The sequence below is a fragment of the Streptococcus sp. SN-1 genome (assembly GCF_041154385.1).
GTDB lineage: Bacteria > Bacillota > Bacilli > Lactobacillales > Streptococcaceae > Streptococcus > Streptococcus mitis_CT.
Genome location: NZ_AP028929.1, coordinates 2,045,348 through 2,102,703, shown reverse-complemented (window position 1 = coordinate 2,102,703; position 57,356 = coordinate 2,045,348). Strand labels below are relative to the sequence as shown.

Sequence of the window (57,356 nt, the reverse complement as noted above, 5' to 3'; positions counted from 1 at the left end):
GGTCAAGTTTACTATCTTTACAATAAAGTTGACACGATTGACCAGAAGGTTTCAGAATTACAGGAGTTGATTCCAGAGGCTTCGATTGGGTATGTTCATGGTCGAATGAGTGAAATCCAGTTGGAAAATACTCTACTAGACTTTATTGAGGGACAATACGATATCTTGGTGACGACTACCATTATTGAGACAGGGGTGGACATTCCAAATGCTAATACTTTATTTATTGAAAATGCGGACCATATGGGTTTGTCAACCTTGTATCAGTTAAGAGGAAGAGTCGGTCGTAGTAATCGTATTGCTTATGCCTATCTCATGTATCGTCCAGAAAAATCGATTAGTGAAGTCTCTGAAAAGAGATTAGAAGCGATTAAAGGATTTACAGAATTGGGATCCGGATTTAAGATTGCTATGCGAGATCTTTCGATTCGTGGAGCAGGGAATCTCCTAGGAAAATCCCAGTCTGGTTTCATTGATTCTGTTGGTTTTGAATTGTATTCGCAGTTATTAGAGGAAGCTATTGCTAAACGAAACGGTAATGCTAACACTAACACAAGAACCAAAGGGAATGCTGAGTTGATTTTGCAAATTGATGCCTATCTTCCTGATACTTATATTTCTGATCAACGACATAAGATTGAAATTTACAAGAAAATTCGTCAAATTGACAACCGTGTCAATTATGAAGAGTTACAAGAGGAGTTGATAGACCGTTTTGGAGAATACCCAGATGTAGTAGCCTATCTTTTAGAGATTGGTTTAGTCAAGTCATATTTGGACAAGGTTTTTGTTCAACGTGTGGAAAGAAAAGATAATAAAATTACAGTTCAATTTGAAAAAGTCACTCAACGACTATTTTTAGCTCAAGATTATTTTAAAGCTTTATCCGCAACGAACTTTAAAGCGGGCATCGCTGAGAATAAGGGATTAATGGAGCTTGTATTTGATGTCCAAAATAAGAAAGATTATGAAATTTTAGAGAGTCTGCTGATTTTTGGAGAAAGTTTATTAGAGATAAAAGAGTCTAAGAAAGAAAATTCCATTTGATATTTTTCTTCTATAAAATAGATAAAAATGATACAATAATAAGTTGAGGTAATAAGGATGAGATTAGACAAATATTTAAAAGTATCGCGAATTATCAAGCGTCGTACAGTCGCAAAAGAAGTAGCAGATAAAGGCAGAATCAAGGTGAATGGAATCTTGGCCAAAAGTTCAACGGATTTGAAAGTTAATGACCAAGTTGAAATTCGTTTTGGAAATAAGTTGCTACTTGTCAAAGTACTAGAGATGAAAGATAGTACAAAAAAAGAAGATGCAGCAGGCATGTATGAAATTATCAGTGAAACACGGGTAGAAGAAAATGTCTAAAAATATTGTACAATTGAATAATTCTTTTATTCAAAATGAATATCAACGTCGTCGCTACCTGATGAAAGAACGACAAAAACGGAATCGTTTTATGGGGTGGGTATTGATTTTGATTATGCTATTATTTATCTTGCCAACTTTTAATTTAGCGCAGAGTTATCAGCAATTACTCCAAAGACGTCAGCAATTAACAGACTTGCAAACTCAGTATCAAACTTTGAGCGATGAAAAGGATAAGGAGACAGCATTTGCTACCAAGTTGAAAGATGAGGATTATGCTGCCAAATATACACGAGCGAAGTACTATTATTCTAAGTCGAGGGAAATAGTTTATACGATTCCTGACTTACTTCAAAGGTGATAAAATGGAAAATTTACTAGACGTAATAGAGCAATTTTTGAGTTTATCAGATGAAAAGCTGGAAGAGTTGGCTGATAAAAATCAATTATTGCGTTTACAAGAAGAAAAGGAAAGGAAGAATGCGTAAATTCTTAATTATTTTGTTGCTACCAAGTTTTTTGACCATTTCAAAAGTCGTTAGCACAGAAAAAGAAGTCGTCTATACTTCGAAAGAAATTTATTACCTTTCACAATCTGACTTTGGTATTTATTTTAGAGAAAAGCTAAGTTTTCCCATGGTTTATGGAGAGGTTCCTGTTTATGCGAATGAAGATTTAGTAGTGGAATCTGGAAAATTGACTCCCAAAACAAGTTTCCAAATAACCGAGTGGCGCTTAAATAAACAAGGAATTCCGGTATTTAAGCTATCAAATCATCAATTTATAGCTGCGGACAAACGATTTTTATATGATCAATCAGAGGTAACTCCAACAATAAAAAAAGTATGGTTAGAATCTGATTTTAAACTGTACAATAGTCCTTATGACTTAAAAGAAGTGAAATCATCCTTATCAGCTTATTCGCAAGTATCGATTGACAAGACCATGTTTGTAGAAGGAAGAGAATTTCTACATATTGATCAGGTTGGATGGGTAGCTAAAGAATCAACTTCTGAAGAAGACAATCGGATGAGTAAGGTCCAAGAAATGTTATCGGAAAAATATCAGAAGGATTCATTCTCTATTTATGTTAAGCAACTGACTACTGGAAAAGAAGCTGGTATCAATCAAGATGAAAAGATGTATGCAGCTAGTGTTTTGAAACTCCCTTATCTTTATTATGCGCAAGAAAAAATAAATGAGGGTCTTTATCAGTTAGATACGACTGTAAAATACGTATCTGAAGTCAATGATTTTCCAGGTTCTTATAAACCAGAGGGAAGTGGTAGTCTTCCTAAAAAAGAGGATAATAAAGAGTATTCTCTCAAGGACTTAATCACAAAAGTATCTAAAGAATCTGATAATGTAGCTCATAATATATTGGGTTATTACATTTCAAACCAATCTGATGCCACATTCAAATCCAAGATGTCTGCCATTATGGGAGATGATTGGGATCCAAAAGAAAAATTGATTTCTTCCAAGATGGCCGGGAAGGTCATGGAAGCTATTTATAATCAAAATGGATTTGTGCTAGAGTCTTTGACTAAAACAGATTTTGATAATCAGCGAATTGCCAAAGGTGTTTCTGTGAAGGTAGCTCATAAAATTGGGGATGCGGACGAATTTAAGCATGATACGGGTGTTGTCTACGCAGATTCTCCATTTATTCTTTCTATTTTCACTAAGAATTCTGATTATGATACAATTTCTCAGATATCCAAGGATGTTTATGAGGTTCTAAAATGAGGGAACAAGATTTTTTAAATCATTTTCTCAAGAAGGGATATTTCAAAAAGCATACTAAGGTGGTGCTAGCTCTTTCTGGTGGGTTAGATTCTATGTTTCTATTTAAGGTATTATCTACTTATCAAAAAGAGTTAGAAATTGAATTGATTCTAGCCCATGTGAATCATAAGCAGAGAGTAGAATCAGATTGGGAAGAAAAGGAATTAAGGAAGTTGGCTGCTGAAGCAGAGCTTCCTATTTATATCAGCAATTTTTTAGGTGAATTTTCAGAAGCTCGTGCTCGACATTTTCGTTATGATTTTTTTCAAGAGGTCATGAAAAAGACAGGTGCGACAGCCTTAGTCACTGCCCACCATGCGGATGATCAGGTGGAAACGATTTTAATGCGTTTGATTCGAGGTACTCGTTTGCGCTATATATCAGGAATTAAGGAGAAGCAAGTAGTCGGAGAGATAGAAATCATTCGGCCCTTCTTGCATTTTCAGAAAAAAGACTTTCCACCAATTTTTCACTTTGAAGATACATCAAATAAGGAAAATCATTATTTTCGCAATCGTATTCGAAATTCTTATTTACCAGAATTAGAAAAAGAAAATCCTCGATTTAGAGATGCAATCTTAAGTATCGGCAATGAAATTTTAGATTATGATTTGGCAATAGCTGAATTATCAAAGAATATTGATGTAGAAAATTTAGAGCAGCTATTGTCTTACTCTGAGTCTACACAAAGAGTTTTACTTCAAACTTATCTGAATCGTTTTCCAGATTTGAATCTCACAAAAGCTCAGTTTGAAGAAGTTCGGCAGATTTTAAAATCTAAAGGCCAGTATCGTCATCCGCTTAAAAATGGCTATGAATTGATAAAAGAGTACCAACATTTTCAGATTTGTAAAATCAGTCCGCAGGCTGATGAAAAGGAAGATGAATTTGTGTTACACTATCAAAATCAGGTTACTTATCAAGGATATACATTTTCCTTTGGAATTCTTTTAGAAGGTGAATCAATTCAGCGAATACCTGTTTCACGAGAAACATCCATACACATTCGTCATCGAAAACCAGGGGATTTTTTGATTCAAAATGGGCATAGAAAAAAACTCAGACGTCTATTTATTGATTTGAAAATCCCTATGGAAAAGCGAAAATCAGCTCTGATTATTGAGCAATTTGGTGAAATTATCTCAATTTTGGGAATTGCGACCAGTAATTTGAGTAAAAACACGAAAAATGATATAATGAACACTGTACTTTATATAGAAAAAATAGATAGGTAAAAAAATGTTAGAAAACGATATTAAAAAAATCCTTGTTTCACACGATGAAATTACAGAAGCTGCTAAAAAATTAGGTGCTCAATTAACCAAAGACTATGCAGGAAAAAATCCAATTTTAGTTGGGATTTTAAAAGGATCTATTCCTTTTATGGCTGAATTGGTCAAACATATCGACACACATATTGAAATGGACTTCATGATGGTTTCTAGCTACCATGGTGGAACAGCAAGTAGTGGTGTCATTAATATTAAGCAAGATGTGACTCAAGATATCAAAGGAAGACATGTTTTATTTGTAGAGGATATCATTGATACAGGTCAAACTTTGAAGAATTTGCGAGATATGTTTATTGCAAGAGAAGCAGCTTCTGTTAACATTGCAACCTTGTTGGATAAACCAGAAGGACGTGTTGTAGAAATTGAGGCAGACTATACTTGCTTTACTATTCCAAATGAGTTTGTAGTAGGTTATGGTTTAGACTACAAAGAAAATTATCGTAACCTTCCTTATGTTGGAGTATTGAAAGAAGAAGTATATTCAAATTAGAAAGAGCAATTTTTAATGAAAAAACAAAATAATGGTTTAATTAAAAATCCTTTTCTATGGTTATTACTTATTTTTTTCCTAGTTACAGCCTACCAGTATTTTAGTACAGGTAGTGTTGCAGGGAAAAGTGAGCAAATTAATTATACAGAATTGGTAAAAGAAATTACCGATGACAATGTAAAAGAATTGACTTACCAACCAAATGGCAGTGTTATCGAAGTTTCAGGTGTCTATAAAAATCCTAAAACAAGTAAAGAAGAAACAGGCATTCAGTTCTTTTCTCCTTCTGCTACAACAGTAGAGAAATTTTCAAGCATCATTCTTCCTTCAGATACGACAGTATCTGAATTGCAAAAGCTTGCTTCTGACCATAAAGCTGAAGTAACTGTTAAGCATGAAAGTTCAAGTGGTATGTGGATTAATATTCTTGTATCCATTGTGCCATTCGGTATTCTTTTCTTCTTCCTATTCTCTATGATGGGAAATATGGGAGGAAATAATAGCCGTAACCCGATGAGTTTTGGACGTAGTAAGGCTAAGGCTGCAAATAAAGAAGATATTAAAGTAAGATTTTCAGATGTTGCTGGAGCTGAGGAAGAAAAACAAGAACTAGTTGAAGTTGTTGAATTTTTAAAAGATCCAAAACGATTTACAAAACTTGGAGCCCGTATTCCAGCAGGTGTTCTTTTGGAGGGACCTCCGGGAACAGGTAAAACTTTGCTTGCTAAAGCAGTCGCCGGAGAAGCAGGTGTTCCATTCTTTAGTATCTCAGGTTCTGACTTTGTAGAAATGTTTGTCGGAGTTGGAGCTAGTCGTGTTCGTTCTCTTTTTGAAGATGCCAAAAAAGCAGCACCAGCTATCATCTTTATCGATGAAATTGATGCTGTTGGACGTCAACGTGGAGTTGGTCTTGGCGGAGGAAATGACGAACGTGAACAAACCTTGAACCAGCTCTTGATTGAGATGGATGGTTTTGAGGGAAATGAAGGAATTATTGTCATTGCTGCAACGAACCGTTCAGATGTACTTGACCCAGCCCTTCTGCGTCCAGGACGTTTTGATAGAAAAGTATTGGTTGGCCGTCCTGATGTTAAGGGGCGTGAAGCAATCTTGAAAGTTCATGCTAAGAACAAGCCTTTAGCAGAAGATGTTGATTTGAAATTAGTGGCTCAACAAACTCCAGGCTTTGTTGGTGCTGATTTAGAGAATGTATTGAATGAAGCAGCCTTGGTTGCCGCTCGTCGTAATAAATCGATAATTGATGCTTCAGACATTGATGAAGCAGAAGATAGAGTTATTGCTGGTCCTTCTAAGAAAGATAAGACAGTTTCACAAAAAGAACGTGAATTGGTTGCCTATCATGAGGCAGGACATACCATTGTTGGTCTAGTCTTATCGAATGCCCGCGTTGTCCATAAGGTTACAATTGTACCAAGAGGTCGTGCAGGTGGCTATATGATTGCACTTCCTAAGGAAGACCAAATGCTTTTATCTAAAGAAGATATGAAAGAGCAATTGGCTGGCTTAATGGGTGGACGTGTAGCTGAAGAAATTATCTTTAATGTCCAAACGACAGGAGCTTCAAACGACTTTGAACAGGCGACACAAATGGCGCGTGCAATGGTTACAGAGTACGGTATGAGTGAAAAACTTGGTCCGGTACAATATGAGGGTAATCATGCCATGTTTGGTGCACAAAGCCCTCAAAAATCAATTTCAGAACAAACAGCTTATGAAATTGACGAAGAGGTTCGTTCATTATTGAATGAAGCACGAAATAAAGCTGCTGAAATTATTCAGTCAAATCGTGAAACTCACAAGTTGATTGCAGAAGCATTATTGAAATACGAAACATTGGATAGTACACAAATTAAATCTCTTTACGAAACAGGAAAGATGCCTGAAACAGTAGAAGAGGAATCACATGCACTATCCTATGATGAAGTAAAATCAAAAATTAATGACGAAAAATAACCCTGAGAGAGGCATGTCCTCTCTTTTTTGTGCAGTTGAGGAGCTAAAGGGTGCAGAATGGATGAAATGTGCCAAAAGTGTTTCTGAATCTGTTAGACTGTATCTAGAAAGGGGAAGATTATGCTTAAAAAAATGTATGAAGAAGTCCAAGGAATTGTATACAAGTGTAGAAATGAATATTACCTTCATTTGTGGGAGTTATCGGACTGGGACCAAGAGGGAATGATTTGCTTACATGAATTGATCAGTAGAGAAGAAGGGCTTGTAGAAGATATCCCACGCTTACGTAAATATTTCAAAACAAAATTCCGGAATCGAATTCTGGATTATCTCCGTAAACAAGAAAGTCAAAAACGGAGATATGATAAAGAGCTTTATGAAGAAGTGGGTGAGATAAGTCATCGTATAAGTGAGGGAGGCCTGTGGCTAGACGATTATTATCTCTTTCATGAAACACTAAGAGATTATAGAAACAAACAAAATAAAGAGCAACGAGCAGAGTTAGAACGCGTCTTAAGAAATGAACGTTTCCGAGGGCGTCAAAGAGTGTTAAGAGACTTACGTATTGTGTTTAAAGAGTTTGATATCCGTACTCATTAGGAATTCATGCAAAAAAGTAAAAAAGTTTAAAAAAGGTGTTGACAAAAAACAAAAAGCCGGTATAATAGTAAGAGTTGAAAATAACAACTCAGGTCCGTTGGTCAAGGGGTTAAGACACCGCCTTTTCACGGCGGTAACACGGGTTCGAATCCCGTACGGACTATGGTATGTTGCGGTTGAGGCACTTGATGAAAAAAGTTTTAAAAAAGTTTCAAAAAAGTGTTGACAAGCGAAAGCGACTGTGATATACTAATATAGTTGTCACTTGAGAGAAGCGAGTGACAAAGACCTTTGAAAACTGAACAAGACGAACCAATGTGCAGGGCGCTACAACTAAGGTTGTAGTACTGAACAATGAAAAAACAATAAATCTGTCAGTGACAGAAATGAGTGAGAACTCAAACTTTTAATGAGAGTTTGATCCTGGCTCAGGACGAACGCTGGCGGCGTGCCTAATACATGCAAGTAGAACGCTGAAGGAGGAGCTTGCTTCTCCGGATGAGTTGCGAACGGGTGAGTAACGCGTAGGTAACCTGCCTGGTAGCGGGGGATAACTATTGGAAACGATAGCTAATACCGCATAAGAGTAGATGTTGCATGACATTTGCTTAAAAGGTGCAATTGCATCACTACCAGATGGACCTGCGTTGTATTAGCTAGTTGGTGGGGTAACGGCTCACCAAGGCGACGATACATAGCCGACCTGAGAGGGTGATCGGCCACACTGGGACTGAGACACGGCCCAGACTCCTACGGGAGGCAGCAGTAGGGAATCTTCGGCAATGGACGGAAGTCTGACCGAGCAACGCCGCGTGAGTGAAGAAGGTTTTCGGATCGTAAAGCTCTGTTGTAAGAGAAGAACGAGTGTGAGAGTGGAAAGTTCACACTGTGACGGTATCTTACCAGAAAGGGACGGCTAACTACGTGCCAGCAGCCGCGGTAATACGTAGGTCCCGAGCGTTGTCCGGATTTATTGGGCGTAAAGCGAGCGCAGGCGGTTAGATAAGTCTGAAGTTAAAGGCTGTGGCTTAACCATAGTACGCTTTGGAAACTGTTTAACTTGAGTGCAAGAGGGGAGAGTGGAATTCCATGTGTAGCGGTGAAATGCGTAGATATATGGAGGAACACCGGTGGCGAAAGCGGCTCTCTGGCTTGTAACTGACGCTGAGGCTCGAAAGCGTGGGGAGCAAACAGGATTAGATACCCTGGTAGTCCACGCCGTAAACGATGAGTGCTAGGTGTTAGACCCTTTCCGGGGTTTAGTGCCGCAGCTAACGCATTAAGCACTCCGCCTGGGGAGTACGACCGCAAGGTTGAAACTCAAAGGAATTGACGGGGGCCCGCACAAGCGGTGGAGCATGTGGTTTAATTCGAAGCAACGCGAAGAACCTTACCAGGTCTTGACATCCCTCTGACCGCTCTAGAGATAGAGTTTTCCTTCGGGACAGAGGTGACAGGTGGTGCATGGTTGTCGTCAGCTCGTGTCGTGAGATGTTGGGTTAAGTCCCGCAACGAGCGCAACCCCTATTGTTAGTTGCCATCATTCAGTTGGGCACTCTAGCGAGACTGCCGGTAATAAACCGGAGGAAGGTGGGGATGACGTCAAATCATCATGCCCCTTATGACCTGGGCTACACACGTGCTACAATGGCTGGTACAACGAGTCGCAAGCCGGTGACGGCAAGCTAATCTCTTAAAGCCAGTCTCAGTTCGGATTGTAGGCTGCAACTCGCCTACATGAAGTCGGAATCGCTAGTAATCGCGGATCAGCACGCCGCGGTGAATACGTTCCCGGGCCTTGTACACACCGCCCGTCACACCACGAGAGTTTGTAACACCCGAAGTCGGTGAGGTAACCGTAAGGAGCCAGCCGCCTAAGGTGGGATAGATGATTGGGGTGAAGTCGTAACAAGGTAGCCGTATCGGAAGGTGCGGCTGGATCACCTCCTTTCTAAGGATAAGGAACTGCGCATTGGTCTTGTTTAGTCTTGAGAGGTCTTGTGGGGCCTTAGCTCAGCTGGGAGAGCGCCTGCTTTGCACGCAGGAGGTCAGCGGTTCGATCCCGCTAGGCTCCATTGGTGAGAGATCACCAAGTAATGCACATTGAAAATTGAATATCTATATCAAATAGTAACAAGAAAATAAACCGAAAACGCTGTAGTATTAATAAGAGTTTATGACTGAAAGGTCAAAAAATAAGGTTAAGTTAATAAGGGCGCACGGTGGATGCCTTGGCACTAGGAGCCGAAGAAGGACGTGACAAACGACGATATGCCTTGGGTAGCTGTAAGTAAGCGATGATCCAGGGATTTCCGAATGGGGGAACCCAACAGGTACTACCTGTTACCCGCATCTGTTAAGGATGTGAGGAGGAAGACGCAGTGAACTGAAACATCTAAGTAGCTGCAGGAAGAGAAAGCAAAAGCGATTGCCTTAGTAGCGGCGAGCGAAACGGCAGGAGGGCAAACCGAAGAGTTTACTCTTCGGGGTTGTAGGACTGCAATGTGGACTCAAAGATTATAGAAGAATGATTTGGGAAGATCAGCCAAAGAGAGTAATAGCCTCGTATTTAAAATAGTCTTTGTACCTAGCAGTATCCTGAGTACGGCGGGACACGCGAAATCCCGTCGGAATCTGGGAGGACCATCTCCCAACCCTAAATACTCCCTAGTGACCGATAGTGAACCAGTACCGTGAGGGAAAGGTGAAAAGCACCCCGGGAGGGGAGTGAAATAGAACCTGAAACCGTGTGCCTACAACAAGTTCGAGCCCGTTAATGGGTGAGAGCGTGCCTTTTGTAGAATGAACCGGCGAGTTACGTTATGATGCGAGGTTAAGTTGAAGAGACGGAGCCGTAGGGAAACCGAGTCTGAACAGGGCGAATTAGTATCATGACGTAGACCCGAAACCATGTGACCTACCCATGAGCAGGTTGAAGGTGCGGTAAGACGCACTGGAGGACCGAACCAGGGCACGTTGAAAAGTGCTTGGATGACTTGTGGGTAGCGGAGAAATTCCAAACGAACTTGGAGATAGCTGGTTCTCTCCGAAATAGCTTTAGGGCTAGCGTCGACATTAAGATTCTTGGAGGTAGAGCACTGTTTGGGTGAGGGGTCCATCCCGGATTACCAATCTCAGATAAACTCCGAATGCCAATGAATTATGGTCGGCAGTCAGACTGCGAGTGCTAAGATCCGTAGTCGAAAGGGAAACAGCCCAGACCACCAGCTAAGGTCCCAAAATAATTGTTAAGTGGAAAAGGATGTGGGGTTGCACAGACAACTAGGATGTTAGCTTAGAAGCAGCTATTCATTCAAAGAGTGCGTAATAGCTCACTAGTCGAGTGACCCTGCGCCGAAAATGTACCGGGGCTAAAACAATTTACCGAAGCTGTGGATACCTTTATAGGTATGGTAGGAGAGCGTTCTATGTGTGAAGAAGGTGTACCGTGAGGAGTGCTGGAACGCATAGAAGTGAGAATGCCGGTATGAGTAGCGAAAGACAGGTGAGAATCCTGTCCACCGTAAGACTAAGGTTTCCAGGGGAAGGCTCGTCCGCCCTGGGTTAGTCGGGACCTAAGGAGAGACCGAAAGGTGTATCCGATGGACAACAGGTTGATATTCCTGTACTAGAGTATGTAGTGATGGAGGGACGCAGTAGGCTAACTAAAGCAGACGATTGGAAGTGTCTGTCTAAGCAGTGAGGTGTGATATGAGTCAAATGCTTATATCTGTAACATTGAGCTGTGATGGGGAGCGAAGTTTAGTAGCGAAGTTAGTGACGTCACACTGCCAAGAAAAGCTTCTAGCGTTTAAACATACTCTACCCGTACCGCAAACCGACACAGGTAGTCGAGGCGAGTAGCCTCAGGTGAGCGAGAGAACTCTCGTTAAGGAACTCGGCAAAATGACCCCGTAACTTCGGGAGAAGGGGTGCTGATTTTAAGTCAGCCGCAGTGAATAGGCCCAAGCAACTGTTTATCAAAAACACAGCTCTCTGCTAAATCGTAAGATGATGTATAGGGGGTGACGCCTGCCCGGTGCTGGAAGGTTAAGAGGAGTGCTTAGCGTAAGCGAAGGTATGAATTGAAGCCCCAGTAAACGGCGGCCGTAACTATAACGGTCCTAAGGTAGCGAAATTCCTTGTCGGGTAAGTTCCGACCCGCACGAAAGGCGTAATGATTTGGGCACTGTCTCAACGAGAGACTCGGTGAAATTTTAGTACCTGTGAAGATGCAGGTTACCCGCGACAGGACGGAAAGACCCCATGGAGCTTTACTGCAGTTTGATATTGAGTGTCTGTACCACATGTACAGGATAGGTAGGAGTCTAAGAGATCGGGACGCCAGTTTCGAAGGAGACGTTGTTGGGATACTACCCTTGTGTTATGGCCACTCTAACCCGGATAGGTGATCCCTATCGGAGACAGTGTCTGACGGGCAGTTTGACTGGGGCGGTCGCCTCCTAAAAGGTAACGGAGGCGCCCAAAGGTTCCCTCAGAATGGTTGGAAATCATTCGCAGAGTGTAAAGGTATAAGGGAGCTTGACTGCGAGAGCTACAACTCGAGCAGGGACGAAAGTCGGGCTTAGTGATCCGGTGGTTCCGTATGGAAGGGCCATCGCTCAACGGATAAAAGCTACCCTGGGGATAACAGGCTTATCTCCCCCAAGAGTTCACATCGACGGGGAGGTTTGGCACCTCGATGTCGGCTCGTCGCATCCTGGGGCTGTAGTCGGTCCCAAGGGTTGGGCTGTTCGCCCATTAAAGCGGCACGCGAGCTGGGTTCAGAACGTCGTGAGACAGTTCGGTCCCTATCCGTCGCGGGCGTAGGAAATTTGAGAGGATCTGCTCCTAGTACGAGAGGACCAGAGTGGACTTACCGCTGGTGTACCAGTTGTCTTGCCAAAGGCATCGCTGGGTAGCTATGTAGGGAAGGGATAAACGCTGAAAGCATCTAAGTGTGAAACCCACCTCAAGATGAGATTTCCCATGATTTTATATCAGTAAGAGCCCTGAGAGATGATCAGGTAGATAGGTTAGAAGTGGAAGTGTGGCGACACATGTAGCGGACTAATACTAATAGCTCGAGGACTTATCCAAAGTAACTGAGAATATGAAAGCGTAGTGTTTTCTTGATTTGAATAGATATTCAATTTTGAGTAGGTATTACTCAGAGTTAAGTGACGATAGCCTAGGAGATACACCTGTACCCATGCCGAACACAGAAGTTAAGCCCTAGAACGCCGGAAGTAGTTGGGGGTTGCCCCCTGTGAGATATGGAAGTCGCTTAGCTCTAATCCGCCATAGCTCAGTTGGTAGTAGCGCATGACTGTTAATCATGATGTCGTAGGTTCGAGTCCTACTGGCGGAGTAATTTAGTTAAGAGGTTTAGACCTCTTTTTTTGGCTCTTTATCAACTGTAGTGGGTTGAAGAAAAGCTAAGATCTAGAAAGGACAAATTTCGTCCTTTCTTTTTTGATATTCAGAGCGATAAAAATCTGTTTTTTGAAGTTTTCAAAGTTCTGAAAACCAAAGGCATTTCGCTTGATAAGTTTAATGAGATTATTGGTCGCTTCTAATTTGGCGTTAGAATAAGGTAGTTGAAAGACGTTGACAATTTTCTCTTTGTTCTTTAGATAAGATTGTTTTCCATACTTCCGAAAAATTTGTCTGGCTCCTTGTTCTGAAAGTGGAAAAGTAAGAGCTGATAGAGATTGTAGTAGTGTTTCAAGTCTTCTGAATAGCTCAAATGCTTGTCTAGAATCTCTTTATTGGTCAAGTGCATGCGAAAAGTAGGGCGATAAAAACGTTTATCGCTGAGTTTCCTACTATCTTGCTGGATGAGTTTCCAGTAGTGCTTGATAGCCTTGTATTCATGAGATTTTCGTTCAAACTGATTCATGATTTGGACACGCACACGACTCATAGCACAGCTAAGATGTTGAACAATGTGAAATCGATCAAGTACAATTTTTGCACTGGGGAAAATCTGTTTAGCCAAGTCATAATAAGGGCTAAACATATCCATAGTAATGATTTTCACTCGACATCGGACGGATCTATCATATTTAAGAAAGTGATTTCGAATGACAGTTGAAGTTGAAATAGCCAGCTGATGGGCAATATCGGTCATAGAAGTCTTTTCAATCAACTTTTAAGTAATTTTTTGGTTGATGATACTGGGGATTTGGTGATTTTTCTTGACGATAGAAGTTTCAGACACCATCATTTTCGAGCATTGATAGAACTTAAAACGACGCTCTCTAAGTAGAATTCTGGTAGGCATACCAGTCGTTTCGAGGTAAGGAATCTTAGAATGTTTTTGAAAGTCATATTTCTAACTTCCGCAATCAGGTCAAGATGGGGCGTCGTAGTCCAGTTTAGCGATGATTTCCTTATTTGTACCCCTATTGATGATATCTATAATTTAGAAATTAGGGTCTGTAAGCTCTAGTAATTTTGTGATAAAGTGTAATTGTTCTATATGATTCTTTCTAATGATTGTTTGGTGCCTTTTCATTATAAATCTTATGGAATTTTTTTCTACCATAAAATAGGTTCCATAATACCTATAGGGGATTTACCCACTACAAATATTATAGTTACTTTTCTTTTTAATAATTATTAAGTGCTTCATTTCTATTCAATCACTTTATAGCTTAAACTGAGAAAGATTCAATGCAATGGTAACCGTACAGGATGATTTGTAATAAGGTTAATTTTTGTAAATCATTTATAGGAAATTTTTTATTTTTAGGGATTTAATAGTTTGTTTTTGATGTAAGATATTTATTTCTATTCTGTCAACTTTTCCTTTTTGTTATCTTGTTGAGGTTGGTATTTTAACAATTCAGGAGTTATTAATGATTAATTAAAATTTTTTGTTAGAATAAGATCATAAAAAGTAAAGGAGTGTATGCTTATGCTACAAAATATTTATGATCAGATGACTGATTTCTATGACAGTATCGAAGAAGAGTATGCTACTTTCTTTGGTAATAGTTGGGACTGGGAACATTTTCATTTTAAATTTTTGATTTATTATTTAGTTAGATATGGTATTGGGTGTCGTAGGGATTTTATTGTTTACCATTATCGTGTTGCTTATCGTTTGTATCTTGAAAAGATGATAATGAAACAAGGTTTTATTTCTTGTTGAGATAGTCTGAGTTAATTTCCGAACAAATTTACTTTTTTATAGAAAGATAATAATAAATAGCTAGTTATTTTTCTAAATCATTTTTTAATAGTTGGAAATAGCAAATCTTTCTATTGTTTCTTCTTGATAAAAAGGCGATTTTTTCTTATAATAAATTGTAAGATATAATTGCAGGTGAGATTCCTGCCATGTATGTGAGAAAGGAAGAGCCTGAGGGCTCAGACAAGATTATGACTTCAGTTGTTGTTGTAGGTACCCAATGGGGTGATGAAGGTAAAGGGAAGATTACAGATTTCCTTTCAGCGAATGCAGAAGTGATTGCACGTTACCAGGGTGGTGATAATGCAGGTCACACGATTGTGATCGATGGTAAGAAATTTAAGTTGCACTTGATTCCATCTGGGATTTTCTTCCCTGAAAAAATCTCTGTTATTGGGAATGGTATGGTTGTAAATCCTAAATCTCTTGTGAAAGAGTTGGGCTATCTTCATGAGGAGGGGGTGACAACTGATAACTTGCGTATTTCTGATCGCGCACATGTTATTTTGCCTTATCATATCGAGTTAGACCGTTTGCAAGAAGAAGCTAAGGGCGACAATAAGATTGGGACTACAATCAAGGGAATTGGTCCAGCTTATATGGATAAGGCTGCTCGTGTTGGGATTCGTATTGCAGATCTTTTAGATAAAGATATTTTCCGTGAGCGTTTAGAACGTAACCTTGCTGAAAAGAATCGTCTTTTTGAAAAATTGTATGACAGTAAAGCGATTGCTTTCGATGATATTTTTGAAGAGTATTACGAATATGGTCAACAAATCAAGAAATATGTGACAGACACGTCTGTAATCTTGAACGATGCGCTTGATAATGGTAAGCGTGTGCTTTTTGAAGGTGCACAAGGTGTTATGCTAGATATCGACCAAGGTACATATCCATTTGTTACGTCTTCAAACCCTGTAGCTGGTGGTGTGACAATTGGTTCTGGTGTTGGGCCAAGCAAGATTGACAAGGTTGTAGGTGTATGTAAAGCCTATACGAGTCGTGTAGGAGACGGTCCTTTCCCAACTGAGTTGTTTGATGAAGTGGGAGAACGTATTCGTGAAGTAGGTCATGAATATGGTACAACAACTGGTCGTCCACGTCGTGTGGGTTGGTTTGACTCAGTTGTCATGCGTCATAGCCGTCGCGTTTCTGGTATCACCAACCTTTCATTGAACTCTATTGATGTTTTGAGTGGTTTAGATACAGTAAAAATCTGTGTGGCCTATGATCTTGATGGTCAACGTATTGACTATTATCCAGCTAGTCTTGAGCAATTGAAACGTTGCAAGCCTATCTATGAAGAGTTGCCAGGTTGGTCAGAAGATATCACTGGAGTTCGTAATTTGGAAGATCTTCCTGAGAATGCGCGTAACTATGTTCGTCGTGTGAGCGAATTGGTTGGCGTTCGTATTTCTACTTTCTCAGTAGGTCCTGGTCGTGAACAAACAAATATTTTAGAAAGTGTTTGGTCCTAAGAGATTTTTAAGATTTGTTTAAGATAGGTCGGGTATACTATAGACAGTTACAAGAAGACCTCCTAACTTGTTGTAACAAATATCCTAAACTTTTCTTTTTCATAATAATCTCCCTATAGAGTCACCGCATTCGGTGGCTTTTTTTGTCTTGGAATTCATGATATAATAATAAAATCGATAAGTAGGAAAAGAGAAAAGAGATGAATTATACAGTTGAAGAAAAAGAAGTCTTTATGAGGGAGGCTTTGAGAGAGGCTGAGATTGCTCTGGAACACGATGAAATTCCAATTGGTTGTGTGATTGTCAAGGACGGAGAAATCATTGGTCGTGGGCATAATGCGCGTGAGGAGTTGCAGCGAGCGGTTATGCATGCGGAGATTATGGCCATAGAGAATGCGAACTTGAGTGAGGAGAGCTGGCGCTTGCTGGATTGCACGCTTTTTGTGACCATTGAGCCTTGTGTCATGTGTAGTGGGGCGATTGGGCTTGCCCGTATTCCAAACGTGGTCTATGGGGCTAAAAACCAGAAATTTGGCGCTGCTGGGAGTTTGTACGATATTTTGACAGATGAGCGTCTTAACCATCGTGTGGAGGTTGAAACGGGAATTTTGGAAGGTGAATGCGCAGCTATTATGCAGGACTTTTTTAGAAATAGACGGAAAAAATAATTTTGCTTTTAAAATGAAGAGGAATGTGATATAATAAACAGTGGAGCAACAGTTCTGCGTGAAGCGGGTCAGGGGAGGAATCCAGCAGCCCTAAGCGATTTGAATTGTGTGCTCTTTTTTTCGTGCTTTTTCCGAATAAATAAGATAGAATAATCTAGAATAAATGATAATAGAAAAGAGAAGATGATGAAAATTCGTGGTTTTGAATTGGTTTCTAGTTTTACAGATGAAAATTTATTGCCAAAGCGTGAGACAGCGCATGCGGCTGGTTACGACTTAAAAGTTGCTGTGCGTACAGTTATTGCGCCAGGAGAGATTGTATTGGTTCCGACAGGAGTTAAGGCTTATATGCAACCGACTGAGGTTCTCTACCTATATGATCGTTCTTCAAACCCTCGTAAGAAGGGCTTGGTTTTAATTAATTCAGTTGGCGTTATTGATGGGGACTATTATGGAAATCCTGGGAATGAAGGGCATATTTTTGCTCAGATGAAGAATATCACAGACCAAGAGGTTGTTCTTGAAGTTGGAGAACGTGTTGTCCAGGCTGTCTTTGCTCCTTTCTTAATTGCAGATGGAGATGCGGCTGATGGCGTTCGAACTGGTGGATTTGGATCGACAGGGCACTAGAATGAAGATTATCTTTGTACGTCACGGGGAGCCAGATTATAGTATGCTTGATAAACTTGAAAATCCGCAACTCTATAGTGGTTTTGGTCGTGATTTAGCACCATTGACAGGAAAAGGTCGCAGTCTGGCAAAAGAAGTTGCTAAAACTGCATGTTTTGGAAAGACAGAGATTATTATTTCATCGTCTGTGACGAGGGCTTTAGAAACAGCCCATTATATAGCAGTTGAAACAGGATTGGACTTATTTGTGGAGCCGTTTTTTCATGAGTGGCGTCCAGACTTAGATAGCACTAACTCTGATTTAACTAGTGTATTGGTAGCTCATGAATATTATCTAAAACATCAAGGAGGTTTATCTGAAGATTCTCCTTATCGCTATGAAACTGATCTAGAGATGCGTCATCGTTTTTTAAGAGCTTTGGAAAAATATAAAAATTATAAAACTATTATCATTGTAACTCACGGAATGCTCATGCGCCAGTTTGTGCCAAATGAGAAGATTGATTTTTGCCAAGTGATTGAGTGTGAGATAGAGATATAGAAAGAGGTTTATTATCGCAAAAAAAAGGCGATATTTGTGTGTCAAAATTGTGAATATAATTCCCCTAAATATCTGGGGCGCTGTCCCAACTGTGGGTCTTGGTCTTCTTTTGTAGAAGAGGTTGAGGTTGCCGAGGTAAAGAATGCGCGTGTGTCCTTGACAGGTGAGAAAAGACAGAAAGAAGAAATTTGCGACCGGCTTGCTGCTTGTCTCTTCTCGTATCTTTGAGAAGCGTCGGGCTTCTTGCTTTACTAATCCAGATTTAAAAGATTTTTTAGAGGAAAACGGTGCTAAAAGCATAGAGTTTATAGGGGTAGATGGCAATGGCTGTGTTAGGGCTTCCGTTTTGGCAGCTACCAAGGAGAATTATCAGGTTTCTGTCGATTTGTTTGCTGTCGGAGTTGCCAACCAGAAGAAATTCACTAAAACACTGAAGCAGTGGCAAGATTGCGGAATCAAGATTGGATAGTTTTATGGGGATCTTAATATGAAAATTATTTTTATCCGTCACGGAGAGCCAAATTACCGTGAGTTAGAGAAGCGTTCTTATACGGGATTTGGGATAGATTTGGCACCCTTGTCTGAGAAGGGACGGCAGCAAGCTCAGGAACTGAGCACCAATCCTTTACTCCCTTCGGCTGAAATAATCATATCTTCTGCAGTCACAAGAGCTTTAGAAACGGCTTCTTATGTGGTTTGTGCTACGGGTCTTCCTTTAAGAGTGGAGCCATTATTGCATGAATGGCAGGTCTATGAAAGTGGCACAGATAATTTTGAAAAAGCTCGTACTATGTTTCTAGAAAATAAGGGGGAGTTACTTCCTAATAGTCCTATTCAATATGAGACAGCTACGGAAATGAAGTCTCGTTTTCTAGAATGTATGTCTAAGTATCGAGAACATCAGACTGTGGTAGTTGTTGCTCATCGAATGCTCATGCGCCAGTTTGTGCCAAATGAGAAGATTAATTTTTGCCAAGTGATTGAGTGTGAGTTAGAGATATAGAAAGAGGTTTATCATCGCAAAGAAAAAAGCGACATTTGTATGTCAAAATTGTGGGTATAATTCCCCTAAATATCTAGGACGTTGTCCCAACTGTGGGTCTTGGTCTTCTTTTGTAGAAGAGGTTGAGGTTGCCGAGGTAAAGAATGCGCGTGTGTCCTTGACAGGTGAGAAAACCAAGCCCATGAAACTGGCTGAGGTGACTTCTATCAACGTTAATCGAACCAAGACGGACATGGAGGAATTCAACCGTGTACTTGGAGGCGGAGTGGTACCAGGAAGTCTCGTCCTAATCGGTGGGGATCCTGGAATCGGGAAATCGACTCTTCTCCTACAAGTCTCAACCCAGTTGTCTCAAGTAGGGACAGTTCTCTACGTCAGTGGGGAGGAGTCTGCCCAGCAGATTAAACTCCGTGCAGAGCGTTTGGGTGATATTGATAGCGAGTTTTATCTCTATGCAGAGACCAATATGCAGAGTGTTCGAGCTGAGGTAGAAAGAATCCAGCCAAACTTCCTCATTATTGACTCCATTCAGACCATTATGTCTCCTGAGATTTCAGGGGTGCAGGGGTCTGTTTCTCAAGTGCGTGAGGTGACAGCTGAACTTATGCAGCTGGCCAAAACTAATAACATTGCCATCTTTATCGTAGGTCATGTGACCAAGGAAGGAACCTTGGCTGGTCCTCGTATGCTAGAGCATATGGTGGATACGGTGCTTTACTTTGAAGGAGAGCGCCACCATACCTTTCGTATTTTGAGAGCGGTCAAAAACCGTTTTGGCTCCACTAATGAGATTGGGATTTTTGAGATGCAGTCGGGCGGCTTGGTTGAGGTACTCAATCCGAGTCAAGTTTTCCTAGAAGAGCGTTTGGATGGAGCAACTGGTTCATCAATCGTTGTGACCATGGAAGGGACGCGTCCGATTTTGGCGGAGGTTCAGGCTTTGGTGACACCGACCATGTTTGGAAATGCCAAGCGTACTACGACAGGACTTGATTTTAATCGTGCTAGCTTGATTATGGCTGTTTTAGAAAAACGGGCAGGTCTTCTCTTGCAAAATCAGGACGCCTATCTTAAATCTGCTGGCGGTGTCAAATTGGATGAACCTGCCATTGACTTGGCCGTTGCGGTTTCCATTGCTTCGAGTTATAAAGACAAGCCAACTAATCCTCAGGAATGTTTTGTAGGAGAGTTAGGCTTGACGGGAGAAATTCGGCGCGTGAATCGTATTGAGCAGCGCATCAATGAAGCTGCTAAACTGGGTTTTACTAAGATTTATGTACCCAAGAATTCCTTGACAGGAATCACTCCGCCCAAGGAAATTCAGGTCATTGGCGTAACAACGATTCAGGAAGTTTTGAAAAAGGTCTTTGCATAATCCGTGACAAATCCTCTTAAAAATGATAAGATAGGAGAAATATTTGACTATCAAATTTTCAAGGAGGGAATCGTGTCGTATTTTGAACAGTTTATGCAAGCCAATCAGGCTTATGTTGCCCTACATGGGCAGTTAAATCTGCCACTTAAACCCAAAACTAGAGTAGCCATTGTGACCTGTATGGACTCTCGTTTGCACGTTGCGCAAGCTTTAGGTTTGGCACTTGGGGATGCTCATATCTTGCGGAATGCAGGTGGTCGAGTGACAGAAGACATGATTCGTTCGCTGGTTATTTCCCAGCAACAAATGGGGACAAGAGAGATTGTGGTGTTGCACCATACAGACTGTGGTGCTCAGACCTTTGAAAATGGTCCTTTTCAGGAGTATCTGAAAGAGGAACTAGGTGTCGATGTGTCAGACCAGGATTTCTTGCCCTTCCAAGATATAGAGGAGAGTGTACGTGAGGATATGCAACTCCTTATCGAATCTCCCCTAATACCAGACGATGTCATTATCTCTGGTGCTATTTACGATGTGGATACAGGAAGTATGACAGTCGTAGAATTGTAAATACTTTATTTAGAAAGAAAGTGTATGAAGAAAAACAGTATTTTATTTATTTTTATTTTATTGCTATGTATTGGTGTACAGTATGAAACCATCTACTATACGGATGGTTCGATGTCAGCTGCGGAATATGGACTAATGGGAGTTTCTATCTTTCTAGCTCTCTTTTACATGATTCCGGCTCTTTATTTCCTTTTCCGTATTGGGAAAAAATGGGAATTACCAAAGAAAGCCTTGATTCTGTCTTTATTGGGAGGAATGTTCCTTTCAGGCTGGTTGTCTAGCTTTGCTAATACTTATATCCATGATTTACTGGGAGTTCTTTTCCCAGATAGTGCATTTTTAAATGCCTTTGAAAGTGCTATTGTGGCTCCTTTGGTAGAAGAACCCTTGAAATTATTGCCACTTGTATTTGTTTTAGCTTTGATTCCTGTGCGAAAATTAAAATCTTTGTTTTTACTAGGCATTGCTTCTGGTTTGGGATTCCAAATGATTGAGGATATTGGCTATATTCGTACGGATTTGCCAGAGGGCTTTGACTTTACTATTTCGAGAATTTTAGAGCGTATCATCTCAGGAATTGCCTCTCACTGGACTTTTTCAGGTCTGGCTGTAGTAGGTGTTTACTTGCTTTATAGATCCTATAAAGGACAGAAGGATGGCAAGAAAGAGGGGCTTATTTTCCTAGGTTTAGCCTTGGGAACTCACTTCTTGTTTAACTCTCCTTTTGTGGAGTTGGAGACAGAGTTGCCGTTAGCGATTCCAGTGGTTACGGCTATTACTCTCTATGGTTTTTATCAGGCTTATCGCTTTGTTGAGAAGCACAATGAGTTGATGAACTAGAATATTTCTCAAAAGACTGATGGCAAGGGTACAAATATGGTGCCCTTCTTTTATTTTTGATTGAAAAATAGTGCAAAAAGCGCTACAATGGTAGATGGAAAATCTTGTGAAAAGCACAAGTGATACATATATACCGGAGGAAATCATGTCTTTTTCTGATTTAAAGCTGTTTGCCCTTTCTTCTAATAAAGAATTGGCAGAACGTGTGGCGCAGGAGATTGGGATAGAGTTGGGGAAATCAAGTGTTCGCCAATTTTCAGATGGAGAGATTCAGGTCAACATCGAAGAATCAATCCGTGGAAAACACGTCTTTATCCTACAATCAACTAGTTCGCCTGTAAATGACAATCTGCTTGAAATTTTGATTATGGTAGATGCTTTGAAGCGTGCGAGTGCAGAATCTGTCAATGTTGTCATGCCTTACTATGGGTATGCACGTCAGGATAGAAAGGCGAGAGCGCGTGAGCCAATCACTTCAAAACTTGTCGCAAATATGCTTGAAGTAGCTGGAGTGGATCGTTTATTGACCATCGACTTGCATGCTGCGCAGATTCAAGGATTCTTTGATATTCCTGTGGATCATTTAATGGGAGCTCCTCTGATTGCGGATTATTTTGAGCGTCGTGGCATGGTTGGTTCTGACTATGTGGTTGTCAGCCCAGACCATGGAGGGGTGACTCGTGCCCGTAAGTTGGCAGAATTTTTGAAAACATCTATCGCTATCATTGATAAACGTCGTAGCGTTGATAAGATGAATACTAGTGAAGTCATGAACATCATCGGTAAGGTCGAAGGCAAGACTTGTATCTTGATTGATGATATGATTGATACTGCTGGAACGATTTGTCACGCGGCAGATGCCCTTGCGGAAGCTGGTGCTGTTGAAGTCTATGCAAGCTGTACGCACCCAGTTCTTTCTGGTCCTGCTATGGACAATATCCAAAAATCAGCTATTAAGAAATTGGTTGTTTTGGATACCATCTATCTGCCAGAAGAGCGTTTGATTGATAAGATTGAACAGATTTCGATTGCTCATCTACTGGGTGATGCTATCGTTCGTATCCATGAAAAACGCCCACTTTCTCCACTTTTCAGTATTGAGAAAAAGATTTAATGACCAAGCCTGAGATGATTCTCAGGTTTTTTTCGTCTCTTTTCCGAATAAATAGATAGAGTCAGTGAATCTAGTAAAACTAGATTTAATACTCTTCGAAAATCAAATTCAAACCACGTCAACGTCGCCTTGCCGTATATATGTGACTGCCTTCGTCAGTCTTATCTGCAACCTCAAAACAGTGTTTTGAGCAACCTGCGGCTAGTTTCCTAGTTTGCTCTTTGATTTTCATTGAGTATAAGACTATGGTATAATAAAAGGAGGAAAAGGATGATTCTAAGACATCCGGGCATCAGCCCAACAAATGATTTGGTTGCTAAGAAGATTTTTAGCAATCCAGAAATCACTTGTCAATTTATTCGCGATATGCTGGATTTACCAGCCAAAAATGTAACCATTTTGGAGGGAAGTAACATTCACGTTTTGCCTTCCATGCCTTACTTGGCTCAGGATTTCTATACCAGTATAGACGTCTTGGCGGAATTGGATAATGGCACTCAAGTAATTATTGAGATTCAAGTGCATCATCAGAATTTTTTCATCAATCGCCTGTGGGCTTACCTTTGCAGTCAGGTTAATCAAAACCTAGAAAAAATTCGCCAGCAAGAGGGCAATACTCACCAGAGTTACAAACACATCTCACCGGTATACGCTATCGCTATTGTGGGTAGCAACTACTTCTCAGATGATTTGGCTTTTCATAGTTTTAGTATGCGTGAGGACACGACAGGTGAGGTCTTAACCATCACAAATAACGGTCAAGAAAACCATCTAGTCAAGATGGCATTCTTGGAACTAAAAAAATATAGAGAAACCAGCAAGGATAGCGTTCGCAAACCGTGGTTGGAGTTTTTTGGGAATAAACCCTTTACTCAGGAACCCGAGCGAGCCATCAGCCAAGCAGACCAACTGCTGGACTACAAGAGCTGGTCCGAGGAGGACAGAAAAATGTTTAGTCAACTACGTATGCGTGAAGAACAAGCATTATTGGCTCATGATTATGCCTTGGAAACTGCTAGAGCAGAGGGGCTGGAACAAGGTATTGAACAAGGTTTAGAGCGTGGTCGTGCAGAGGGAATTGAAAAGGGGCGAGAAGAAGGTATTGAACAGGGACTGGAGCGTGGGAAATTCTTTGCATTCTTAGATATGGTTCGCCAAGATCTTCTGACTTCCGAGGTTGCCAGCCAGCAGTTGGATATGACTGTCGCTGAGTTTGAGGCATTGTTGCAAGATCAGCACTAACGGTCAAGAAAACCATCTAGTCAAGATGGCATTCTTGGAACTAAAAAAATACAGAGAAACCAGCAAAGACAAGGTTCGCAAGCCCTGGTTGGAGTTTTTCGGGAACAAACCCTTTACCCAAGAACCCGAGCGAGCCATAAGCCAAGCAGACCAACTGCTGGACTACAAGAGCTGGGCCGAGGAGGACAGGAAAATGTTTAGCCAACTACGTATGCGAGAAGAACAGGCATTATTGGCTCATGATTATGCCTTGGAACGATCTGAAGAAAAAGGCTTAGAACGTGGTCGTCCAGAGGGTATTGAAGAGAGGTAAAAGTAGGTTTAGCAAATCTAGTTCGTCAAGGCCTTCTAACTTCAGATGTTGCCAGCTAGTAATGATTCGAATAGTCGGAAATATAAAGGATTATTGTTCGTTTGATTGAAATAAGTTAGCTTTTATAAGTTATTAGAGTTCAACATTTAAAGTTTGGACTGTTTTCTCCAATATTTTCTTAGAAATAAGATAAAAATTGTTGACACCAATTATTTAAGTGGTATAATGGTGATAGTAAAGAAAACTCTTTACAATCAAATAAACAATAAAAGAGGAGATAAAACAATGAAAAAAGTTTTATTGACATCAGTAGCAGCTCTTGCAGTATTTTCTGCAGTAGCACCAGTATTCGCACAAGGTGAAAATCCTAATGCTTCTAACCAATTGCTTCAAAAGAAATATGTTTCTGAGCGTGATATTGCTGACGAAGCTAACACACAAGTAGCAGCACATGAGTCTGAAATCCGTGCTGAGGCAGAGCGTCAATTTGCTCAACAAGGTGGTCAAACAGTGGCGGCAGCAGAAAAAGCATTGCAAGACTTCTTGGATTCAGGATACAACGGACATGATTTTTCTGATAAAAAAGCAGCATTGGAAGCAAACATTGCAGCAGCAAAATCAAACCAAAAATTTGAAGATATCTATAATACTGTTCGTAACCGTTATGTTCAAAAATTACAAGAACAATATCGTGCAGCAGCTCAGAAACAAGGTAACTACTGGAATGACGCAACTGGTGTTGAAGATAATAAACCAAACGATGTTCGTAAATCAGAAGATCAAGCTAACCAAACTGGTAAAACTGCTCAAAACGGACAAACAGCTCCATCAGCTACTCCAGAACCAGGTAAACCAGGTGCAGTAGAGCAAGCTAAAAAAGCAGAAGAAGCAGCTAAAAAAGCAGGTGCAACAACTAAAGCTGGTCAAAAAGCTCTTCCAAAAACACACGCTTCTAAATAATTTATTTATTTAATGAAGTAACTAATCACTGAAACTTCGTTTCAGTGATTTTTTGATAAAAGTAAATAAATGAGGGAGATAAAAATGAGCAGACGTTCAACTAAAAATAAGTCACCTATGAAGAAAATTATCGCTTCGCTTGTTGCTGTAGCTATTGTCGCTTTAGGAGGTTTATTCCTTTATAAGACATTCTTAGCTCCAACTGATCAGGCGAGTGAAACTAAGGTAGCGCAAACGACACAAAAAACTGATACGATATCAGCAGAGGAAAAAGAATATCTTAAGAATAAGTTCAGTGGTTTGCTGAATACAAACTCTGATACGATTGCCTATGTGTATGCGCCCGGAACAGAGTTGGATGAGCCTGTTGTTCAAACAACTGATAATTCAACTTATTTAGATAAGAGATTTGATGGTGGTCACGAACCTTATATGGGAACAGTGTTTATGGACACAGATAATAAAAAGGATTTTAGTGACCGTTTAACTTGGTTATTTGGTCATGCTCGTGGTAGTAAAGTTGGGGATCATCGTATGTTTAATGATGTGAACTACTATAGTCGTCAAGATTATTTTGATGAACATCCATATGTTGTGATTGAGACTCCAGAGAGAAAGTATTATTATGAAGCAGTTGCTATGATTATAGTACCAGAAGAAACAGCCTTTTATCGCACTTCATTTGATGATGATAAAGATTTTCAAACGCAGTTAACAACTATTTATGAAACAGCTGAAGTTAAGAAACCAAATGTTAAAGTATCAGCTAAAGATAAGTATTTAGTTCTTTCAACTTGTCGTGAAGAAGATGAAACGATTCGTGCGAATCTATATCTTCGTCAAATACCAGACTCAGAAATGAGTGAGTTTGTCAAACAGCACAAAGATCAATTAACGTATAAACCAACAAGATAAATATATAGACTACTACTAAAATAGGAATGAATATAGTCTAGCAAGAATAGAAGTTCTTTGCAGTTGAAAAGGATTTCACTTTTATAATTATAAATCATAAAAACAGAATTTAGTCATGGGCTAAGTTCTGTTTTTTTCAAACTAAATGGCTATATTCGCCAAAAGTTTGAAAAATATTGGGTTTGGCTCTTCCTAATGGTATTTTTCCCTGCTTTCCTTTATAATGGGTGTATGGATAAGAAAAAATTATTATTGATTGATGGATCTTCTGTTGCTTTTCGGGCGTTTTTTGCGCTCTATCAGCAATTGGACCGTTTTAAGAATGCGGATGGCTTGCATACCAATGCGATTTATGGTTTTCAGTTGATGTTGAGCCATTTGTTGGAGCGGGTTGAGCCCAGTCATATTTTGGTGGCTTTTGATGCGGGAAAGACGACCTTCCGGACAGAGATGTATGCGGACTATAAGGGTGGCCGGGCCAAGACTCCTGATGAGTTTCGTGAGCAATTTCCTTTCATTCGTGAGTTGCTGGATCATATGGGGATTCGTCACTATGAGTTGGCTCAGTATGAGGCGGATGATATCATTGGGACGCTGGATAAGCTAGCAGAGCAAGATGGTTTTGATATTACCATTGTCAGTGGGGACAAGGATTTGATTCAGCTGACGGATGAGCATACGGTGGTTGAAATTTCCAAGAAAGGTGTGGCTGAGTTTGAGGCCTTTACGCCAGAATATCTTATGGAAAAGATGGGTATTACACCGACTCAGTTTATCGATCTCAAGGCGCTCATGGGTGATAAGTCGGATAATATCCCTGGGGTGACCAAAATCGGTGAAAAGACGGGTATCAAGCTCTTGCTGGAGCATGGTTCGCTTGAGGGTATTTATGAAAATATCGATGGGATGAAGGCTTCTAAGATGAAGGAAAATCTCATCAATGATAAGGAACAGGCCTTTTTGTCAAAAACACTGGCGACCATTGATACCAAGGCACCGATTGAGATTGGTTTGGAGGATTTGGTCTATAGTGGTCCAGATGTTGAAAATCTTGGGAAATTCTACGATGAGATGGGTTTCAAACAGCTCAAGCAGGCTTTAAATGTGTCGTCAGCTGATGTGGCTGAGAGTTTGGATTTTACTATTGTTGACCAAATCAGTCAAGATATGCTGAGTGAGGAGTCTATCTTCCATTTTGAGCTTTTTGGTGAGAATTACCATACGGATGATTTAGTTGGTTTTGCCTGGTCTTGTGGGGATAAGCTCTATGCTACAGACAAACTTGAGATTTTGCAAGAGCCTATTTTCAAGGACTTTTTAGAAAAAACACCTCTGAGAGTGTATGACTTTAAGAAGGCTAAAGTTCTCTTGAATCGTTTTGGTGTGGATTTGCAGGCGCCTGCTTTTGACAGCCGTTTGGCTAAATACCTCCTTTCGACTGTGGAGGACAATGAAATTGCGACTATTGCTAGTCTTTATGGTCAGACTTATTTGGTTGATGATGAGACCTTCTATGGTAAGGGAGTCAAGAAGACCCTTCCTGAACGTGAGAAATTCTTGGAGCATTTAGCTCGTAAGCTTGCTGTTTTGGTCGAAACAGAGCCTATATTGCTTGAAAAACTCAGTGAAAATGGGCAATTAGAGCTTCTTTATGATATGGAGCAACCTCTGGCTTTTGTCCTTGCCAAGATGGAGATTGCTGGGATTACGGTCAAGAAAGAGACCTTACTTGAGATGCAGGCTGAAAATGAGCTTGTCATTGAGAAACTCACTCAAGAGATTTACGAACTGGCTGGTGAGGAGTTTAATATCAACTCGCCTAAGCAGTTGGGCGTGCTTCTCTTTGAAAAATTGGAGCTACCTCTAGAATACACTAAGAAAACCAAGACAGGTTATTCGACAGCGGTGGATGTGTTGGAGCGTCTAGCTCCTATTGCACCGATTGTTAAGAAAATCCTGGATTACCGTCAAATTGCTAAGATTCAATCCACTTATGTGATTGGCTTGCAGGACTGGATTTTAGCTGATGGAAAGATTCATACTCGCTATGTGCAGGATTTGACCCAGACTGGGCGTCTGTCTAGTGTGGATCCAAACTTGCAAAATATTCCTGTGCGTTTGGAACAGGGCCGTCTCATTCGTAAGGCTTTTGTGCCTGAGTGGGAGGATAGTGTGTTGCTCAGCTCGGACTATTCGCAGATTGAATTGCGCGTTTTGGCGCATATTTCTAAGGATGAGCACTTAATTAAAGCCTTTCAAGAGGGGGCAGATATCCATACTTCGACAGCCATGCGGGTCTTTGGCATTGAGCGTCCTGAGGATGTGACTGCAAACGACCGTCGCAATGCCAAGGCTGTCAACTTTGGAGTGGTTTATGGGATTTCAGACTTTGGTTTGTCTAATAATTTGGGCATTAGCCGTAAGGAAGCCAAAGCCTATATTGATACCTACTTTGAACGCTTCCCAGGTATTAAAAACTATATGGATGAAGTAGTGCGTGAGGCGCGTGATAAGGGCTATGTGGAGACCCTCTTCAAGCGTCGTCGTGAGTTGCCAGATATCAATTCGCGCAACTTTAACATTCGTGGTTTTGCGGAGCGGACTGCTATCAACTCTCCTATTCAGGGATCGGCGGCAGATATTCTCAAGATTGCCATGATTCAGCTGGATAAAGCCTTGGTTGCAGGTGCTTATCAGACTAAGATGCTGTTACAAGTGCACGATGAAATCGTCCTTGAAGTTCCTAAATCTGAATTGGCAGAGATGAAAAAATTGGTAAAACAAACTATGGAAGAAGCCATTCAACTCAGTGTTCCCCTTATCGCAGATGAGAATGAAGGGGCAACCTGGTACGAGGCTAAATAAAAAGGGGGCTAGTCCTCCTTTTTTGTAGTAGAATTATGCAAGCCTTTTCAAATTGTGCTATACTGATGAAAAAGGAGGATTTCTATGAGTCAAGAATTTATCAATCCAAGTGATGGCGTGATTCGTCAGTATCTAGCAACGAGTAAAACCCTTGCTGTGGTGGGTTTGTCTGACCGTGAGGAAACAACCAGCAATCGAGTGAGCAAGGAAATGCAGGCGCGGGGTTATAAAATTATCCCAGTCAATCCCAAGGCGGCAGGTGACGAAATCTTGGGTGAAAAGGCTTATGCCAGCCTAGCTGATATTCCTTTTCCTGTAGATATTGTCAATGTTTACCGCCGCAGTGAGTTTTTGCCAGATGTGGCGCGTGATTTTCTCAAGGCTGATGCTAAGATTTTTTGGGCGCAGCTAGGACTTGAAAATCTAGAAGCGGAAGAGATCTTGCGTGCTGGTGGATGCGATGACATTGTGATGAATCGCTGCATCAAGAGAGAACATACACGCTTGATTGAGGAAGCATAAGAAAAAGGTAGCTGGTGGGCTACCTTTTGTGTTATACTCAATGAAAATCAAAGAACAAACTAGGAAACTAGCCGCAGGTTGCTCAAAACACAGTTTTGAGGTTGCAGATAGAACTGACGAAGTCAGTAACCATACCTACGGCAAGGCGACGTTGACGTGGTTTGAAGAGATTTTCGAAGAGTATTAGAAAATGCCGATAAGGATCTGCATACCAAGACTAGTGAGGATGATGGCTATCCAGCAGATGGCTCCGAGAAGAATGGATTTTCCACTGGATTTGACCATAGCGACCAGATTGGTTTTGAGACCGATAGCACTCATGGCCATGACAATAAGGAATTTAGAGAGTTGTTTGAGAGGGGTAAAGAAACTACTGGACACACCTAGAGAGGTGAGTAGTGTAGTGAGGAGAGAGGCAAGGATAAAGTAAAGGATAAAAAGTGGGAAGACTTTTTTCAGTTGTAGGCTTTGCTTGTTTTCTTGTTGGCGACTTTGCCAGTAGGATAGAAAGAGCGTGATAGGGATAATGGCCAAAGTACGTGTGAGTTTAACAATGGTTGCAGACTCGAGGGTATTGCTTTGGTAAAGACTGTCCCAAGCGCTGGCGGCAGCCGTTACAGAGGAAGTGTCGTTGACCGCAGTCCCTGCAAAGAGGGCGAAGCCTTCATTGGATAGATGAAGCCAGGTGCCGAGGGTTGGAAAGATGAGCGCAGCCAAGACATTGAAGAAAAAGATAACGGAAATGGCTTGGGCTACTTCCTTTTCCTTGGCATGGATAACGGGCGCTGTCGCTGCAATGGCAGAACCCCCACAGATAGAAGAACCTACTCCAATCAAGGTAGCCAGTTTTGTATCCAGTGCAAAGAAGCGCTGGAAGAGGTAGGCAACAATCAAGGCTATTGAAATGGTGGAAAGGATGACAGGGAGTGAAGATTGCCCAACTGCGAAGACTTGCGAGATATTGAGACCAAAACCAAGCAAGATAACGGCATACTGGAGCAATTTCTTGGAACTAAAGGTCAATCCAGCCTCCAGTTGTTTATGAGACGCGATAAAGGGATGTAGGAGCATGCCTATGAAAATGGCAAAGACGGGTGCGCCAATCACAGGGAAGAATCCGCCTAGATACCAAGCAAGTAGTGAAATCAGAAGGCAGGCCAAGATGCCTGCTCCATTTTTTGATAGAAATGACATAAAAACCTCCAAATAGAATCTGTTACCATTATAGACCTGTAAATAGGAAAAGTAAAATAGAAAGTGGAAAGCTATTCTCTAATATAGACCTGTAAATAGGAAAAGTAAAATAGAAAGTGGAAAGCTATTCTCTAATGTATTTTTGCGGTCGGGGGGCTTTTGTAGTATAATAGAGATACGTTTTTACAGTAGGAGGTATCTATGGACTTAACTAAGCGCTTTAATAAACAGTTAGATAAGATTCAAGTTTCGTTGATTCGTCAGTTTGACCAGGCTATTTCGGAGATTCCTGGGGTCTTGCGTTTGACCTTGGGGGAACCTGATTTTACAACGCCAGATCATGTCAAGGAGGCGGCCAAGCGAGCGATTGATCAGAACCAATCCTACTATACAGGGATGAGTGGCCTGCTGACTCTACGTCAGGCAGCCAGTGACTTTGTTAAGGAAAAGTACCAACTGGACTATGCTCCTGAAAATGAAATCTTGGTTACAATTGGGGCGACAGAGGCATTATCTGCTACTTTGACGGCTATTTTGGAAGAGGGAGACAAGGTGCTCTTGCCAGCTCCTGCTTATCCAGGTTATGAACCGATTGTCAATCTAGTTGGGGCAGAGATTGTCGAGATTGACACGACTGAAAATGGTTTTGTCTTGACTCCTGAAATGTTGGAAAAGGCCATTTTGGAGCAAGGCGACAAGCTCAAGGCTGTCATTCTCAACTATCCGGCTAATCCGACAGGAATTACCTATAGTCGGGAGCAGTTGGAAGCCTTGGCAGACGTTTTATGCAAGTATGAGATTTTTGTTGTCTGTGATGAGGTTTACTCGGAATTGACCTATACAGGGCAAGCCCATGTATCTCTGGGAACGATGCTGAGAGACCAGGCTATTATTATTAATGGCTTGTCTAAATCGCATGCTATGACGGGTTGGCGTTTGGGTCTGATTTTTGCTCCTGCGGTCTTCACAGCCCAGTTAATCAAGAGTCATCAGTACTTGGTCACTGCCGCAAATACCATGGCGCAATATGCTGCGGTGGAAGCCTTGACGGCTGGTAAAAACGATGCGGAACCTATGAAGAAGGAATACATCCAGCGTCGGGACTATATTATCGAGAAAATGACTGCTCTTGGTTTTGAGATTATCAAACCAGATGGTGCCTTCTATATCTTTGCTAAGATTCCAGCGGGTTACAATCAAGATTCCTTTGCTTTTCTGAAGGATTTTGCTCAGAAGAAGGCTGTTGCCTTTATCCCTGGTGCTGCTTTTGGGCGCTACGGAGAAGGATATGTTCGCCTATCTTATGCGGCTAGCATGGAGACTATCAAAGAAGCCATGAAACGACTTGAGGAGTACATGAGAGAAGCATGATTCAGTCTATCACGAGTCAAGGCTTGGTGCTCTACAATCGCAATTTTCGTGAGGATGACAAGCTAGTCAAGATTTTTACAGAGCAGGCTGGGAAACGCATGTTTTTTGTCAAACACGCTGGTCAGTCTAAGCTGGCTCCGGTTATTCAGCCCTTGGTGCTGGCTCGATTTCTCCTGCGAATCAATGATGATGGGCTCAGCTACATCGAGGACTATCATGAGGTGATGATTTTTCCCAAGATTAATAGCGATCTCTTTGTCATGGCCTATGCGACCTATGTGGCAGCTCTTGCAGATGCTAGTTTGCAGGACAATCAGCAGGATGCTCCCTTGTTTGCTTTTTTACAAAAGACTTTGGAGTTGATGGAAGCAGGCTTGGATTATCAGGTTTTGACCAATATTTTTGAAATTCAAATCTTGACTCGATTTGGAATCAGTCTCAATTTTAATGAGTGTGTCTTCTGCCATCGGGTCGGTCAGGCTTTTGATTTTTCTTTCAAATATGGAGCCTGCCTCTGTCCAGAGCATTATCATGAGGATGAGAGACGTTGCCATCTCAATCCCAATATTCCTTATCTGCTCAATCAGTTTCAAGCCATTGATTTTGAGACCTTGGAGACCATTTCGCTCAAGCCTGAAATTAAGCAAGAACTACGCCAGTTTATGGATCAACTCTATGAAGAGTACGTTGGGATTCACCTAAAATCAAAGAAATTTATTGATTCCCTAGCAGACTGGGGACAATTACTAAAAGAGGAAAAGAAATGAAAAAAATCGCAGTAGATGCTATGGGGGGCGATTACGCACCTCAAGCCATCGTTGAGGGTGTCAATCAAGCCCTGGCTGACTTTTCAGATATTGAGGTTCAACTCTACGGAGATGAAGCTAAAATCAAGCAATATCTGACAGCGACAGAGCGCGTCAGCATTATCCATACGGATGAGAAGATTGATTCAGACGATGAACCTACGAGAGCAATTCGGAAGAAGAAGAATGCCAGTATGGTATTGGCGGCCAAGGCTGTCAAAGAAGGCGAAGCAGATGCTGTTCTTTCGGCTGGGAATACAGGCGCTTTGTTGGCTGCAGGATTCTTCATCGTGGGTCGTATCAAGAACATCGATCGACCAGGGCTTATGTCGACCTTGCCAACTGTAGATGGAAAAGGTTTTGACATGCTAGACCTCGGTGCTAATGCAGAAAATACAGCCCAGCACCTCCATCAATACGCGGTTCTAGGTTATTTCTATGCCAAGAATGTTCGTGGCATTGCTCAACCACGTGTTGGTTTGCTCAACAACGGAACAGAGAGTAGCAAGGGTGATCCGCTTCGTAAGGAAACTTATGAATTATTAGTGGCTGATGAAAGTTTGAACTTTATCGGAAATGTGGAAGCGCGTGATTTAATGAATGGCATTGCGGATGTTGTCGTGGCAGATGGTTTCACGGGAAACGCTGTGCTCAAATCCATTGAAGGGACAGCCATGGGAATCATGGGCTTGCTCAAGACCGCTATTACAGGTGGTGGCCTTCGAGCGAAACTAGGCGCACTCCTTCTCAAGGATAGCCTCAGAGGCTTGAAAAAACAGCTCAACTACTCAGATGTTGGTGGAGCAGTCTTGTTTGGTGTCAAGGCACCTGTTGTCAAGACTCATGGCTCAAGCGATGCCAAGGCTGTTTATAGTACGATTCGCCAGATTCGTACCATGCTAGAAACAGACGTAGTTTCCCAGACTGCGCGTGAATTTTCAGGAGAATAAAAGAGATGACAGAAAAAGAAATTTTTGACCGTATTGTGACCATTATCCAAGAGCGACAGGGAGAGGACTTTGTCGTGACAGAATCCTTGAGTCTGAAAGATGATCTGGATGCGGACTCAGTTGACTTGATGGAGTTTATCTTGACACTGGAAGATGAATTTAATATCGAAATCAGCGATGAGGAAATTGACCAACTCCAAAGTGTAGGAGATGTGGTAGAAGTCGTCAAAAGTAAAGAATAGCAAGAAGCAACATGCAAGTCGTGTTGCTTTTTTATTGTCAGGGAAAATAAAAAATTTAGAACTTTTAGTGGGAATTACGAATAGATAAGGAAGAAAAAGAGGAGTGTTTATGTATGTGACTGGTTTTTATCCATGGTTTATTAAATTATTTTTCAAATAAAATTTAATTTAGTTGTACATTTTCGAAATTTTTTTGAATAGATAGGTAAGAGGAAAAGGAAGGAGCCTGGTTTATGTATCTACCAATCTTGTATCCGTGGTTGATTAAGTTATTTTTTAAATAAAATTTAATTTAGTTGTACATTTTCGAATTGTTTTTCGAATAGATAAGTAAGAGGAAAAGGAAAGGAGTTTGCTTCATGTATCTACCAATTTTCTATTCATGGTACATTAAATTATTTTTCAAATAAATTTAATTTAGTTGTACATTTTCGAAATTTTTTCGAATAGATAAGTAAGAGGAAAAAGAAAGGAGTTTGGTTTATGTATCTACCAATTTTCTATCCATGGTTTACTAAATTATTTTTCAAATAAAATTTAATTTAGTTGTTTATTTTCGAATTCTTTTTTGAATAGATAAGTAAGAGGAAAAAGAAAGGAATAAAATAATGAAAGAACATTATTATGGATTTGTTGAGCTAACTTCGGAAGAATTGACCGATATTCAAGGTGGAGAAAATTGGACAAAGACCCTTGTAGATTGGTACATTGGATTTCGTAGAGGTTTTGGTTTTTAGGAGGATAAGAGATGAATGAAATGAATGATAAGTATACTATTGAAGTATTAAAGGAAAGCGACTTAGCCTTGCTGGTGGGTGGTAGCAAGGAAAGCTATCAACGGGGTTTAAATACAGGTCTATGGTTCCGTCGTGCATTATTTGGATTCTAAGATAATATTTAGAGAGTAAAGGTTATCTATAACAACGAATAGAATATATGAAAAAGGAAAGACAAAAAACTACCTTTTTCAATTGTTAATAATCAAAAAAGGAGAATAAGATGGAAAAATTTAAAAATATGGAAGATAGTTTTCATGTAATGAGTCATGAGGAAATGGCCGATGTAGAAGGAGGCTTGCTAATTGGTCTGGTAGTAGTTGGAGGAGTCGCAATTGCAGGAACGTTTTTATTGGGTGCGGTAGATGGTGCTTCAGGAGCACATGCTAAGCGTCGTGGACGTTAACAGGGAAGGAAGAGCGCTGATGGAACGCATAATAGAAAGTTGGATTACTAGGGTAGAGAACTTTTACAGTTTGCAGTCAATTCCTGTAAAAGTATTAATTTTCATAGTTGGAGTAGTTGGGGTTTATGCTTTAGGGACCTTACTTTTAGGACCGGTTTATTGGGCGGGACAGAAGTTTGGCGAAATGGTTTACAATTATTTATTTTAATAAAAAATTATAGATAAAGAGGAACAAATACAATGAATATGATAAAAATTGAAGAAAAATTTACAAGTCTCACAGAAAAAGATTTAGCAACAGTAGAGGGCGGTCGAGTTTCATGGAGAGGTAATATTAACATAGATGTTCATAAAGTGATTGATAGTACGGGAAGATTTTTCGGTGGTATCTATAATGCTGGTAGAGCATTTGGTCGAAATGTTTACAATGCATTTTATTAATATAGTTTATTAAAATTGATATTATATATTATGTTTTTGATTTCGTTTTCGAATAGATAAATAAGAGGAAAATAAAATAGCAGGTGGAGCAGCTTTAGAGTATTATGCGAATAGACCATAATCTGATTGTAGTCAGAGAGGCATTTCTATGTTTTTAAAAAAAGAAGTAATATTATTAGGGGTATTGTTATCGCTACGTATTATTTTTACTATCGTTCAAATTTTAATTGATTATAAAATATTATCTGGACAGTATAGTGTAAATTTTATGGATATTTCAGAAGTATTTACTTATCCAATACTCATTTTAATCATTTACATAGCAATGAAATATAATACAAAGGGGTAATGACGAACATGAACTTAGAACAATTTTATCAATTATCTGACGATGAATTAGTGGGAACAAAAGGTGGTTTTGGTCTTGCGGAAGCAGTTGGGATTGCAGGGGTACTGAATGCTGCTGTACAAATTTTTAATGCTGGTTACAAATTCGGTTCAGATTTGGCTCGTCGTGGGCGTTAGATAATGAACAGTCGCAACCTTAATCTCAATACATTGTTACCTAAACTAGCCACGATATGTCCTTTGTTGGGAATAACTCTTAATGTCGCGCTTCATGTGATTCGTACAGGTTCGTTAGTATCCTTTAATTGGCAATGGACTTTAGTTGGTTTGATTTTCGCAGGATATTTTGGTATTTTTCGCAAAGATTTGTCAAAAAATAATCAAAACTATAAATGAAGAACATGAATCAAAAGGATTTTGTGTATATGAATGGTAGCGTTTTTCCGCCATTCTTGTCAGGCAAATAAGGAGTTTCTTATGAAAACATTTTTATTAGGTTTTGCTGAAGGGTATTTTATCGTATCGCTCATAGTCTACATCGCAACGTATTTGATTTTGAAAAATCCGATCAATACCCTATTTTATCCAGAAATTTACCCTGTTTTATTTGGGCTCTTTTATCTAGGATATAAGGTCAATAAAAAGCAAGTAGAGTAAGCAGCTAAGAATGACTTGTTAGTCTGCGCTGAAAATAGCTAGGCTAGAATCTAAGAATGCATCACATTGGAGTTTAATATGAAATTTGTTAAATCAATACTGAAAGTTTGGCCTGAAATTATGGTATTACTTAGTTCAATGTCTTATATCATCATCAGATTAGTAGCTGACATAAATAAAGTATCTTTACCTACTTGCTTTGATAATTTCAATATACCAACGATTGCATTATTTATGATGGTCTTCATTCTTTTATACAGAAGTAAAGAAAAAAGAATGGATAAATTTGAGGCAGTAGACGCTCTATAGGGAATAGGTGTCTTATAGTAACGAATCAAAAAAGGAGTAACTATGAATCGTAATTTAGAACGGTGTTATCTATTCTGACTAGGAATAGATCATACCAGAGGTGGCTTAGAAATAGCAGGGACATTAAAAATTGAAGTAACTTTAAATAGGATGTCGTAAAGGTTACTATCAATGATTTATTTGTTCCAAGCTTGCCTAGGGTGTCCGAAAAAAATCATTTTCCTTTCAATAGCATATTTTTAGTAGGTAGGACGTTTGTTCTGCCTATTTTTTGCCAAAAAAAGTGCAGTTGAGGTGTTTATTTGGAGTTTTACATATATTTTTGATGAATATTTTCATCTTTAAGATACTAGCAACTCTGGGATTTCAGCTGACAATGAGTGAAAAGAGTTATATTGTACCACCGCTGTTTTCGATTATTGTTTTGTACATGATTGACAAAAGAATTATGAAGAAAAAGAAATAAATATATATTTTAGGTAGGACGTTTGTTCTGCCTATTTTTTATCCAAAAAGTGCAGTTGGGAGGGAGATAGGCGCATTTGGGGAGGAAGTCCAGTTTTTGTTTGGGGATTGGGGTAAGATAGTTGTTATCAGATGAGTTTAGGAAAAGGAGATGAATATGAAATTTGGGAAACGTCACTATCGTCCGCAGGTGGATCAGATGGACTGCGGTGTAGCTTCATTAGCCATGGTTTTTGGCTACTATGGTAGTTATTATTCTTTGGCTCACTTGCGAGAATTGGCTAAGACGACCATGGATGGGACGACGGCTTTGGGCTTGGTCAAGGTGGCAGAGGAGATTGGTTTTGAGACGCGGGCCATCAAGGCGGATATGACGCTTTTTGACTTGCCAGATCTGACTTTTCCTTTTGTTGCCCATGTGCTTAAGGAAGGAAAATTGCTCCACTACTATGTGGTGACTGGGCAGGAGAAGGACAGCATTTATATTGCAGATCCAGATCCTGGGGTGAAATTGACCAAACTGCCACGTGAGCGTTTTGCGGAAGAATGGACAGGAGTGACTCTGTTTATGGCCCCTAGTCCAGACTACAAGCCTCATAAGGATCAAAAGAATGGTTTGCTCTCTTTTATCCCTATATTAGTGAAGCAGCGTGGCTTGATTGCCAATATCGTTTTGGCGACGCTCTTGGTAACCGTGATTAATATTGTGGGTTCTTATTATCTGCAGTCTATCATTGATACCTATGTGCCAGATCAGATGCGTTCGACGCTTGGGATTATTTCTATTGGGCTGGTTATCGTCTATATTCTCCAGCAGATCTTGTCTTATGCTCAAGAGTATCTCTTGCTTGTTTTGGGGCAACGCTTGTCGATTGACGTGATTTTGTCCTATATCAAGCATGTTTTTCACCTGCCTATGTCCTTTTTTGCGACACGTCGGACAGGGGAAATCGTGTCTCGTTTTACAGATGCTAACAGTATTATCGATGCGCTGGCTTCGACCATCCTTTCGATTTTCCTAGATGTGTCAACGGTTGTCATTATTTCTCTTGTTTTATTTTCACAAAATACCAATCTCTTTTTCATGACTTTATTGGCACTTCCTATCTATACAGTGATTATCTTTGCTTTTATGAAGCCGTTTGAAAAGATGAATCGGGATACCATGGAAGCCAATGCGGTTCTGTCTTCTTCTATCATTGAGGACATCAACGGTATTGAGACTATTAAGTCTTTGACCAGTGAAAGTCAACGTTACCAAAAGATTGACAAGGAATTTGTGGATTATCTGAAAAAATCCTTTACCTATAGTCGGGCAGAGAGTCAGCAAAAGGCTCTGAAAAAAGTTGCCCATCTCTTGCTCAATGTCGGCATTCTCTGGATGGGGGCTGTTCTGGTTATGGATGGCAAGATGAGTTTGGGGCAGTTGATTACCTATAATACCTTGTTGGTTTACTTTACCAATCCTTTGGAGAATATCATCAATCTGCAAACCAAGCTTCAGACAGCGCAGGTTGCCAATAACCGTCTAAATGAGGTTTATCTGGTAGCTTCTGAGTTTGAGGAGAAGAAAACAGTTGAGGATCTGAGCTTGATGAAGGGAGATATGACCTTCAAGAATGTTCACTATAAGTATGGTTATGGTAGAGACGTCTTGTCGGATATCAATTTGACCATTCCTCAAGGGTCTAAGGTGGCTTTTGTGGGGATTTCGGGGTCAGGTAAGACGACCTTGGCCAAGATGATGGTTAATTTTTACAATCCAAGTCAAGGAGAGATTAGTCTGGGTGGTGTCAATCTCAATCAGATTGATAAAAAGGCTTTGCGCCAGTATATCAACTACCTGCCTCAACAGCCCTATGTCTTTAACGGAACGATTTTGGAGAATCTTCTTTTGGGAGCTAAGGAGGGGACGACACAGGAGGATATCTTACGAGCGGTCGAGTTGGCAGAGATTCGGGAGGATATCGAGCGGATGCCACTGAATTACCAGACAGAATTGACTTCGGATGGGGCGGGAATTTCAGGTGGGCAACGTCAGCGAATCGCTCTGGCGCGTGCTCTCTTGACAGATGCGCCTGTCTTGATTTTGGATGAAGCGACCAGCAGTTTGGATATTTTGACAGAGAAGCGAATTGTCGATAATCTCATGGCTTTAGATAAGACCTTGATTTTCATTGCTCACCGCTTGACCATTGCTGAGCGGACAGAGAAGGTTGTTGTCTTGGATCAGGGTAAGATTGTTGAAGAAGGAAAGCATGCTGATTTGCTTGCACAGGGTGGTTTTTACGCCCATTTGGTGAATAGCTAGAAAGAGGAGAGGATGAAACCAGAATTTTTAGAAAGTGCGGAGTTTTATAATCGTCGTTACCATAATTTTTCCAGTCGGGTGATTGTACCCATGTCCCTTCTGCTCGTGTTTTTGCTTGGCTTTGCAACTTTGGCAGAGAAGGAGATGAGTTTGTCTACTAGAGCTACTGTTGAGCCTAGTCGTATCCTTGCAAATATCCAGTCAACTAGCAACAATCGCATTCTTGTCAATCATTTGGAAGAAAATAAGCTGGTCAAGAAGGGGGAACTTCTGGTTCAATATAAGGAAGGGGCAGAAGGTGTTCAAGTAGAGGCTTATGCCAGTCAGTTGGACATGCTTAAGGATCAAAAAAAGCAATTGGAGTATTTGCAAAAAAGTCTGCAAGAAGGGGAGAACCACTTTCCAGAGGAGGATAAATTTGGCTACCAAGCCACCTTTCGCGACTACATCAGCCAAGCAGGTAGTCTTAGGGCTAGTACATCGCAACAAAACGAGACCATCGCGTCCCAGAATGCAGCAGCTAGCCAAACCCAAGTCGAAATCGGCAACCTCATCAGCCAAACAGAGGCTAAAATTCGCGATTACCAGACAGCTAAGTCAGCTATTGAAACAGGTGCTTCCTTGGCCAGTCAGAATCTAGCCTACTCTCTCTACCAGTCCTACAAGTCTCAGGGCGAGGAAAATCCGCAAGCTAAATCCCAGGCTGTTGCGCAGGTTGAAGCACAGCTTTCTCAGTTAGAATCTAGTCTCGCTACTTACCGTGTCCAGTATGCAGGTTCAGGTACCCAGCAAGCCTATGCGTCAGGTTTAAGTAGTCAATTGGAGTCTCTCAAATCCCAACACTTGGCAAAGGTTGGTCAGGAATTGACCCTTCTAGACCAGAAAATCTTGGAGGTGGAGTCAGGTAAGAAGGTACAGGGAAATCTTTTAGACAAGGGGAAAATTACGGCGAGTGAGGATGGGGTGCTTCATCTTAATCCTGAGACCAGTGATTCTACCATGGTAGCAGAAGGTGCCCTACTAGCCCAACTCTATCCGTCCTTGGAAAAAGAAGGGAAAGCCAAACTAACAGCCTATCTTAGTTCAAAGGATGTAGCAAGGATCAAGGTCGGTGATTCTGTTCGCTATACGACGACTCATGATGCCAAGAATCAAATTTTCCTAGATTCTACTATTACCAGTATTGATGCGACAGCTACTAAGACTGAAACTGGGAATTTCTTTAAAATTGAGGCGGAGACTAATCTAACTTCTGAGCAGGCTACAAAACTTCGGTACGGGGTGGAAGGTCGCCTACAGATGATTACGGGCAAGAAAAGTTACCTGCGTTATTATTTGGATCAATTTTTGAACAAAGAGTAATGTTCGTGTTTTTAGAGTTAAATGATTTTAAAACTGTAAGAAAGATCCTTCTTGCAGTTTTTTTATTTATGATTTTTGAGGCTACCACGTTATTTATTCGGTTAAATTCTTGTAATTTTAGGTTTTTTATGGTAGAATGTGCTCAAGTAATACGAAAGGCGAACTTTAAAATGTCAAAACAATTGATCTATTCGGGAAAAGCTAAAGATATCTATACAACTGAGGATGAAAATCTTATTATTTCAACTTACAAGGACCAGGCGACTGCTTTCAATGGTGTCAAGAAGGAGCAGATTGCAGGTAAGGGAGTGTTGAATAATCAGATTTCATCTTTTATTTTTGAGAAATTAAATGCGGCTGGTGTGGCGACTCACTTTGTGGAGAAACTTTCGGACACGGAACAACTCAATAAAAAGGTTAAGATTATTCCTTTGGAAGTCGTGCTTCGCAACTACACGGCTGGTTCCTTTTCAAAACGTTTTGGCGTAGACGAAGGTATCGCATTTGAGATTCCGATTGTCGAATTTTACTATAAAAATGATGATTTGGATGACCCCTTTATCAATGACGAACATGTGAAATTCCTACAGATTGCGGATGACCAGCAAATCGCCTACTTGAAGGAAGAAACTCGTCGAATCAATGAACTTTTGAAAGGTTGGTTTGCTGAAATTGGGCTTAAGTTGATTGACTTTAAGCTAGAGTTCGGTTTTGGAAAGGATGGCAAGATTATCTTGGCAGATGAATTTTCACCAGATAACTGCCGTTTGTGGGATGCGGATGGCAACCACATGGATAAGGATGTTTTCCGTAGAGGTCTGGGCGAATTAACAGATGTTTACGAGATTGTTTGGGAAAAGTTGCAGGAATTGAAATAATCTATTTGCAAGACTCTCAAGGTCATTTGGAAACATTGCAAGAGCTGAAATAAAGGAATAAGAATTGATGGATAAACGTATTTTTGTTGAAAAAAAGGCTGATTTTCAGGTCAAGTCAGAGAGTTTGGTGAGAGAGCTCCAACACAACTTGGGACTTTCAAGCTTGAAAAGTATTCGCATCGTGCAAGTGTATGATGTATTTGACTTGGCAGAGGACCTGTTTGCGCCTGCAGAGAAACACATCTTCTCTGAGCAGGTGACAGACCATGTCTTGGATGAAGCTGCTGTGCAGGCGGATCTTGCCAACTATGCTTTCTTTGCCATTGAAAGCCTGCCAGGGCAGTTTGACCAGCGTGCGGCATCTTCACAGGAAGCTTTGCTCTTGCTAGGTAGCTCGAGTGATGTGACAGTTAATACAGCACAATTGTATTTGGTCAATAAGGATATTGATGCGACTGAGTTGGAAGCGGTCAAGAACTATCTGCTCAACCCAGTTGATTCTCGTTTCAAGGACATCACGGTAGGGATTGCCAAGCAGGAATTTTCTGAGTCAGACAAGACCATTCCTAAATTGACTTTCTTTGAAAACTATACAGCAGAAGACTTTGCTCGCTACAAGGCCGAGCAAGGGATGGCCATGGAAGTGGATGATTTGCTCTTTATCCAAGACTACTTTAAGTCAATCGGGCGCGTGCCGACGGAAACAGAACTCAAGGTTTTGGACACTTACTGGTCTGACCACTGCCGTCACACGACGTTTGAGACTGAGTTGAAGCAGATTGATTTCTCAGCTTCTAAATTTCAAAAGCAATTGCAGTCAACCTATGACAAATATATCGCTATGCGCGATGAGTTGGGGCGTTCTGAAAAACCGCAAACCTTGATGGATATGGCGACTATTTTCGGTCGTTATGAGCGTGCTAATGGACGTTTGGATGATATGGAAGTGTCAGACGAAATCAATGCTTGCTCAGTAGAAATCGAAGTGGACGTTGATGGTGTGAAAGAACCATGGCTCCTCATGTTCAAGAACGAAACCCACAACCACCCAACGGAAATTGAGCCATTTGGTGGTGCTGCTACCTGTATCGGTGGAGCCATTCGTGACCCATTGTCAGGTCGTTCCTACGTTTATCAAGCCATGCGTATTTCAGGTGCGGGTGATATTACAGCACCGATGTCGGAAACTCGTGCTGGTAAGCTGCCACAACAAGTCATTTCTAAAACAGCGGCCCATGGCTATTCTTCATATGGTAACCAGATTGGGCTTGCGACGACCTACGTTCGTGAGTATTTCCACCCAGGTTTCGTTGCTAAGCGTATGGAGCTAGGTGCTGTTGTCGGTGCAGCTCCTAAGGGCAATGTTGTCCGTGAAAAACCGGAAGCTGGTGATGTCATTATCCTTCTTGGTGGTAAGACTGGACGTGATGGTGTCGGTGGTGCGACGGGCTCTTCTAAGGTTCAAACGGTTGAGTCTGTGGAAACTGCTGGAGCTGAGGTTCAAAAAGGGAATGCCATTGAAGAACGTAAGATTCAGCGCCTCTTCCGTAATGGTGATGTCACTCGTTTCATCAAGAAATCCAACGACTTTGGTGCTGGTGGTGTCTGTGTAGCTATTGGTGAATTAGCAGACGGTCTTGAAATTGACCTCAACAAGGTTCCTCTTAAATACCAAGGCTTGAATGGTACCGAAATTGCCATCTCTGAATCTCAAGAACGGATGGCAGTCGTGGTGCGTCCTGAGGATGTAGATGCCTTTGTTGAAGAATGTAACAAAGAGAATATTGACGCTGTTGTGGTTGCGACAGTGACTGAAAAACCAAATCTGGTTATGCACTGGAATGGTGAAACCATTGTAGACTTGGAACGCCGTTTCCTTGATACCAATGGTGTGCGCGTGGTCGTTGATGCTAAGGTGGTTGACAAGGATGTCAAACTCCCAGAAGAGCGTCAAACATCTGCTGAAACACTGGAAGCAGATACTCTTGGGGTTCTATCTGACCTCAACCATGCCAGTCAAAAAGGCTTGCAGACTATCTTTGATTGCTCTGTTGGACGCTCTACGGTTAATCACCCACTTGGTGGTCGCTACCAACTTACACCAACTGAGGCTTCTGTGCAGAAGTTGCCAGTTCAACACGGAGTGACTCACACTGCGTCTGTCATAGCTCAAGGATTCAATCCATATGTAGCTGAATGGTCTCCATACCACGGTGCTGCTTATGCGGTTATCGAAGCAACCGCTCGTTTGGTTGCGACTGGTGCAAACTGGTCCAAGGCTCGTTTCTCTTACCAAGAGTACTTTGAGCGCATGGACAAACAAGCTGAGCGTTTTGGTCAGCCAGTAGCAGCTCTCCTAGGCTCTATCGAAGCTCAGATTCAGCTTGGTCTACCATCTATCGGTGGTAAGGACTCCATGTCTGGTACTTTTGAAGAATTGACAGTACCGCCAACCTTGGTTGCCTTTGGGGTAACGACAGCAGATAACCGTAAGGTGCTTTCTCCGGAGTTCAAAACTGCTGGGGAAAATATCTACTACATCCCAGGTCAAGCACTCTCAGCAGAGATTGACTTCGATCTTATCAAGTCTAACTTCGCTCAATTTGAAGCCCTTCAAAAGGCTTACAAAGTAACATCTGCATCAGCTGTTAAATATGGCGGTGTCCTTGAAGCTCTTGCGCTTGCTACTTTTGGAAATCATATCGGTGCAGAGGTAACCTTGCCTGAACTTGAAAGTTCTTTGACAGCTCAATTAGGTGGATTTGTCTTCACATCTCCTGAAGAAATCGCTGGAGTAGAGAAGATTGGACAAACAAAAGCAGACTTTACACTAACTGTCAACGGTGTGAAGCTAGATGGACACAAGCTTGACAGTGCCTTCCAAGGAAAACTGGAAGAAGTTTACCCAACAGAATTTGCCCAAGCGAAAGAACTGGCTGAAGTACCAGCTATCGCTACTGACGTAATCATCAAAGGTAAAGAAAAGGTTGAAAAACCGGTGGTTTACATCCCAGTCTTCCCAGGAACGAACTCAGAATATGACTCAGCCAAGGCCTTTGAAAAAGAAGGTGCAGAGGTTAACTTGGTACCATTCGTGACCTTGCATGAAGAAGCCATTGTCAAGTCAGTTGAAATCATGGTTGACAACATCGGCAATGCTAACATTCTCTTCTTTGCAGGTGGATTCTCAGCTGCGGACGAGCCAGATGGTTCAGCCAAGTTTATTGTCAATATTCTACTTAATGAAAAAGTGCGTGCAGCTATTGATAGCTTTATCGCTCGTGGTGGCTTGATTATCGGTATCTGTAATGGATTCCAAGCACTCGTCAAATCAGGTCTTCTTCCATACGGGAATTTCGAGGATGCCAATAGTACGAGCCCAACCCTCTTCTACAATGATGCCAACCAGCACGTGGCTAAGATGGTGGAAACCCGTATTGCAAATACTAACTCACCATGGTTGGCTGGGGTGCAAGTGGGCGATATTCATGCTATCCCAGTATCGCACGGTGAAGGGAAATTTGTCGTGACAGCTGAGGAATTTGCGGAACTCCGTGACAATGGCCAAATCTTTAGCCAATACGTGGACTTCGAAGGCAAACCAAGTATGGACTCTAAGTACAATCCAAATGGTTCTGTCCATGCCATCGAAGGAATTACTAGCAAGAACGGCCAAATCATTGGTAAGATGGGCCACTCAGAACGTTATGAGGACGGTCTTTTCCAAAATATCCCAGGCAATAAAGACCAGCACCTGTTCGCGTCAGCGGTTAAATATTTCACTGGAAAATAAGACTTGCAGATTTTCTAATAGATAGCATCAGTAATGTAAAAGTCATGTAGATTTATCTCTTGATGATTGCAAATGAAAATTAGGTATAAAAAATGACATACGAAGTAAAATCTCTTAATGAAGAATGTGGTGTTTTCGGTATCTGGAGACATCCAGATGCTGCTAAATTGACCTATTTTGGGCTCCACAGTCTTCAGCACCGTGGTCAGGAGGGGGCAGGAATCCTCTCCAATGATCAGGGGCAATTGAAGCGCCATCGTGATATGGGTCTTCTATCAGAAGTTTTCAGAAATCCTGCTAACTTAGATAAATTGACAGGAACTGGTGCGATTGGGCATGTTCGTTACGCGACTGCTGGCGAAGCTTCTGTAGATAACATCCAGCCCTTCCTCTTCCGTTTTCACGATATGCAGTTTGGCTTGGCTCATAATGGAAATCTGACCAATGCGGCCTCTCTCAAGAAAGAATTGGAAGATAGAGGAGCGATTTTCAGCGCGACTTCTGATTCAGAAATCTTAGCCCACCTCATTCGTAGGAGTCACAATCCTAGCCTGATGGGAAAAATCAAGGAAGCGCTCAGCCTTGTCAAAGGTGGATTTGCTTATATCCTGTTGTTTGAGGATAAGTTGATTGCTGCTCTTGACCCAAATGGTTTTCGCCCTCTTTCTATCGGGAAAATGGCTAATGGAGCGGTGGTTGTTTCCTCTGAAACTTGTGCTTTTGAAGTCATTGGTGCAGAATGGATTCGTGATTTGAAGCCAGGTGAGATTGTCATCATTGATGACAAGGGCATCCAGTATGACAGCTATACAGACGATACCCAGTTGGCGATTTGTTCTATGGAGTATATCTATTTTGCCCGCCCTGATTCTAACATTCATGGTGTCAATGTTCATACGGCACGTAAACGTATGGGTGCCCAATTGGCGCGTGAATTCAAGCATGAGGCAGATATTGTGGTCGGTGTGCCCAATTCTTCCCTCAGCGCAGCCATGGGATTTGCGGAAGAATCTGGTCTGCCAAACGAAATGGGACTTATCAAGAACCAATACACTCAACGTACCTTTATCCAACCAACTCAAGAATTGCGGGAGCAAGGGGTGCGGATGAAACTGTCTGCTGTTTCTGGTGTTGTTAAAGGCAAGCGTGTGGTTATGATTGATGACTCTATTGTACGTGGAACAACCTCTCGTCGTATTGTTCAGCTCTTGAAAGAAGCGGGTGCGACTGAGGTTCACGTTGCCATTGGTAGTCCAGCGCTAGCTTATCCATGTTTCTACGGGATTGATATCCAGACCCGTCAGGAGCTGATTGCGGCCAATCATACGGTTGAAGAAACTCGCCAAATCATTGGTGCGGACAGTCTGACTTATCTTTCTGTTGAGGGGTTGATTGATTCGATTGGGATCGAAACAGATGCGCCAAATGGCGGTCTCTGTGTCGCTTACTTTGACGGTGATTACCCAACGCCTCTCTACGACTATGAAGAAGACTATCGTAGAAGTTTGGAAGAAAAGACCAGTTTTTACAAATAGATGGATAAAGATTCTCCATTAAAGGAAAGGAAGAGGAGACAAAATGACAAATAAGAATGCTTATGCTCCACGTCTCACTACTGACTAAAAGCTAAAGCATTTGTCAGTAGACGCTTTCTCCTATGGGACCAAAGCTAGAGACCTGACTAGTATTTTTAGATAAAATAATTGTTCATCTAAAAATACGTCGCAGTCTTTCCCAAAAAAAGAAAAGGAAAAATAAAATGACAAATAAAAATGCTTATGCCCAGTCTGGGGTGGATGTTGAAGCGGGTTATGAAGTTGTTGAACGGATTAAAAAGCACGTGGCTCGTACGGAGCGTGCAGGTGTTATGGGAGCTCTGGGTGGCTTTGGTGGTATGTTTGACCTTTCAAAAACAGGTGTCAAAGAACCCGTCTTGATTTCAGGGACTGACGGTGTCGGAACCAAGCTCATGCTGGCTATCAAGTACGACAAGCACGATACCATCGGTCAGGACTGTGTAGCCATGTGTGTCAATGATATCATCGCTGCAGGTGCGGAGCCCCTCTATTTCCTTGATTACGTCGCAACTGGCAAGAATGAACCAGCTAAGCTAGAACAAGTGGTTGCTGGTGTGGCTGAAGGTTGTGTGCAAGCTGGTGCAGCCCTTATCGGTGGTGAAACAGCTGAAATGCCGGGCATGTACGGCGAAGATGACTATGACTTGGCTGGTTTTGCGGTCGGTGTGGCTGAAAAATCTCAAATCATTGACGGTTCAAAAGTGGCAGAGGGAGATGTTCTTCTCGGACTTGCTTCAAGTGGGATTCATTCCAATGGTTACTCTCTCGTCCGTCGTGTCTTTGCCGACTACACAGGTGAGGAAGTCCTTCCAGAATTGGAAGGCAAGCAACTCAAGGACGTTCTTCTTGAGCCAACTCGTATCTATGTCAAGGCTGTTTTGCCACTCATCAAGGAAGAGTTGGTCAACGGCATTGCCCACATCACTGGTGGTGGCTTTATCGAAAATGTCCCTCGTATGTTTGCAGCTGACTTGGCTGCTGAGATTGAGGAAGACAAGGTTCCAGTTTTACCGATTTTCAAAGCTCTTGAGAAATACGGTGAAATCAAACATAAAGAAATGTTTGAAATCTTCAATATGGGTGTGGGACTCATGTTGGCAGTTAGTCCTGAAAATGTAATTCGTGTCAAGGAATTGTTGGATGAACCAGCCTATGAAATTGGTCGCATCGTCAAGAAAGAAAACGAAAGTGTCATCATCAAATGAAAAAAATAGCGGTTTTTGCCTCAGGCAATGGCTCGAATTTTCAGGTGATTGCCGAAGAATTTCCGGTTGAGTTTGTCTTTTCAGACCATCGTGACGCCTATGTGCTCGAACGTGCAGACAAGTTCGGCGTTCTGTCCTATGCTTTTGAACTCAAAGAGTTTGAGAGCAAGGCAGACTACGAAGCGGCACTTGTCGAACTCTTGGAAGAACACCAGATCGACTTGGTTTGCCTAGCAGGCTACATGAAAATCGTTGGGCCAACCTTATTGGCGGCTTATGAAGGTCGGATTATAAACATTCATCCAGCCTACTTGCCAGAATTTCCAGGAGCTCATGGGATTGAGGATGCTTGGAATGCTGGGGTGGAACAGTCTGGCGTGACCGTTCACTGGGTGGATTCGGGTGTGGATACAGGAAAGATTATTAAACAAGTGCGCGTGCCACGACTAGCTGATGATACCATTGACAGTTTTGAAGCTCGGATTCATGAGGTGGAGTACAAGTTGTATCCGGAAGTAGTGAAGGCTCTATTTACAGATTGACTTTTTGATGATTCATATGATATCTTTGATTTTAAATTGGAGTCAGTGCTTGTTGAAGACGGCTTCAAACGGAGGTATTTGTAATGTTAGAATCTAAAAAAACAACTCGATATGTATTTTATGTCTATCTGATGTTATTAATTTGGGGAATTTTATTTAAGTTTGAAACCAATCCTGAATTTATAGCATTTTTCTTAGCTCCAAGGTACATCAATTGGATTCCATTTTCAGAACCACTAATAGTAGATGGAAAAATTGTTTTTGCTGAAATGTCATTTAATCTGATTTCCTTTATTCCATTAGGTGTTTGTTTCCCTCTGATAAAAACTAATTTATCTAGTTTAAAAATAGTCGGGACAGGTTTCTTGATTAGTTTATTGTTTGAGTGCTTACAGTATATTTTAGCAATAGGTATAATAGATATAACGGATTTGACTTTAAATACGCTAGGTGTCTGTGTAGGCTTGCTGATTTACCAAATTTTTATAAGAGTATTCAAATCACAGATTAGAAAATGGGTCAATATCTTAGGTATGCTTAGCCTTGGTTTTGCTTATCTTGTTTTACTGTTACTGCATTTAATTGGTGTTTAACTAATGATTAAAAAGGAGAATATAGTGACTAAACGCGCCTTAATCAGCGTCTCAGACAAAGTCCGTGTACCACGGCTGGCTGATGATACCGTCGAAAGCTTTGAAGCTCGCATTCATGAGGCAGAGTACAAGTTGTATCCGGAGGTGCTGGATAGTTTGGGAGTAGGGAGAAGGTAAGAAGTAAATCAAGTTTTGATTGTGCAATATTGCTAGGAGAAAAAATGATTGAGATGAAATTAGTAGATGAGAGCAGTTTTCAGGCAGTGTTGGATTTGAAAATATCTGAAGCTGATGAACGAGCACGTTTCGTAGCTCCAAATGTACGCTCTTTAGCTGACGCATGGCTCTATCGGGAAAATGAAGATGTGTTTCCGAGGGCAATCTATTGGGATAAGCAAGTGGTTGGCTTTCTCCTGCTGGAAATAGACGTGGATGAAGCGGAATACTTTATCTGGCGGATAATGATTGGTCAGCAGTACCAAGGAAGAGGTTATGGTCGAAAAGCCTTGGAAGTTCTAATCAAAGAGGCTCAGATGGATAGAGCTTGCAGTCATATTGTTGCAGATTATGTGGTTGGAAATGAAAAAATGAAGCACCTGCTGACTAGTCTGGGGTTTCAGGAAACAGAATTTATAGAAGAAAATAACGAAGTCGCTATGCGCTTAGACCTAAAGAAAGAGGAATAGAATGACGAAAAAAGCCTTAATCAGCGTCTCAGACAAAGCGGGCATTGTTGAATTTGCCCAAGAACTCAAAAAACTTGGTTGGGAAATTATCTCGACAGGTGGAACCAAGGTTGCCCTTGATAATGCTGGGGTGGACACCATTGCCATTGATGATGTGACTGGTTTTCCAGAAATGATGGACGGTCGTGTCAAGACCCTTCATCCAAATATCCACGGAGGTCTTCTTGCTCGTCGTGACCTTGATAGTCATCTAGAAGCGGCTAAGGACAATCAGATTGAGCTCATCGACCTTGTGGTGGTTAACCTTTACCCATTCAAGGAAACGATTCTCAAACCAGACGTGACTTACGCTGATGCGGTGGAGAATATCGATATCGGCGGGCCATCTATGCTTCGTTCAGCAGCTAAAAACCATGCCAGCGTGACGGTTGTGGTAGACCCTGCTGACTATACAGTGGTTTTGGACGAGTTGTCAGCCAATGGTGAAACTACTTATGAAACTCGACAACGTTTAGCGGCCAAGGTTTTCCGTCATACAGCGGCTTATGACGCCTTGATTGCAGAGTATTTCACTACTCAAGTGGGGGAAAGCAAACCTGAAAAGCTGACCTTGACTTATGATCTCAAACAAGCTATGCGTTACGGTGAGAACCCTCAACAAGACGCGGATTTCTACCAAAAAGCCTTGCCGACTGACTACTCGATTGCATCTGCTAAACAGCTTAACGGGAAAGAATTGTCATTCAATAATATCCGTGACGCTGATGCAGCGATCCGCATCATCCGTGATTTTAAAGAACGTCCAACGGTTGTAGCTCTCAAACACATGAACCCATGTGGGATTGGTCAAGCTGACGATATCGAGACTGCTTGGGACTTCGCTTATGAGTCTGACCCAGTGTCTATCTTTGGTGGAATCGTCGTTCTCAACCGTGAGGTGGATGATGCGACTGCTGAGAAGATGCACGGCGTTTTCCTTGAAATCGTCATCGCACCGAGCTATACCGATGAAGCGCTAGCCATTTTGACCAACAAAAAGAAAAACTTGCGTATCCTTGCCTTGCCATTCGACGCTCAAGATGCCAGCGAAGTAGAAGCAGAATACACAGGTGTTGTCGGTGGACTCCTCGTTCAAGACCAAGACGTGGTCAAAGAAAGTCCAGCCGATTGGCAAGTGGTAACCAAACGCCAACCAACTGAGACAGAAGCGACTGCTCTTGAGTTCGCTTGGAAGGCTATTAAATACGTCAAATCAAACGGAATTATCGTGACCAACGACCACATGACACTTGGTGTTGGACCAGGTCAAACTAACCGTGTGGCTTCTGTTCGCATCGCTATTGACCAAGCTAAAGACCGTCTTGACGGCGCTGTGCTTGCTTCGGATGCCTTCTTCCCATTTGCGGATAATGTAGAAGAAATCGCCAAAGCAGGTATTAAGGCTATCATCCAGCCAGGTGGATCGGTCCGTGACCAAGAGTCTATCGAAGCTGCGGATAAATATGGCTTGACCATGGTCTTTACAGGCGTGAGACATTTTAGACATTAAGAAGGCAAAAGGGAAGAAAACAGTTTCTTTCCTTTTTTTGCGTAAAAATGCGGAGTGAAACAAGATTAAAACGAACGTTTGTGATATAATATTAGTAAATAATTCGCAAAAGAGGTTGAAGAGTGAAGCTGTTAGTTGTCGGTTCGGGTGGTCGTGAGCATGCGATTGCTAAGAAGTTGCTTGAGTCAAAAGAGGTGGAAAAGGTTTTTGTTGCCCCTGGAAATGACGGAATGACCCTGGACGGTCTGGAATTGGCAAATATCTCTATTTCCGAACATTCTAAATTGATTGAGTTTGCAAAAGCCAACGATATTGCTTGGACCTTTATAGGGCCAGATGACGCCCTTGCTGCTGGTATCGTGGATGATTTCCATGCGGCTGGTCTCAAAGCCTTTGGTCCGACAAGATTGGCAGCTGAGCTGGAGTGGTCCAAGGATTTTGCCAAGGAAATCATGGTCAAATACGGCGTTCCGACAGCAGCCTATGGCACATTTTCCGACTTTGAGGAAGCCAAGGCCTATATCGAAAAGCAGGGGGCTCCTATCGTGGTCAAGGCGGATGGCTTGGCGCTTGGGAAAGGTGTTGTCGTTGCTGAGACAGTCGAGCAAGCAGCTGAAGCAGCTCACGAGATGCTTTTGGACAATAAATTCGGTGACTCAGGTGCGCGTGTGGTTATTGAGGAATTCCTCGACGGTGAGGAGTTCTCTCTCTTTGCCTTTGTCAATGGCGACAAGTTCTACATCATGCCAACAGCTCAGGACCACAAACGTGCCTACGATGGCGACAAAGGGCCTAACACGGGTGGGATGGGTGCCTATGCGCCAGTTCCACACTTACCACAGAGTGTAGTTGATACAGCGGTTGACACCATTGTCAAACCAGTCCTCGAAGGGATGATTAAAGAAAGTCGCCCTTATCTGGGTGTCCTTTACGCAGGGCTTATCTTAACAGCAGATGGACCGAAAGTCATTGAGTTCAACGCTCGTTTCGGAGATCCTGAAACTCAGATTATTCTACCTCGATTAACCTCTGATTTTGCACAAAATATCACAGATATTCTGCATGGCAAGGAGCCAAACATCACCTGGATGGACAAGGGGGTGACTTTTGGTGTGGTTGTAGCATCCAACGGTTATCCGTTAGACTATGAAAAAGGTGTAAAGTTGCCAGCCAAGACAGAAGGCGACATCATCACCTACTATGCAGGGACTAAGTTTTCGGAAAATAGCAGAGCACTGCTGTCAAATGGCGGACGTGTCTATATGCTCGTCACCACAGCAGACACCGTCAAAGAATCCCAAAACACCATCTACAGCGAACTTAACAAACAAAACACAGAAGGCCTCTTCTACAGAACAGATATCGGAAGCAAGGCGATTCGATAAAGATATAAGAAAAGGCGACGTAGTCGCCAAACACGATAATGGTCGCCGTGGTGAAAAGACCAGAACAGATTCTGTTCTGGTCGGGGGAAAATTTGAGACCTTAGGCTCAAAGTTTAGGAATGAAACCGAAGGTTTGCTTCCGTCCCCACCACCTAAGACCATTATCAAAAAAGAAGAAAAGGAAAAATTATGACTAAACCAATTATTTCCATCATCATGGGCTCCAAATCCGACTGGGCAACCATGCAAAAAACAGCTGAAGTCCTAGACCGCTTCGGCGTTGCTTACGAAAAGAAAGTTGTCTCTGCCCACCGCACACCAGATCTCATGTTCAAGCATGCAGAAGAGGCCCGTAGCCGTGGCATCAAGGTTATCATCGCAGGTGCAGGTGGCGCAGCTCACTTGCCGGGCATGGTAGCGGCAAAAACCACTCTTCCAGTCATCGGGGTACCTGTCAAATCACGTGCACTTAGTGGCGTGGACTCGCTCTACTCCATCGTACAGATGCCGGGTGGGGTGCCTGTTGCGACAATGGCTATCGGTGAAGCTGGTGCGACAAACGCAGCCCTCTTTGCCCTCCGTCTCCTTTCAGTAGAGGATCAGACTGTTGCGACAGCATTGGCAGATTTTGCAGAAGAACAAGGAAAAATCGCAGAGGAGTCTACAAATGAGCTCATCTAAAACAATCGGCATTATCGGTGGTGGTCAACTGGGTCAGATGATGGCCATTTCTGCTATCTATATGGGTCACAAGGTTATCGCGCTGGATCCTGTGGCGGATTGCCCGGCCTCTCGCGTTGCGGAAATCATCGTGGCTCCTTATGACGATGTGGATGCCCTTCGTCAGCTGGCGGACCGCTGTGATGTTCTCACTTATGAATTTGAAAATGTCGATGCTGACGGTTTGGATACTGTCATTAAGGATGGACAACTTCCTCAGGGGACAGACCTACTTCGCATTTCTCAAAATCGGATTTTTGAAAAGGACTTCCTCTTAAACAAGGCACAAGTCACTGTGGCTCCTTACAAGGTTGTGAATTCTAGTCAAGACTTGGCGGAGATTGACCTGTCCAAAAACTATGTCCTAAAGACTGCGACTGGTGGCTACGATGGGCATGGGCAAAAGGTCATTCGTTCAGAAGCAGACTTGGAAGAAGCCTATGAACTAGCAGACTCAGCAGACTGCGTTTTGGAAGAATTTGTCAACTTCGACCTTGAAATTTCTGTTATTGTATCAGGAAATGGCAAGGATGTGATAGTTTTCCCAGTTCAGGAAAATATCCACCGAAACAACATTCTTTCAAAAACCATTGTGCCAGCCCGTATTTCAGAAAGTTTAGCTGAAAAAGCTAAAGCCATGGCAGTACGAATTGCTGAACAGCTGAACTTGTCTGGCACCCTTTGCGTGGAAATGTTTGCGACGGCTGATAACATCATTGTCAATGAGATTGCTCCACGTCCACATAACTCAGGCCATTACTCTATCGAAGCCTGTGATTTTTCTCAGTTTGACACGCATATTTTGGGTGTTCTAGGAGCACCATTGCCAGCTATCAAATTGCATGCTCCTGCTGTTATGCTCAATGTTCTCGGTCAGCATATCGAGGTCGCTGAAAAATATGTCACAGAAAATCCAAGCGCCCACCTCCACATGTATGGTAAAATAGAAGCGAAGCACAACCGCAAGATGGGGCATGTGACTTTGTTTAGTGATGTGCCAGATGAAGTTGGAGAATTTTAAGGAGCTATTATGCCATTACCGAAAAGTATTCAAGAAGAAATTCAAAAATATTGTGAAAGTCATCTACCTAAAGAAGATTGGTATGAAGAAGAATTTGATTTTATAAAAGACTTTGATTTAAAAAAACGGATTATAGAGGAATTTCAATCTGTTAGATACGCTTATAAATTATATGAGGGACTAAAAGCAACTGATGTACATTTAAGATTTCAAATTAGGAGTCAAATTATTTCTTATGCATCAATCTATGAAGCGGTGCTAGAGTATGTTTTAAATACCTACTATTCAGACACTCCTGAGTATGAAGAACTAACTCATCAAGATAATGTGCCTATTAAGATATGTATCCCACAAAACATGAGGTTGAAATTACAAGCTGAACTATCTCATGACGGTAAAGAAATACACACGGTATATTACACGAGAAAGAAAAAACAAAAGACTTCGATTCGATTTGATGATAAATGTAGAACAGCTGAGAAATTGAATTTAATTGGTAAAATTTATAGTAAGGATAGTGTAAAAGATTTGCCAGCAGAAATAATTGAGATTTATAGTGATAGAAATGGAATTCACTTGATTGCTGAACAAAGGAAAGAAATTAAATATGAGTTAGAGCTTGGCAAATTAGCGTATAGACGTCTTAAGCCTTTTATTGAGCAAATAAAAAATAGGTTAAAGATAGATGGAAAGTATTATCAGTAAAAGAATCGAAAGGATGGGATAGATCGTGGTTGAACGAGCATATAGTTTAGAATTGAGTGAGACTATTAGTGCACTTGAGGCGCAGAAATATTCCCTTGAAGGAAGATTGAACTCTGAAAAACAATTTAGGTGTATTGATAATAATTGTGAAATTCCTTTAACATGTACAAACTGGAAAAGGAGAAGTGGGAAAAGGTTTTATTTTAAACCATCTCATAACGACGAACTACATGTTGAAGGCTGTACTTGCATATCGCCACAAGAAGTTAAGGAACAGGTGAATAAGGAAGTTTTTGTGGCTAAAGGAATAATTTCAGATAGTGGAATAATATCAGTTAAGAAGTCATTGAGTAAAGCAAAGGTAAATGGGGGAAAAAGTGTTGCTTCACTTGATACTGCCGAACATTCGACAACTTCCTCTGGAACAAATATTCATAGAAATCAAGTTCAAGATAGACAACTTTCTGCTGTGGCTACATTTGTAGAACTTTATAAAGATCCTCAAATTGATAATAATGTAAGAAATATCAGAATAGAAGGTGAGTTGCTTTCCCTTAATGAGTATTTTGTGGATACTACAGGACAAATTGTGGAAGATAAACAGAGAATATTTTATGGTCAAGCATTGGTTTCTATTGCAGATTTCAATTCTGATATGCTTCAAATAGAGTTTATAGGCTCCGATTATCCGAAGGTATACTCAAGTGTAGAGAGAATTAAAGAACGTTCTAACACGAAAAATATTGCTGATTTAATAGGTGAAAATCCAGAATATATTTATTTTAGGGGTAAACTGGATAGCCAGAATAATAAGTTCAAATCTTTTGATGATAAGTTTTATAAGGATTTGTATTCACCAAAAGAATAAGGTTTAGGAGAAATCTATGATTCAAATCATCATTAATGCATTTGTTGAAAAGGCTGAGACTGGAGCAGTCGTGGAAGTCTTGTATGCTAGTGCTGACCAAGATAAGGTACAAGCTAAATATGACGAGCTAATTGCTCAATATCCTGAAAACTATTTAGCAATTTATGATTTACCATTGGATACCGATCTCAATGAATTACAACACTATCCATCTGTGTTTATTGGGAAAGAGGAGTTTGAATAGGAATCTTGTTTTGCTTAGATAGATTATTCCCAACAGCTTAAGAAGAAAGGAAAAATTAACAACATGATCAACCGTTACTCTCGCCCTGAGATGGCGAACATTTGGAGTGAAGAAAATAAATACCGTGCTTGGCTTGAGGTGGAAATCTTGGCTGACGAGGCATGGGCTGAGTTGGGGGAAATCCCTAAGGAAGATGTAGCTTT

56 protein-coding genes, 3 tRNA genes, 3 rRNA genes, 1 other RNA gene and 5 pseudogenes (2 of these 68 running past the window's edge) are annotated in these 57,356 nt (G+C 41.4%); 66 read left to right on the top strand and 2 right to left on the bottom strand.

Annotated features, from left to right (window positions below; translation table 11 throughout):
* The 15 genes from mfd to ACAM22_RS09820 form a co-directional block, all read left to right on the top strand.
* A protein-coding gene (gene mfd / locus ACAM22_RS09890) for a transcription-repair coupling factor (protein WP_369606763.1) crosses the window boundary here: on the top strand, positions 1-1,047 show its final stretch. It extends 2,463 nt beyond the left edge of the window; 1,047 of the gene's 3,510 nt are visible here — the last part of the coding sequence; its start codon lies beyond the left edge, outside the window; the stop codon is at positions 1,045-1,047.
* Between the two features lie 57 nt (positions 1,048-1,104).
* Positions 1,105-1,371 (top strand): RNA-binding S4 domain-containing protein, encoded by a 267-nt coding sequence (locus ACAM22_RS09885; protein ID WP_001234978.1) that lies wholly within the window; start codon positions 1,105-1,107, stop codon positions 1,369-1,371.
* The gene (locus ACAM22_RS09880) at positions 1,364-1,732 is read left to right on the top strand and encodes a septum formation initiator family protein (protein ID WP_000041915.1); all 369 of its coding nucleotides are present in this window, start codon (positions 1,364-1,366) and stop codon (positions 1,730-1,732) included. Before ACAM22_RS09885 ends, ACAM22_RS09880 begins: the two co-directional genes overlap by 8 nt.
* Before the next feature lie 4 nt (positions 1,733-1,736).
* Positions 1,737-1,859, top strand: a complete 123-nt coding sequence (locus tag ACAM22_RS09875) for an SP_0009 family protein (protein WP_000429334.1) — start codon at positions 1,737-1,739, stop codon at positions 1,857-1,859.
* Entirely contained in the window at positions 1,852-3,120 is a 1,269-nt protein-coding gene (locus ACAM22_RS09870) for a serine hydrolase (RefSeq protein WP_001224745.1), read from the top strand. The genes ACAM22_RS09875 and ACAM22_RS09870 overlap by 8 nt, the downstream gene beginning before the upstream one ends.
* Positions 3,117-4,394 carry a tRNA lysidine(34) synthetase TilS gene (gene tilS, locus ACAM22_RS09865; RefSeq protein ID WP_001209055.1) on the top strand — a complete coding sequence of 426 codons (1,278 nt, stop codon included), beginning with the start codon at positions 3,117-3,119 and terminating at the stop codon, positions 4,392-4,394. The genes ACAM22_RS09870 and tilS overlap by 4 nt, the downstream gene beginning before the upstream one ends.
* 4 nt (positions 4,395-4,398) lie before the next feature.
* The gene (gene hpt / locus ACAM22_RS09860) at positions 4,399-4,941 is read left to right on the top strand and encodes a hypoxanthine phosphoribosyltransferase (RefSeq protein WP_000892176.1); all 543 of its coding nucleotides are present in this window, start codon (positions 4,399-4,401) and stop codon (positions 4,939-4,941) included.
* A gap of 15 nt (positions 4,942-4,956) precedes the next feature.
* Positions 4,957-6,915 (top strand): ATP-dependent zinc metalloprotease FtsH, encoded by a 1,959-nt coding sequence (gene ftsH / locus ACAM22_RS09855; protein ID WP_369606762.1) that lies wholly within the window; start codon positions 4,957-4,959, stop codon positions 6,913-6,915.
* Between the two features lie 120 nt (positions 6,916-7,035).
* Positions 7,036-7,515: a sigma-70 family RNA polymerase sigma factor gene (locus ACAM22_RS09850; protein WP_369606761.1), complete on the top strand. Its 480-nt coding sequence runs from the start codon at positions 7,036-7,038 to the stop codon at positions 7,513-7,515.
* Positions 7,516-7,606: 91 nt separating this feature from the next.
* Positions 7,607-7,678, top strand: a tRNA-Glu gene (locus ACAM22_RS09845).
* Between the two features lie 242 nt (positions 7,679-7,920).
* Positions 7,921-9,466: ribosomal RNA gene (locus ACAM22_RS09840) — 16S ribosomal RNA — on the top strand.
* A 51-nt stretch (positions 9,467-9,517) separates the two neighbouring features.
* Positions 9,518-9,590 (top strand) — tRNA-Ala (locus tag ACAM22_RS09835).
* A gap of 124 nt (positions 9,591-9,714) precedes the next feature.
* Positions 9,715-12,615, top strand: a 23S ribosomal RNA gene (locus tag ACAM22_RS09830).
* A 76-nt stretch (positions 12,616-12,691) separates the two neighbouring features.
* Positions 12,692-12,807 (top strand): 5S ribosomal RNA (gene rrf / locus ACAM22_RS09825).
* The 16S, 23S and 5S rRNA genes sit together here with 3 tRNA genes alongside, the layout of an rRNA operon.
* Before the next feature lie 5 nt (positions 12,808-12,812).
* A tRNA-Asn gene (locus ACAM22_RS09820) sits at positions 12,813-12,886 on the top strand.
* Positions 12,887-12,953: 67 nt separating this feature from the next.
* Here the strand turns inward: ACAM22_RS09820 and ACAM22_RS09815 are convergent.
* Positions 12,954-13,942: pseudogene (locus ACAM22_RS09815) on the bottom strand (transposase).
* Between the two features lie 495 nt (positions 13,943-14,437).
* Here ACAM22_RS09815 and comW point away from each other — a divergent pair.
* The 19 genes and pseudogenes from comW to ACAM22_RS09720 all read left to right on the top strand — a co-directional run bounded on the left by comW (position 14,438) and on the right by ACAM22_RS09720 (position 29,749).
* Complete coding sequence (comW, locus tag ACAM22_RS09810) at positions 14,438-14,674, top strand: sigma(X)-activator ComW (RefSeq protein WP_000940045.1); 237 nt, start codon at positions 14,438-14,440, stop codon at positions 14,672-14,674.
* Positions 14,675-14,904: 230 nt separating this feature from the next.
* Positions 14,905-16,191, top strand: coding sequence for an adenylosuccinate synthase (locus ACAM22_RS09805; protein WP_261053373.1), 1,287 nt, complete (start codon positions 14,905-14,907; stop codon positions 16,189-16,191).
* Between the two features lie 200 nt (positions 16,192-16,391).
* Positions 16,392-16,859, top strand: a complete 468-nt coding sequence (gene tadA / locus ACAM22_RS09800; RefSeq protein WP_261053342.1) for a tRNA adenosine(34) deaminase TadA — start codon at positions 16,392-16,394, stop codon at positions 16,857-16,859.
* Between the two features lie 34 nt (positions 16,860-16,893).
* An RNA gene (ffs, locus tag ACAM22_RS09795) (signal recognition particle sRNA small type) lies at positions 16,894-16,989 on the top strand.
* 56 nt (positions 16,990-17,045) lie between these two features.
* Positions 17,046-17,489, top strand: coding sequence for a dUTP diphosphatase (locus tag ACAM22_RS09790; RefSeq protein WP_000701987.1), 444 nt, complete (start codon positions 17,046-17,048; stop codon positions 17,487-17,489).
* A gap of 1 nt (position 17,490) precedes the next feature.
* Positions 17,491-18,030 (top strand): histidine phosphatase family protein, encoded by a 540-nt coding sequence (locus ACAM22_RS09785; protein WP_261053371.1) that lies wholly within the window; start codon positions 17,491-17,493, stop codon positions 18,028-18,030.
* 30 nt (positions 18,031-18,060) lie between these two features.
* Positions 18,061-18,201: pseudogene (locus ACAM22_RS09780) on the top strand (DNA repair protein RadA); the annotation flags it as partial.
* Positions 18,197-18,499 (top strand): annotated as a pseudogene (locus tag ACAM22_RS09775) (isochorismatase family protein); the annotation flags it as partial. The pseudogenes ACAM22_RS09780 and ACAM22_RS09775, both read left to right, overlap by 5 nt.
* Before the next feature lie 18 nt (positions 18,500-18,517).
* Positions 18,518-19,033, top strand: coding sequence for a histidine phosphatase family protein (locus tag ACAM22_RS09770; RefSeq protein WP_261053336.1), 516 nt, complete (start codon positions 18,518-18,520; stop codon positions 19,031-19,033).
* Positions 19,034-19,043: 10 nt separating this feature from the next.
* Positions 19,044-20,408 carry a DNA repair protein RadA gene (gene radA, locus ACAM22_RS09765; RefSeq protein WP_261053370.1) on the top strand — a complete coding sequence of 455 codons (1,365 nt, stop codon included), beginning with the start codon at positions 19,044-19,046 and terminating at the stop codon, positions 20,406-20,408.
* A 72-nt stretch (positions 20,409-20,480) separates the two neighbouring features.
* The gene (locus ACAM22_RS09760) at positions 20,481-20,978 is read left to right on the top strand and encodes a carbonic anhydrase (protein ID WP_004237611.1); all 498 of its coding nucleotides are present in this window, start codon (positions 20,481-20,483) and stop codon (positions 20,976-20,978) included.
* 24 nt (positions 20,979-21,002) lie between these two features.
* On the top strand, positions 21,003-21,818 hold the full coding sequence (locus tag ACAM22_RS09755) for a PrsW family glutamic-type intramembrane protease (RefSeq protein ID WP_261053333.1): 816 nt from the start codon (positions 21,003-21,005) through the stop codon (positions 21,816-21,818).
* A gap of 145 nt (positions 21,819-21,963) precedes the next feature.
* Positions 21,964-22,932, top strand: a complete 969-nt coding sequence (locus tag ACAM22_RS09750) for a ribose-phosphate diphosphokinase (protein WP_000010158.1) — start codon at positions 21,964-21,966, stop codon at positions 22,930-22,932.
* A gap of 270 nt (positions 22,933-23,202) precedes the next feature.
* Positions 23,203-24,174: an Rpn family recombination-promoting nuclease/putative transposase gene (locus ACAM22_RS09745; RefSeq protein WP_265471997.1), complete on the top strand. Its 972-nt coding sequence runs from the start codon at positions 23,203-23,205 to the stop codon at positions 24,172-24,174.
* Positions 24,164-24,546 (top strand): annotated as a pseudogene (locus tag ACAM22_RS09740) (hypothetical protein); the annotation flags it as partial. The gene ACAM22_RS09745 and the pseudogene ACAM22_RS09740, both read left to right, overlap by 11 nt.
* Positions 24,547-24,772: 226 nt before the next feature.
* Positions 24,773-25,447 (top strand): amylase-binding adhesin AbpA, encoded by a 675-nt coding sequence (gene abpA, locus ACAM22_RS09735; RefSeq protein ID WP_369606760.1) that lies wholly within the window; start codon positions 24,773-24,775, stop codon positions 25,445-25,447.
* A gap of 84 nt (positions 25,448-25,531) precedes the next feature.
* Entirely contained in the window at positions 25,532-26,362 is an 831-nt protein-coding gene (srtB, locus tag ACAM22_RS09730; protein ID WP_369606759.1) for a class B sortase, LPKTxAVK-specific, read from the top strand.
* A gap of 231 nt (positions 26,363-26,593) precedes the next feature.
* Positions 26,594-29,227, top strand: coding sequence for a DNA polymerase I (gene polA, locus ACAM22_RS09725; protein WP_369606758.1), 2,634 nt, complete (start codon positions 26,594-26,596; stop codon positions 29,225-29,227).
* 84 nt (positions 29,228-29,311) lie between these two features.
* On the top strand, positions 29,312-29,749 hold the full coding sequence (locus tag ACAM22_RS09720; protein WP_261053320.1) for a CoA-binding protein: 438 nt from the start codon (positions 29,312-29,314) through the stop codon (positions 29,747-29,749).
* A 183-nt stretch (positions 29,750-29,932) separates the two neighbouring features.
* On the opposite strand, the gene ACAM22_RS09715 is transcribed toward ACAM22_RS09720, so the two are convergent.
* Positions 29,933-30,943 (bottom strand): YeiH family protein, encoded by a 1,011-nt coding sequence (locus ACAM22_RS09715; RefSeq protein WP_261053315.1) that lies wholly within the window; start codon positions 30,941-30,943, stop codon positions 29,933-29,935.
* A gap of 201 nt (positions 30,944-31,144) precedes the next feature.
* On the opposite strand from ACAM22_RS09715, the gene ACAM22_RS09710 reads away from it, so the two are divergent.
* From ACAM22_RS09710 to purB, 32 genes and pseudogenes are all read left to right on the top strand, one after another.
* Positions 31,145-32,314, top strand: coding sequence for a pyridoxal phosphate-dependent aminotransferase (locus ACAM22_RS09710; RefSeq protein WP_261053314.1), 1,170 nt, complete (start codon positions 31,145-31,147; stop codon positions 32,312-32,314).
* Positions 32,311-33,081, top strand: coding sequence for a DNA repair protein RecO (gene recO / locus ACAM22_RS09705; protein ID WP_261053299.1), 771 nt, complete (start codon positions 32,311-32,313; stop codon positions 33,079-33,081). Before ACAM22_RS09710 ends, recO begins: the two co-directional genes overlap by 4 nt.
* Positions 33,078-34,070 (top strand): phosphate acyltransferase PlsX, encoded by a 993-nt coding sequence (gene plsX, locus ACAM22_RS09700; RefSeq protein WP_261053297.1) that lies wholly within the window; start codon positions 33,078-33,080, stop codon positions 34,068-34,070. The genes recO and plsX overlap by 4 nt, the downstream gene beginning before the upstream one ends.
* Positions 34,071-34,075: 5 nt before the next feature.
* On the top strand, positions 34,076-34,312 hold the full coding sequence (locus ACAM22_RS09695; RefSeq protein WP_000136444.1) for an acyl carrier protein: 237 nt from the start codon (positions 34,076-34,078) through the stop codon (positions 34,310-34,312).
* Positions 34,313-34,920: 608 nt separating this feature from the next.
* Positions 34,921-35,049, top strand: coding sequence for a smi_0059.1 family bacteriocin-like peptide (locus tag ACAM22_RS09690; RefSeq protein ID WP_000658221.1), 129 nt, complete (start codon positions 34,921-34,923; stop codon positions 35,047-35,049).
* Between the two features lie 11 nt (positions 35,050-35,060).
* A complete protein-coding gene (locus ACAM22_RS09685; RefSeq protein ID WP_155640144.1) occupies positions 35,061-35,201 on the top strand; it encodes a hypothetical protein in 141 nt (46 codons plus the stop codon).
* 110 nt (positions 35,202-35,311) lie between these two features.
* The gene (locus ACAM22_RS09680) at positions 35,312-35,494 is read left to right on the top strand and encodes a hypothetical protein (RefSeq protein ID WP_050967307.1); all 183 of its coding nucleotides are present in this window, start codon (positions 35,312-35,314) and stop codon (positions 35,492-35,494) included.
* A 19-nt stretch (positions 35,495-35,513) separates the two neighbouring features.
* Entirely contained in the window at positions 35,514-35,702 is a 189-nt protein-coding gene (locus ACAM22_RS09675) for a hypothetical protein (RefSeq protein ID WP_084890454.1), read from the top strand.
* Positions 35,703-35,734: 32 nt separating this feature from the next.
* The gene (locus ACAM22_RS09670) at positions 35,735-35,935 is read left to right on the top strand and encodes an SPPN_00645 family bacteriocin-like peptide (RefSeq protein ID WP_049512841.1); all 201 of its coding nucleotides are present in this window, start codon (positions 35,735-35,737) and stop codon (positions 35,933-35,935) included.
* A 148-nt stretch (positions 35,936-36,083) separates the two neighbouring features.
* On the top strand, positions 36,084-36,284 hold the full coding sequence (locus ACAM22_RS09665) for a hypothetical protein (protein WP_261053285.1): 201 nt from the start codon (positions 36,084-36,086) through the stop codon (positions 36,282-36,284).
* Between the two features lie 8 nt (positions 36,285-36,292).
* The gene (locus ACAM22_RS09660) at positions 36,293-36,460 is read left to right on the top strand and encodes a class IIb bacteriocin, lactobin A/cerein 7B family (protein WP_001047583.1); all 168 of its coding nucleotides are present in this window, start codon (positions 36,293-36,295) and stop codon (positions 36,458-36,460) included.
* 3 nt (positions 36,461-36,463) lie between these two features.
* Entirely contained in the window at positions 36,464-36,679 is a 216-nt protein-coding gene (locus ACAM22_RS09655; protein ID WP_261053283.1) for a bacteriocin immunity protein, read from the top strand.
* Between the two features lie 81 nt (positions 36,680-36,760).
* Positions 36,761-36,940: a hypothetical protein gene (locus ACAM22_RS09650; protein ID WP_261053280.1), complete on the top strand. Its 180-nt coding sequence runs from the start codon at positions 36,761-36,763 to the stop codon at positions 36,938-36,940.
* 78 nt (positions 36,941-37,018) lie between these two features.
* Positions 37,019-37,249, top strand: coding sequence for a bacteriocin immunity protein (locus ACAM22_RS09645; RefSeq protein WP_261053279.1), 231 nt, complete (start codon positions 37,019-37,021; stop codon positions 37,247-37,249).
* A gap of 622 nt (positions 37,250-37,871) precedes the next feature.
* A complete protein-coding gene (comA, locus tag ACAM22_RS09640) occupies positions 37,872-40,025 on the top strand; it encodes a peptide cleavage/export ABC transporter ComA (RefSeq protein WP_261053278.1) in 2,154 nt (717 codons plus the stop codon).
* 12 nt (positions 40,026-40,037) lie between these two features.
* Positions 40,038-41,387, top strand: a complete 1,350-nt coding sequence (comB, locus tag ACAM22_RS09635; protein WP_369606757.1) for a competence pheromone export protein ComB — start codon at positions 40,038-40,040, stop codon at positions 41,385-41,387.
* Positions 41,388-41,557: 170 nt separating this feature from the next.
* Entirely contained in the window at positions 41,558-42,265 is a 708-nt protein-coding gene (purC, locus tag ACAM22_RS09630; protein ID WP_265471988.1) for a phosphoribosylaminoimidazolesuccinocarboxamide synthase, read from the top strand.
* 67 nt (positions 42,266-42,332) lie between these two features.
* A complete protein-coding gene (locus ACAM22_RS09625; protein WP_369606756.1) occupies positions 42,333-46,058 on the top strand; it encodes a phosphoribosylformylglycinamidine synthase in 3,726 nt (1,241 codons plus the stop codon).
* 92 nt (positions 46,059-46,150) lie between these two features.
* Positions 46,151-47,593, top strand: coding sequence for an amidophosphoribosyltransferase (gene purF, locus ACAM22_RS09620; RefSeq protein ID WP_369606755.1), 1,443 nt, complete (start codon positions 46,151-46,153; stop codon positions 47,591-47,593).
* A 224-nt stretch (positions 47,594-47,817) separates the two neighbouring features.
* Positions 47,818-48,840 (top strand): phosphoribosylformylglycinamidine cyclo-ligase, encoded by a 1,023-nt coding sequence (purM, locus tag ACAM22_RS09615; protein WP_261053268.1) that lies wholly within the window; start codon positions 47,818-47,820, stop codon positions 48,838-48,840.
* On the top strand, positions 48,837-49,382 hold the full coding sequence (purN, locus tag ACAM22_RS09610; RefSeq protein ID WP_261053266.1) for a phosphoribosylglycinamide formyltransferase: 546 nt from the start codon (positions 48,837-48,839) through the stop codon (positions 49,380-49,382). The genes purM and purN overlap by 4 nt, the downstream gene beginning before the upstream one ends.
* Positions 49,383-49,465: 83 nt before the next feature.
* On the top strand, positions 49,466-49,975 hold the full coding sequence (locus ACAM22_RS09605) for a VanZ family protein (protein WP_261053264.1): 510 nt from the start codon (positions 49,466-49,468) through the stop codon (positions 49,973-49,975).
* Positions 49,976-50,032: 57 nt separating this feature from the next.
* Positions 50,033-50,152, top strand: a pseudogene (locus ACAM22_RS09600) (phosphoribosylglycinamide formyltransferase); the annotation flags it as partial.
* Between the two features lie 44 nt (positions 50,153-50,196).
* Positions 50,197-50,661, top strand: coding sequence for a GNAT family N-acetyltransferase (locus ACAM22_RS09595; protein WP_261053262.1), 465 nt, complete (start codon positions 50,197-50,199; stop codon positions 50,659-50,661).
* 1 nt (position 50,662) lies between these two features.
* Entirely contained in the window at positions 50,663-52,210 is a 1,548-nt protein-coding gene (purH, locus tag ACAM22_RS09590; protein WP_261053259.1) for a bifunctional phosphoribosylaminoimidazolecarboxamide formyltransferase/IMP cyclohydrolase, read from the top strand.
* 122 nt (positions 52,211-52,332) lie between these two features.
* Positions 52,333-53,595 (top strand): phosphoribosylamine--glycine ligase, encoded by a 1,263-nt coding sequence (purD, locus tag ACAM22_RS09585; protein WP_261053257.1) that lies wholly within the window; start codon positions 52,333-52,335, stop codon positions 53,593-53,595.
* Between the two features lie 189 nt (positions 53,596-53,784).
* Positions 53,785-54,276, top strand: coding sequence for a 5-(carboxyamino)imidazole ribonucleotide mutase (purE, locus tag ACAM22_RS09580; protein WP_101785690.1), 492 nt, complete (start codon positions 53,785-53,787; stop codon positions 54,274-54,276).
* Entirely contained in the window at positions 54,263-55,336 is a 1,074-nt protein-coding gene (purK, locus tag ACAM22_RS09575) for a 5-(carboxyamino)imidazole ribonucleotide synthase (RefSeq protein ID WP_261053254.1), read from the top strand. Before purE ends, purK begins: the two co-directional genes overlap by 14 nt.
* Positions 55,337-55,345: 9 nt before the next feature.
* Entirely contained in the window at positions 55,346-56,041 is a 696-nt protein-coding gene (locus ACAM22_RS09570) for a hypothetical protein (RefSeq protein WP_261053252.1), read from the top strand.
* Between the two features lie 25 nt (positions 56,042-56,066).
* Entirely contained in the window at positions 56,067-56,909 is an 843-nt protein-coding gene (locus ACAM22_RS09565; RefSeq protein ID WP_261053251.1) for a hypothetical protein, read from the top strand.
* A 16-nt stretch (positions 56,910-56,925) separates the two neighbouring features.
* On the top strand, positions 56,926-57,153 hold the full coding sequence (locus ACAM22_RS09560; protein ID WP_261053249.1) for a phosphoribosylaminoimidazole carboxylase: 228 nt from the start codon (positions 56,926-56,928) through the stop codon (positions 57,151-57,153).
* Positions 57,154-57,216: 63 nt separating this feature from the next.
* Positions 57,217-57,356, top strand: partial view of an adenylosuccinate lyase gene (purB, locus tag ACAM22_RS09555; RefSeq protein ID WP_369606754.1) — the start only. It continues 1,156 nt past the right edge of the window; the window shows 140 of its 1,296 coding nt (coding positions 1-140); the start codon lies at positions 57,217-57,219; its stop codon lies beyond the right edge, outside the window.

What these genes read in the sequence shown, in the direction of transcription:
- ACAM22_RS09605 (WP_261053264.1), top strand. Translation starts at nt 49,466, where the DNA reads ATGTTAGAATCTAAAAAAACAACTCGATATGTATTTTATGTCTATCTG.
- purE (WP_101785690.1), top strand. Translation starts at nt 53,785, where the DNA reads ATGACTAAACCAATTATTTCCATCATCATGGGCTCCAAATCCGACTGG.
- ACAM22_RS09680 (WP_050967307.1), top strand. Translation starts at nt 35,312, where the DNA reads ATGGAAAAATTTAAAAATATGGAAGATAGTTTTCATGTAATGAGTCAT.
- ACAM22_RS09755 (WP_261053333.1), top strand. Translation starts at nt 21,003, where the DNA reads ATGAAGAAAAACAGTATTTTATTTATTTTTATTTTATTGCTATGTATT.
- ACAM22_RS09595 (WP_261053262.1), top strand. Translation starts at nt 50,197, where the DNA reads ATGATTGAGATGAAATTAGTAGATGAGAGCAGTTTTCAGGCAGTGTTG.
- purC (WP_265471988.1), top strand. Translation starts at nt 41,558, where the DNA reads ATGTCAAAACAATTGATCTATTCGGGAAAAGCTAAAGATATCTATACA.
- ACAM22_RS09685 (WP_155640144.1), top strand. Translation starts at nt 35,061, where the DNA reads ATGAATGAAATGAATGATAAGTATACTATTGAAGTATTAAAGGAAAGC.
- ACAM22_RS09885 (WP_001234978.1), top strand. Translation starts at nt 1,105, where the DNA reads ATGAGATTAGACAAATATTTAAAAGTATCGCGAATTATCAAGCGTCGT.
- ACAM22_RS09715 (WP_261053315.1), bottom strand. Translation starts at nt 30,943, where the DNA reads ATGTCATTTCTATCAAAAAATGGAGCAGGCATCTTGGCCTGCCTTCTG.
- ACAM22_RS09790 (WP_000701987.1), top strand. Translation starts at nt 17,046, where the DNA reads ATGAAAATTCGTGGTTTTGAATTGGTTTCTAGTTTTACAGATGAAAAT.
- ACAM22_RS09720 (WP_261053320.1), top strand. Translation starts at nt 29,312, where the DNA reads ATGAGTCAAGAATTTATCAATCCAAGTGATGGCGTGATTCGTCAGTAT.
- ACAM22_RS09875 (WP_000429334.1), top strand. Translation starts at nt 1,737, where the DNA reads ATGGAAAATTTACTAGACGTAATAGAGCAATTTTTGAGTTTATCAGAT.
- purF (WP_369606755.1), top strand. Translation starts at nt 46,151, where the DNA reads ATGACATACGAAGTAAAATCTCTTAATGAAGAATGTGGTGTTTTCGGT.
- purN (WP_261053266.1), top strand. Translation starts at nt 48,837, where the DNA reads ATGAAAAAAATAGCGGTTTTTGCCTCAGGCAATGGCTCGAATTTTCAG.
- ACAM22_RS09770 (WP_261053336.1), top strand. Translation starts at nt 18,518, where the DNA reads ATGAAAATTATTTTTATCCGTCACGGAGAGCCAAATTACCGTGAGTTA.
- ACAM22_RS09625 (WP_369606756.1), top strand. Translation starts at nt 42,333, where the DNA reads ATGGATAAACGTATTTTTGTTGAAAAAAAGGCTGATTTTCAGGTCAAG.
- ACAM22_RS09805 (WP_261053373.1), top strand. Translation starts at nt 14,905, where the DNA reads ATGACTTCAGTTGTTGTTGTAGGTACCCAATGGGGTGATGAAGGTAAA.
- comA (WP_261053278.1), top strand. Translation starts at nt 37,872, where the DNA reads ATGAAATTTGGGAAACGTCACTATCGTCCGCAGGTGGATCAGATGGAC.
- ftsH (WP_369606762.1), top strand. Translation starts at nt 4,957, where the DNA reads ATGAAAAAACAAAATAATGGTTTAATTAAAAATCCTTTTCTATGGTTA.
- ACAM22_RS09650 (WP_261053280.1), top strand. Translation starts at nt 36,761, where the DNA reads ATGAAAACATTTTTATTAGGTTTTGCTGAAGGGTATTTTATCGTATCG.
- comB (WP_369606757.1), top strand. Translation starts at nt 40,038, where the DNA reads ATGAAACCAGAATTTTTAGAAAGTGCGGAGTTTTATAATCGTCGTTAC.
- tadA (WP_261053342.1), top strand. Translation starts at nt 16,392, where the DNA reads ATGAATTATACAGTTGAAGAAAAAGAAGTCTTTATGAGGGAGGCTTTG.
- recO (WP_261053299.1), top strand. Translation starts at nt 32,311, where the DNA reads ATGATTCAGTCTATCACGAGTCAAGGCTTGGTGCTCTACAATCGCAAT.
- ACAM22_RS09695 (WP_000136444.1), top strand. Translation starts at nt 34,076, where the DNA reads ATGACAGAAAAAGAAATTTTTGACCGTATTGTGACCATTATCCAAGAG.
- hpt (WP_000892176.1), top strand. Translation starts at nt 4,399, where the DNA reads ATGTTAGAAAACGATATTAAAAAAATCCTTGTTTCACACGATGAAATT.
- ACAM22_RS09710 (WP_261053314.1), top strand. Translation starts at nt 31,145, where the DNA reads ATGGACTTAACTAAGCGCTTTAATAAACAGTTAGATAAGATTCAAGTT.
- ACAM22_RS09750 (WP_000010158.1), top strand. Translation starts at nt 21,964, where the DNA reads ATGTCTTTTTCTGATTTAAAGCTGTTTGCCCTTTCTTCTAATAAAGAA.
- ACAM22_RS09850 (WP_369606761.1), top strand. Translation starts at nt 7,036, where the DNA reads ATGCTTAAAAAAATGTATGAAGAAGTCCAAGGAATTGTATACAAGTGT.
- ACAM22_RS09690 (WP_000658221.1), top strand. Translation starts at nt 34,921, where the DNA reads ATGAAAGAACATTATTATGGATTTGTTGAGCTAACTTCGGAAGAATTG.
- tilS (WP_001209055.1), top strand. Translation starts at nt 3,117, where the DNA reads ATGAGGGAACAAGATTTTTTAAATCATTTTCTCAAGAAGGGATATTTC.
- purK (WP_261053254.1), top strand. Translation starts at nt 54,263, where the DNA reads ATGAGCTCATCTAAAACAATCGGCATTATCGGTGGTGGTCAACTGGGT.
- ACAM22_RS09675 (WP_084890454.1), top strand. Translation starts at nt 35,514, where the DNA reads ATGGAACGCATAATAGAAAGTTGGATTACTAGGGTAGAGAACTTTTAC.
- ACAM22_RS09665 (WP_261053285.1), top strand. Translation starts at nt 36,084, where the DNA reads ATGTTTTTAAAAAAAGAAGTAATATTATTAGGGGTATTGTTATCGCTA.
- ACAM22_RS09670 (WP_049512841.1), top strand. Translation starts at nt 35,735, where the DNA reads ATGAATATGATAAAAATTGAAGAAAAATTTACAAGTCTCACAGAAAAA.
- ACAM22_RS09560 (WP_261053249.1), top strand. Translation starts at nt 56,926, where the DNA reads ATGATTCAAATCATCATTAATGCATTTGTTGAAAAGGCTGAGACTGGA.
- ACAM22_RS09870 (WP_001224745.1), top strand. Translation starts at nt 1,852, where the DNA reads ATGCGTAAATTCTTAATTATTTTGTTGCTACCAAGTTTTTTGACCATT.
- abpA (WP_369606760.1), top strand. Translation starts at nt 24,773, where the DNA reads ATGAAAAAAGTTTTATTGACATCAGTAGCAGCTCTTGCAGTATTTTCT.
- srtB (WP_369606759.1), top strand. Translation starts at nt 25,532, where the DNA reads ATGAGCAGACGTTCAACTAAAAATAAGTCACCTATGAAGAAAATTATC.
- purH (WP_261053259.1), top strand. Translation starts at nt 50,663, where the DNA reads ATGACGAAAAAAGCCTTAATCAGCGTCTCAGACAAAGCGGGCATTGTT.
- plsX (WP_261053297.1), top strand. Translation starts at nt 33,078, where the DNA reads ATGAAAAAAATCGCAGTAGATGCTATGGGGGGCGATTACGCACCTCAA.
- ACAM22_RS09880 (WP_000041915.1), top strand. Translation starts at nt 1,364, where the DNA reads ATGTCTAAAAATATTGTACAATTGAATAATTCTTTTATTCAAAATGAA.
- ACAM22_RS09570 (WP_261053252.1), top strand. Translation starts at nt 55,346, where the DNA reads ATGCCATTACCGAAAAGTATTCAAGAAGAAATTCAAAAATATTGTGAA.
- ACAM22_RS09645 (WP_261053279.1), top strand. Translation starts at nt 37,019, where the DNA reads ATGAAATTTGTTAAATCAATACTGAAAGTTTGGCCTGAAATTATGGTA.
- purM (WP_261053268.1), top strand. Translation starts at nt 47,818, where the DNA reads ATGACAAATAAAAATGCTTATGCCCAGTCTGGGGTGGATGTTGAAGCG.
- ACAM22_RS09655 (WP_261053283.1), top strand. Translation starts at nt 36,464, where the DNA reads ATGAACAGTCGCAACCTTAATCTCAATACATTGTTACCTAAACTAGCC.
- ACAM22_RS09785 (WP_261053371.1), top strand. Translation starts at nt 17,491, where the DNA reads ATGAAGATTATCTTTGTACGTCACGGGGAGCCAGATTATAGTATGCTT.
- ACAM22_RS09745 (WP_265471997.1), top strand. Translation starts at nt 23,203, where the DNA reads ATGATTCTAAGACATCCGGGCATCAGCCCAACAAATGATTTGGTTGCT.
- comW (WP_000940045.1), top strand. Translation starts at nt 14,438, where the DNA reads ATGCTACAAAATATTTATGATCAGATGACTGATTTCTATGACAGTATC.
- polA (WP_369606758.1), top strand. Translation starts at nt 26,594, where the DNA reads ATGGATAAGAAAAAATTATTATTGATTGATGGATCTTCTGTTGCTTTT.
- ACAM22_RS09660 (WP_001047583.1), top strand. Translation starts at nt 36,293, where the DNA reads ATGAACTTAGAACAATTTTATCAATTATCTGACGATGAATTAGTGGGA.